A 53,411-nucleotide genomic window follows, 5' to 3' on the forward strand; every position below is an offset into this window, starting at 1 on the left:
GTCCGACACGGCCGTCTCCTCTCGGATCAGGCCGGACCCTCACACACCGTTAAACCGACAGTCCCGGCTCGCCGGTGTCGGGCAGGCTCCACGGGGCGACGCGTCTCGCTGGCACCGTGAGCTCGGGGTAAGTGCGATAGCTGCGCCCTGACGGCGCGCGCCACTCGAGAACCCCGTCGAGGTACTGCCGGAGCGACCACCCGGCTTCGTGTTTGAGGTGGTGGTGGTTTCCGCACAGGTGCGCGAGCTCGCGCAGCGCCGTAGGGCCGCCGCGGGCGTAGCCGGTGGTGTGATCGATCTCAGTGCGCGCGGCCGGCACGCCGCATGCGGGCGCCCGGCAGTGCTGGTCTCTGAGTTTCAGCACGCGTTTCAACTCGGCGGGTACGCGATAGGTGGTTCGGTCGAAGTCGAGGATCGCGCTCGTGATGGGGTCGGTGAGGATACGCCGCAGGCTGGGAGCGAGCGCGACGAGCTCGCGGGCCCGCGCAGGGTCGATGGCGCCCAGGCCGGGGATGATGCCGGGTTCGTCGTCTTTGCCGGCCAGTGTGGATGCCGGAACGAGGACGTCGACGGTGATGGCCGCGCGGTTCTTGACGGGCGCCGCGGGGGTCTCGACGCCGTCTCTGCGGCAATCGCCGATGGTGATCTGGCCGTCGAGGAGCAGTTCGACGGCGAAGTCGGCCTCGAGCTGGGCGGCGGTGCGCGAGTCGCCGGCCTCGCGGGCCTCGTGCGCGGCGTTCTCGAGCCCGGCCTTGATGCGGGCGGCATCACTGAGCTCGAGGTACACGTCGAGGTGGGCCATGCCGTCGCGCGCCGGGGCGAGGTCGATGCGGCGGCCGGCGAAGGCGCGCTCGTGCCTCTTCTTCAGCGACTCGGTCTCGAGCATCTCGAGCAGCTGCTTGGACCTCTTCCGGAAGGCCGCCACGCCGAGTCGGGCAGCCCACGGCAGCAGCACCTTCTCGGCCTCGCGCCGCTCGACGCCGAGGTGCGCGGTCTCGATGACGATCTCGTGTGCGTGAGCGCGGGAGATGTCGCCGGCCTCGAGAGCGGCGAGCGTGTCACGCAGCTCGTTGACCAGCGTCCACGCTTCCGCAAGGCGCTGCTCGGCGGTCTGGATCGAGACGCGCAGCGATGCGGCCAGCTCGGTCGCGAGCGAGCGCACCTTCAAGTCGTGCCGCCGGGTGACCTCGGCCGGGTCGCCGGCATCGATCGCGTCTTCGCCGGCCGACCCTTCCGCCTCGAGGAGCAGCTCGCCCAGCATCCGTATCTCGGCAGCCTCGATCTTCGCGATCTGGCGGCGCCCCTCGCAGACCCGCTCGAGCTGCTCGGCCTGCCAGGAGGCGCCGAGCTCGGTCACAGGCAGCGCCGCGCCGAAGCCGAACGCGTCTTCGAATGTCATGTCGACAGTCAAGCAGGGGCCACCGACATTCATCGGGGGATACCCGAAACCTGGGGATAACCCTGCTGCATCGTCGCGAATTAGGTTGTGCACAACTGAATTGCGTGCAAGTATCGAGTCATGGCCCGCACGACCGCCGCCGAGGCACTCGACCCGATGCTCTGCTTCGCCGTGTATTCGGTCGAGCGCCAGTTCGGGCAGATCTACCGCGAGCTGCTCGCCCCGTGGAAGCTCAGCTACACGCAGTACCTCGCGCTCATCGCGCTCTGGAACGAGGAGACGCTCACGGTCGGCCGGCTGGGCGAGCTGCTCGGCCTCGACTCGGGCACCCTGTCGCCGCTGCTCAAGCGCCTCGAGTCGCGCGGTCTCGTCACCCGCAGCCGTGCCGCCGCAGACGAGCGCGTGGTCGAGATCACGTTGACGGATGCCGGCCGCGGCCTCAGCAGCGAGCTCGACGACATCCCCGCCTGCTTCGGCGAGCGCACCGGGCTCAGCCACGACGAATACCTGCAATTGCTCACGCTCGCGAAGACACTGAGCGAGCGGATGCGCGACCCTTCGGTGCAGCCGAAGCCGAACCACCCACAAGGAAAGGGCAAGTAATGGACATCCTCTACACCGCTGAGGCGCTCTCGACCGGCGAGGGCCGCAACGGCCACGTCACGACGACCGACGGTCGCGTCGACCTCGACATGGCGATTCCGCAGGCGATGGGCGGCTCGGGCAACGGCGCCAACCCGGAAGAGCTCTTCGCGGCGGGCTACGCCGCGTGCTTCCACTCGGCGCTGCTCGGCGTCGCCCGCTCGCAGAAGGTGAAGCTCGAGGACGAGACCGTCGGCGCCCGGGTGCACATCGGCCCGAACGGCGAGGGCGGTTTCCAGCTCGCCGTCGAGCTCGAGGTCACGATTCCGACTCTGCCGCACGACGAGGCGCAGGCGCTCGCGGATGCCGCGCACACGGTCTGCCCGTACAGCAACGCCACCCGCGGCAACATCGACGTGACCATCACGGTCACCGACGACTGAGTCTCAGACCGCGGTTCTCTCATGGGCGGTAGATGAGCTCGAACCGTTCGCAGACCACCAGCATGTCGGGTGCGAAGCCGCGCGCAGAATGCTCGCGCCAGAAGTTCTCGTGAACGCGCCGCCAGTGGGCCAGGCTGCGGTCACCCTCACCCTCGGCGAACGCGTGGCTTTCGTCGACCTCGTTGAAGGGCACCACCGTAACGGCGACGGTCTGAACGACGGCCCGTGGCTCTGCGGCACCGTCGAGAATCACACTGAGCTCGCCCACGGCCGGTAGCGGCTCGCCCTCCACAGCGTAGTCCCATGCCGATGACGCCGTGCCGGTCTTCGAACCGCCGAGGACAAGCGCGAGGAGCTCGTCAGCCTGCTCGGCGGTCGCGCCGAACGACCAGGCGCCCGGTAGCGGTTCCGGCAGCGCCGGCACTTCCGCACGCGCACGGGCCCAGAACTCAGCGAGCTTCGAAACGGTCACGGCGGTTCACGCGAAGCTCTGCGTGCCGACCACTCCGAGCAGCGCGATCTTCTCGGCGGCCTCGGTGCGCGGGGGAGCGGTGAGCACCAGCAGGGCCTGCGACTGGTCTTCCGTGAACAGCACCTGGCAGTCCAGCTCGATCGGCCCGAGCTCGGGGTGCACGAGCACCTTGTGGTCTTCGAAACGGCGCGCGACCTCGTGCCTCTCCCAGAGAGACGCGAACTCGGGGCTCGCGGTCGAGAGCGCGCGCACGAGCTCGCCCGCCCGAGACCGCGGCCCGTCCGCGCCGTAGGCGGCGCGCAGATTGGCGACGAGGGCCCGGCTCTGCCGGTCGCGGTCGCCCACGGGGTAGAGCTCGCGCGCCCCCGGCTCGGTGAACCAGCGCCACACGTCGCTGCGGGCAAAGCCGGTGCGCCCGGACACGTCGCCGAACAGGGCCACCGCGAAGCGATTCGCCACGAGGGTCTCGCCGAGGTTCGACAGGATCAGCGCCGGCGTGTCGTCCAGCCGGTCGAGCACGCGCAGCAGCGCCGGCGCGACGTGCGGCAGACCGCCGGCGCGATCGGGCGCCGCGTGCCCCGCGACGCGGAACAGGTAGTCGCGCTCGTCATCCGTCAGCCGCAGCGCGCGTGCGAGCGCCGCGAGCATCTGCTCGCTGGGCTGCGGCCCGCGGCCCTGCTCGAGCCGCGTGTAGTAGTCGGCCGACATCCCCGTGAGCGACGCGACCTCCTCGCGCCGCAGCCCGGGCGCGCGGCGCCGCGCACCTTCCGCCAGCCCGACGTCGGCCGGCTGCAGCTCAGCGCGGCGGCGGCGCAGGAAGTCGGCGAGAGCGGTGCGATCCATGCATCCGATCATCACACCCGCGTGCGCGCCCAACCAGGGATCGCGGGTCCCACGATCGCTGCGTCCCTTTTCACGACGAGCGGATGCCTGCACCGTGGAGTCATGAACATCAGCGGAAACACCATCTTCATCCCCGGCGCGACGAGTGGCATCGGACTCGCTCTCGCCCTCCGCTTCAAGGACGCGGGCAACACGGTGATCATCGGCGGCCGCCGCGCGGCCCTGCTCGACGAGCTGGCGCAGCAGCACGGCTTCGACACGGTGCAGCTGGACACGTCGGATGCCGCGAGCATCACCGCTGCCGCCGCGGAGCTCATCGCCCGGCATCCCGACCTCAACGTCCTCATTGCGATGGCGGGCATCATGCACGCAGAGGACTGGCACCGCGCCGAAGGCTTCCTCGCCTCCGCCGAGCAGACGATCACCACCAACCTGCTCGGCCCGATCCGCCTCATCGGCGCCTTCATCGAGCACCTCCAGACCCGGCCGGATGCGACGATCATGACCGTCTCGAGCGGGCTCGCACACACGCCGCTCGCCTTCACGCCGAGCTACAACGCGACCAAGGCGGCGATCCACATGCTCTCCGAGTCGATCCGCCTGCAGCTCGCCGACACGAGCGTGAAGGTCACCGAGCTCGTGCCGCCGCTCGTGGCCACCGAGCTGATGCCAGGGCAGTCGCAGGACCCGAACGCGCTGCCCCTGGATGCCTTCGTCGACGAGGTCATGCAGCTCATCGAGGCGCAGCCGGATGCCCACGAGATCCTGGTCGAGCGGGTGCACTTCCTGCGCTACGGCGAGGCGCGCGGGGACTACGACCAGGTCGTCGCCGCCCTCAACGGCGGCCATCGGGACGTCACGGCCTGATCGGCACGGCGTACGCCTAAGGAGCCCCGCGGCTGGGTACCCTCATGCGCATGGCCTTCTTGCACAGGAACAAGGTGCCCAGCGGCGGTGCGCTGCCGCGCAATGTCGCAGTAGCCAAGGCGGAGACCACGGTCGCCTGGGGCGACGGGTTCGGCCGCTTCGCCACGCGCTGCATCCAGATCATCGCGGTCCTCATCGTCGCGGCGGTGCTCGTGCTCGCCATCACGCAGGTGAGCCTCGTGTTCATTCCCGTGACCCTCGCGCTCATCCTGGCGTGCGCGATCCACCCCTTCATGGCCTGGATGCGCCGCCACGGCGTGCCGTCGATGCTCGCGACCTGGATCGCGCTGTTCTCGATCCTCATCGTCATCGGCGGCCTGACGACGCTGATCGTGTGGGCGGTGCATTCGCAGTGGGGCGAGCTCCAGCAGAACGCGACGGACGGCATCAACCGCCTGGAGGGCTACTTCAACCAGCTTCCCGCCAACCTGATCAGCCAGCAGAACCTGCATGACGCGCAGAACGCGGTCGTCGACTTCATCACCTCGGCGCAGTTCGGGCGCGGCGCGCTCGCCGGCGCCGGGGCGGCGGCCGAGGGCGTCACCGGCCTCTTCCTCACGATCGTCACGCTGTTCTTCTTCATGAAGGACGGCCCGAAGATCTGGGAGTTCCTGCTGCGCCCCCTGCACGGCGAGACCTACAAGCGCGCACAGCGCATCGGCGAGAAGACGGTCACGGTGCTCGGCGGCTACGTGCGCGGCACGGCGATGGTCGCCGCGGCCGACGCGGTCGGCATCGGCATCGGCCTCGCGATCGTGGGGGTTCCGCTGGCGTTCCCGCTCGCGGTCATCGTCTTCATCACGGCGTTCATCCCCATCGTCGGCGCGGTGCTGGCCGGCGTGCTCGCCGCCCTCGTGGCACTGGTCGCGAACGGACCGGTCGCGGCGATCATCGTGATCGCGATCGTGGTGCTCGTGAACCAGCTCGAGAGCCACCTGCTGCAGCCGCAGATCATGGGGCACTCGCTCAACCTGCACCCGCTCGTGATCCTGCTCTCACTGGCCGCGGGCTCGCTCATCGGCGGCATCGTGGGCGCGGTGCTGGCGGTGCCGATCGCCGCGACGGCGTGGGGCATCACCACCGTCTGGAACTCCGAGACGGGCGGACCCTTCGCCACCAGAGCCGCGGAAGAGGCGCCCCCGGCGCGGAACTAGCGCTTCGCCGGCGTCAGGAAGCGCCCCGCGGCGGCATCCTCGATCGCCTGCTTCTTCAAGATGAAGTGCTGCTTCTTCCCGGTCGCGGTGTAGGGGAGCTCGTCGACGAAGGCGTAGCGGCGCGGCCGCTTGAAGTCCGCGAGGCCGGGATGCGCGCGGCAGTGCGCGTCGAGGTCGTTCGCCGCCGCCTGGGCGTCGCCGAGCTTCCCCGGCTTCACGCGCACATAGGCGACGACGAGCTCGCCCCACTCGTCGTCGGCGAGGCCGGTCACGATCGAGTCGGCGACGCCGGGGTGCTCCGCGAGAGCCTCCTCGACCTGCACCGGGTGGACGTTCTCGCCGCCCGAGATGAGCATGTCGTCCTTGCGGCCGACGATCGTGACGATCTCGTTCTCGTCCCACGTGGCCAGGTCGCCCGGGTACATCCAGCCGCCGCGGAACTTCTCGGCGGTGCGCTCGGGGTCGGTGTAGGCATAGCCCGCCTTGACCGTGCGCATGATGACCTCGCCGACGGTGTGACCGTCCTTCGGCACAAGGTCGCCGGGCTCGGCGAAGCGGTCCTCATAGACGTTCACCACGGCGACGTCGTCGTCGATGCACGCGCGGCCCGCGCTGCCGGCGAAGGCCGGCAGATCCTCGGGGCGCAGGAAGGTGTTCCAGAACGCCTCGGTCGTGCCGTAGCCGTTCATCAGCCGCGGGTGCAGCGTCTGCTGGTAGCGGATTGCCGCTGCCTTCTCGAGCGGCGCCCCCATCGTCACGATGCCGCGCAGTGAGGAGATGTCGCGCGGCGTGGACTCCTGCTCGTCGGCCAGGCGCTCGAGGTTCGTCGGCGCGCCGATCACGTAGGTCAGCTTCGAGTTCTGAACAGCGTCGAGCACGACGGCCTCGTCGAAGCGGCGCAGGCACACGGATTCGGCACCCACGAAGAGCACGGGGTTGGGCCCCGCGCAGTAGTTGCCGCCGCGGTGGAACCACGGCGACATGTTCATCGTCTTGTCGGTGCTCGAGAGGGGGAACGCCATGATGACGTCGTGCGCCGACAAGGTCTCGTTGAGGGACGTGAGCGGCACCGCCTTCGGCATTCCCGTCGTGCCGCTCGTGTAGAGCCGGCTGGACTCGTCCCACACGCTGCCGTCTTCGGCGGCACGGAAGCTCGGGGCATCCTCGACGAGCAGGTCCTCGAACGCGATCGACCCGGGAATCAGCTCGCCGCTTCCCACGCCCGCCACGACGGCGGGCCGGTGCGTCGCGAGTTCGAGCGCCTGGGCTACCAGGGATGCCTGCTCGCGCTCGTACACGAAGACCTTCGGCTTCGACTCGTCGAGGATGAAGGCGGTCTCGCCGGGGGAGAGGCGGAAGTTCATCGGTGAGCTGACCGCCCGCAGGCCCTGGGCCGCGACATAGAGGAACGCGAACTCGGGCGAGTTCATCAGCTGGTAGGCGACGAGGTCGCCCGTGCCGACTCCGGCACGGCGAAGGCCCGCGACCAGTCGTCCGGTGACGACGCCGAGTTCGGCGTACGTCCACGAACGCCCCGTCTCGGGGTCGCTGATCGCGGGCCTGTGCGCGTACCGATGGGTGTTGCGCTCGAAGGCGGTCGCCCAGGTGAAGTGATGCTCGAAGACGCCCTGAAGTTGGCTGATGTCGTAGCCGGTTCCGTTGGCGGAGAACAGGGGCTGATCAGCAGGCGTCGTCGTCATACGACGAGTCTATTGACGCTCAGTCGCGGTCGGTCGCCTTGTCGAACGCGTCCTTGATCGAGTCGCCGGCCTTCTTGACCTTCGCGCCCACCTGGTCAGCCTTGCCCTCGTTCTCGAGCTTCTCGTCGTCGGTGAGCTTGCCTGCGGCTTCCTTGCCCTTGCCGATCGCGTCGTCGGCGGCGTGGCGGCCCTTGTCTGACATCGACATGATGTGCTCCCCTCTGTGTCTGTGTCAGAGGGGCGATACCCGGCGGGGTGCGCCTAGAAACGCGGGCGCTCGGCCTGCTCGGCGGCGACGACCGCGAAGACCGCGGCGGCTGCCATGAGAGCGACCAGAGCGGCCTGCACGATCACCTGGACGATCGGGATGAGCGGCAGGCCCGAGAGGATGCACCATGCGGCGGCGATGACCAGCAGGCCGAGCCAGCCGAGCGTCTTGCGCGCAAAGAACGCGACACCGACGACGAGCGCGGCCGCGACCGAGGTCTGGAAGAGCGGGGTGGAGAGATCGCCGTGGCCGATCCAGGTCACGACGAGCGTGTAGACCCAGAACAGGAACACGAGGACCGCGAGGAGCGTGACGAGCAGACCGCCGAGAGCGGACGGGATGCGGCGCGCCAGGAACGCGACGAAGGACTGGTTCTGAACGCCGTCGTCGTGGGTGACGGCCGGGGATGCTGCATTCACGGTCACAGCCACAGCTTATCGAGTCAGCTCGGTGTCCGAGAGCGCGTCGACCGCGCGCACGAATGCGAGGTGCGAGAGCGCCTGCGGCGTGTTGCCGGCCTGGCGCTTCGCCCGGGGATCGTATTCCTCGGAGAGGAGCCCCACGTCGTTCGCGATTCTCCCGACCCGGTCGAGCAGCGCGAGCGCGTCGTCGCGCCTGCCCGAGCGGGCGTACTGCTCGGCGAGCCACAGCGAGCACGCGGTGAATGGGTTCTCGCCGGCCGGCAGCCCGTCCACCCCGCTCTCGGTCACGTAGCGGTCGACGAATCCGTCATGCATGAGCTCGGACTCGATGCGGGCGACCGTCGCGAGCATGCGCGGGTCGTCGGGCGCGCAGAAGCCGACCTGGGGCAGCTGCAGCAGCGCGGCATCCACATGCGGCGCGCCCGCGTACTGCACGAACGCGCCCGTCGCGTGATCGACGTGGTCGCGGTCGATGGCGTCGCGGATGCCGTCGCGCAGCTCCCGCCAGCGCCGTGCGGGCCCCTTGAGCCCGTACTTCTCGACGGCCTCGACGCCGCGGTCGAACGCGGCCCAGGACATGGCGCGCGAGTGCGTGAACGCGCGCGGCTCGCCGCGGATCTCCCAGATGCCCTGGTCGGGCGTCGCCCAGACGCTCTCGAGGTGCTCGAGCAGGGCGCGCTGCAGTCCCCACGAGACGGCGTCTTCGGCCAGTCCCGTCTCGCGCGCCGCCGAGAACGCCAGCATCACCTCGCCGATCACGTCGGCCTGGAACTGCTCAGAGGCGGCGTTCCCGACGCGGACCGGGTGCGCCCGCTCGGAGCCCGGGCCCTGGTAGCCGGGCAGGGAGGCCAGTTCGCGCTCGGGCAGCCACCGCTCGCCGCCGAGGCCGTACATGATCTGCACGTCGGCGGGGTCGCCCGCGATCGCCCGCAGCATCCACTGCCGCCACCTGTCGACCACGTGGTTGTAGCCGTGCTGGGCGAGCACATTGATCGTGAGGGCCGCGTCCCGCAGCCAGACGAAGCGGTAGTCCCAGTTGCGGCCGCCGCCGAACTGCTCGGGCAGCGAGGTCGTCGCGGCGGCCGCGATGCCGCCGGTCGACTCGTGCGTGAGCACCCGCAGCACCAGCAGAGAGCGCTGCACGAGCTTGCGATAGCGCTCGGGCACTTCTCGCGAGCGATCGGCGGGGCGCCCGCGGTCGAGCCACTGCTGCCACCACTCGTGCGTGTGGGCAAGCGCGGCGTCGACGTCGAGGGGCTCGGGCAGCGGGCGGTGGCTGGGGAACCAGGTGAGCACGATGTCGACCGTCTCGCCGGCGGCGACCTCGAAGCGACCGGCGTGCTCGTGGTCGTGGCCGCGCAGGGCCGGCCCGCGCAGCACGGCGGCGTTCGGCCCCGCGATCGCGACGAGCTCGACCGGGTCGCGATCGCGGTTCTGACTGACCCACGGCACGGTCGCGCCGTAGTCGAAGCGCAGCCGCAGCTGCTGGGCGAGCTCGACCGAGCCGCTGACGCCGCGCACGCGCCGCACCAGATCGACGCGGCCGCGCCCGATCGGCATCACGTCGGTGACCTCGACGACGCCACCCGCGGTGGCCCAGCGGGTGACGAGCGTGAAGCCGGCGCCGTCGTAGCGGCGGGTGCTCGAGGCATCCGGGTCGCTCGGCGCGAGCAGCCAGCGCCCGTCGTCCTCATCGCCGAGCAGCGCGCCGAAGACGCTGGGGGAGTCGAAGCGGGGCAGGCACAGCCAGTCGAGCGAGCCGTCACGGCCCACCAGGCCGGCGGTGAAGCAGTCGCCGATGAGCGCGTAGTCCTCGATCGCCAGAGCCATGCGCCGTACGCTACGGGGCGAAGCTATGCGGCCTTGTTCTGATCGACGCTGCTCTGCTCGATGCTGCGCTGGTCGATCACGGCCACCTCGCCGGTCACGGGGCGCTTGAGATCGGCCCAGCGGGTGATCGGCGCGGGCTCCCAGCGAAGCGCGGCCGGCTCGTCGGCGGTCTCTTCCACCGGCTCGGCCTCGGCCGCTGCCCGCGGGGCGCGCAGCAGGCCGAGCGGCCCCTGCGCGTCGGCGGGCGCGGCGGCCTCACGGGCGGCGGCGACGGCTGCCGTCACCGAGGTCGCGAGCGAGTGCACGAGCACGTCGTGGAAGATCAGGTCGTCCTGCCCGGGGGAGCGCCGCGCGACCGTCCAGTCGCCGGCCTCGCCGAACACGTCGTTCAGGCTGCGCTGCACGGCGGCGAAGATGAGCTCGTCGGTGAGCTGGGGCACGGCGACGGGCGCGGTCGCCTGCATGGCGCTGGTCAGCGCAGCCGCGGCCGGAGCGGGGGCGGCATGCTTACGGCGACCGAATAACATGCCTGTAATTTTCGAGGGCTTTCAGCGGCGATCGGTGGAGACACGCCGTGCGGATTCCTCACGGATCGTGATCAGCGCGGCCGCGGTCCCGAGGGCCCACCCGGCCCAGAGCACCCACGAGCGCTGCCCGAGCTGCGGCTTCCTCGTCGCCTTGACGACGGGCAGGACCGCGAGTGCCGAGGCGTACAGCCGAGGGCTCAGCACGTACTTCCGGATAGTCATGCCTTCACGCTAGCCGTGGTGTGGACTCGGGCGTACTGCAGCGTCTCGACGAGCATGGCGAGTCGCTCATCGTCGCTGCGCGCCTTGCGCGTGTTCACCTCGGCGACGATCGCACCGTCCCAGTTCTGCGCGGCGAGCAGCGCGAGCACCTCGGCGACGGGCTGCGTGCCGCGGCCGGGCAGCGCGTGCTCGTCGAAGATGCGCCCTTCGTCGTTGCTCGCCGAGCCGTCGCACAGATGCACATGGCGCAGCCGCTGCCCGAAGCCTGCGGCGAGCTCGAGGCTGCTCTGCCCCGAGAGCGCCGCGTGCGAGAAGTCGAGGGTCACGGCGTCGCAGTCGAAGTGCGTCGGATCCCACCCGGGCATGTAAGCCTTCATCGCACGACCCGCGGCCTTCCACGGGAACATGTTCTCGACGGCGATCTGCACGCCGGCATCCGTCGCGATCTCACGCACGATCTGCAGGAAGTCGACCGCGTACTCGGCCTGCCAGCGGAACGGCGGGTGAACGACGACCGTGGCGGCGCCGACGGATGCCGCGAGCTCGGCGCTCTTGGCGAGCTTCACCCGCGGATCGCGGCCCCAGACGAAGTGCGTGAGCAGCAGGACGGGCGCGTGGATCGACATGATCGGCGCCTCGTAGCGCTCGGAGAGCCGCAGCAGGGCGTCGGTGCTCTGCGTCTTCTCGTCGCGGGTGACCATGACCTCGACGCCGTCATAGCCGGCCTCGCGCGCAAGGCGGAACCCGTGCTCCACCGGCAGCGGATACACGCAGGACGTGCTCATCCCGATGCGCATCATGTGATCTCCAAGGCTACGCCGGATGCCTGAACGGCCGGTGGCCGTCCGCTGACGGCTCGTGGCCGCCTGATAGCCTGGCGAGGAGCCTGGAGGTGCCGCATTTCCGCAGTGAAATCCGCAGAGAGCGAGCAATACGAACTGGTCATCGTGTCGAACCGCCTGCCGGTCGACCACGTCTCGGGTGAGGGGGACGACGCCGTCTGGCGCACCTCGCCCGGCGGTCTGGTGGCCGCCCTCGAGCCGGTCATGCGCGAGCGCGACGGCGTCTGGATCGGCTGGCCGGGCATGCCCGACGTGCACTTCGAGCCGTTCGAGGCCGACGGCATCGACCTCATTCCGGTGCCGCTGTCGGCCGAAGAGGTCGAGGACTACTACGAGGGCTTCAGCAACGACACCCTGTGGCCGCTCTACCACGACGTGATCTCGCCGCCGAGCTATCACCGCGAGTGGTGGGAGGCGTACCAGCGGGTCAACCGGCGCTTCGCCGACGCGGCCATCGAGGTCGCCGCCCCGAACGCGATCGTCTGGGTGCACGACTACCAGCTGCAGCTCGTGCCGAAGATGCTGCGCGACGCCCGGCCCGACCTGATCATCGGATTTTTCAACCACATCCCGTTCCCGCCGTACGGTATCTACTCGCAGCTGCCCTGGCGCCGCCAGATCGTCGACGGGCTGCTCGGAGCAGACGTCGTCGGCTTCCAGCGCGTCGCCGACGCGGGGAACTTCGCGAGGGCCGTGCGCCGGCTGCACGGCTTCGAGACGCGCGGCAACATCATCAACGTGCCCCTTGAGGACGGGCAGCTCGAGCAGACGGTGCGCCACCGCGCGACCGGCCGCCGCGGGCATCCGATCAGAACGGTGCTCGCGCGCCCGTTCCCGATCTCGATCGACGCGCAGGAGTACCAGAAGCTCGCCGCCGACCCGCAGATCCGGGCGCGCGCCCGCGAGATCCGCGAGGAACTCGGCAACCCGCGCGTGCTGATGCTCGGCGTCGACCGGCTCGACTACACGAAGGGCATCCGCCACCGCATGAAGGCGTTCGGCGAGCTGCTCGAAGACGGCGCGTTCACCTCGGAGGAAGTCGCGCTCGTCCAGGTCGCGAGCCCGAGCCGCGAGCGCGTCGACGCCTACGCCCAGCTGCGCGACGAGGTCGAGATCATGGTCAGCCGCATCAACGGCGACTTCTCGCAGCTCGGCCACCCCGGCATCCACTACCTGCATCAGGGCTACCCGCGGGAAGAGATGGTCGCGCTCTATCTCGCCGCCGACGTCATGCTCGTCACGGCGCTGCGCGACGGCATGAACCTCGTCGCCAAGGAATACGTCGCGAGCCGCACCGACCAGGACGGGGTGCTGATCCTCTCCGAGTTCGCCGGGGCCTCCGACGAGCTGCGCCAGGCGCTGCTCGTGAACCCGCACGACATCGACGGGCTCAAGTCGGCGATCGTGCACGCGATCCGCATGCCGCAGCGCGAGCGCACCCGCCGCATGCGCGCCCTGCGCAAGCGCGTGCTCAGCCACGACGTGCAGCGCTGGAGCGCGACCTTCCTCGATGCGCTGACCCGCGAGGACCACAACGACCCGGCGAACCACCTCGACATTCCGAAGCGGACCGTCGCCCCGCTCGGCTACGGGGACTGAGCGCGTGGGTGTCGAGAGCATCGCGGCCGCCGAGCGCCTGCTCGTGGCCCTCGACTTCGACGGCACCGTCGCGCCGCTCGTCGACGACCCCTCGACGTCGCGCGTGACGCCCGCGGCCGCCGAGGCGATCGCCCGCCTCGGCGCACTGCCCGCGACCTGGGTCGCGTTCGTCTCGGGGCGCCCGCTCGCGTCTCTCGCGCAGCTCACCGGGGCCGGGCCGGATGCCCTGCTGATCGGCTCGCACGGGGTCGAGGTCTCCCTTCGCGGCCGGCTCGCCGATGCCGAGCTCAGCGATGACGAGCGGGCGCGGATGGCGCGGCTCGAGGCGGCCCTCATCGAGCTCGTGACCGCCGTGCCGGGGGCACGCCTCGAGCACAAGCCCGTCGGCTACGGCGTGCACACCCGCCTCGTCGAGCGCACTGAGCTCGTGGCGCCGCTGCAGCAGGCCGCTCGTGAAGCCGCAGACGCCATCGGCGGCTTCACCACCAGGGTCGGCAAGGACATCGTCGAGTTCAGCGTGCGCGCGGTGAACAAGGGCGACGGCGTGCGGATGCTGCGCGAGCTGCTCGCCGACGAGGCGGGCGGCCCCGTCGCCGTGCTCTACGCGGGCGACGACGTCACCGACGAGGACGCGTTCGCCGTGCTCGGCGAGGGTGACCTCGGAGTGAAGGTGGGCGAGGGGCCGACGGCGGCGACGGCGCGCGTGGCCGACGTCGAGGCGTTCGCGACGCTGCTGTCCGAGCTGGCGACGGTGCGCGAGGCATCCGCTCGGTCTCTCTGACGCCTCACGGCTCACTAATGTTGTTACATGGCGGAAATCTCTTCAGCGATCGACGTGAAACCTCGCAGCCGAGTCGTCACCGACGGCATCGAAGCGACCACCAGCCGCGGCATGCTCCGTGCCGTCGGCATGGGTGACGCCGACTGGGACAAGCCCCAGATCGGCATTGCGAGCTCGTGGAACGAGATCACGCCGTGCAACCTCTCGCTCGACCGTCTCGCGCAGGCCGCCAAGGAAGGCGTGCATGCCGGCGGCGGCTACCCGCTGCAGTTCGGCACCGTCTCGGTCTCCGACGGCATCTCGATGGGCCACGAGGGCATGCACTTCTCGCTCGTCTCGCGCGAGGTCATCGCCGACAGCGTCGAGACCGTGATGATGGCCGAGCGCCTCGACGGCTCGGTGCTGCTCGCCGGCTGCGACAAGTCGATTCCGGGCATGCTCATGGCGGCCGCCCGCCTCGACCTGGCGTCCGTCTTCCTGTACGCCGGCTCGATCGCACCGGGCTGGGTGCGCCTCTCCGACGGCACCGAGAAGGACATCACGATCATCGACTCCTTCGAGGCGGTCGGCGGCGTCAAGGCCGGCACCATGAGCCTCGAGGACGCCGAGCGCATCGAGTGCGCGTTCGCCCCCGGTGAGGGCGCCTGCGGCGGCATGTACACCGCGAACACCATGGCCTCCGTCGCCGAGGCGCTGGGCCTGTCGGTGCCGGGCTCGGCCTCGCCGCCCTCGGCCGACCGCCGCCGCGACTACTACGCGCACCGCTCGGGCGAGGCCGTCGTCGGCCTGCTGCAGAAGGGCATCACGGCGCGCCAGATCCTGACCAGGGATGCCTTCGAGAACGCCATCACGGTCGCGATGGCGCTCGGCGGCTCGACCAACGTCGTGCTGCACCTGCTGGCGATCGCGAACGAGGCCGACGTGCCGCTCACGCTCGACGACTTCAACCGCATCGGCGACAGTGTGCCGCACCTCGGCGATCTCAAGCCCTTCGGCCGCTACGTGATGAACGACGTCGACCGCATGGGCGGCATCCCCGTGCTCATGAAGGCGCTGCTCGACGCGGGCCTGCTGCACGGTGACGCGCTCACCGTCACGGGCAAGACCGTCGCCGAGAACCTCGCAGACATCAACCCGCCCGCCCTCGACGGCGAGGTGCTGCGCACGCTCGACAACCCCATCCACCCGACGGGTGGCCTGACCATCCTCAAGGGGTCGTTCGCCCCCGAGGGCGCGGTCGTGAAGACCGCCGGCTTCGACCTCGAGGTCTTCGAGGGCCCCGCGCGCGTGTTCGAGCGCGAGCGCGCCGCCATGGACGCGCTGACCAACGGCGAGATCAAGCACGGCGACGTCGTCGTCATCCGCTACGAGGGCCCCAAGGGCGGCCCCGGCATGCGCGAGATGCTCGCGATCACCGCCGCCATCAAGGGCGCGGGCCTCGGAAAAGATGTACTACTCTTGACGGACGGGCGATTCTCAGGCGGCACAACCGGCCTGTGCATCGGCCACATAGCTCCCGAAGCGGTCGACGCAGGTCCGATCGCATTCGTGCGCGATGGTGATCTGATTCGGGTCGATATCGCTGCTCGCTCCCTCGACCTACTCGTCGACGAAGCTGAGCTGGAGGCCCGCCGCGACGGCTGGGCCCCGCTTCCTCCGCGCTATACCCGTGGCGTTCTCGCGAAGTACTCCAAGCTCGTGCGCTCCGCTGCGGAGGGCGCGGTCACGGGGTAGCCGCGACCTCACCAGATCACCGACCCAGCTAAGGGACTCTCTCCATGCCCACGGATTCACGACCCGTGCCGACGCCGCGACCCTCCGCGCCTGCGCCGGCAGGACCCGAGCGGATCACCGGCTCGGCGGCCATTCTGCGCACCCTCGAGAAGCTCGGCGTCACCGACGTCTTCGGGCTGCCAGGCGGCGCCGTCCTTCCGCTCTATGACGAGCTCATGGCGCAGAGCGCCGTGCGCCACATCCTGGTCCGCCACGAGCAGGGCGCCGGCCATGCCGCCGAGGGCTACGCCGCGGCGAGCGGAAAGGTCGGCGTCGCGATCGCGACCTCGGGGCCCGGCGCGACGAACCTCGTCACGGCGATCGCCGACGCCTACATGGACTCCGTCCCGCTGCTCGCGATCACCGGCCAGGTGTTCTCGACGCTGATGGGCACGGATGCCTTCCAAGAGGCCGACATCGTCGGCATCACCATGCCGATCACGAAGCACTCCTTCCTGGTCAAGACCGCCGACGAGATCCCCGGCGCGATCGCGGCGGCGTACCACATCGCCTCGACCGGCCGCCCGGGCCCGGTGCTCGTCGACATCACCAAGGACGCGCAGCAGGACCTCATGGAGTTCAGCTGGCCGCCCAAGGTCGAGCTACCGGGCTACCGCCCGGTGACGAAGGCGCACGGCAAGCAGATCCAGGCGGCGGCCCAGCTGCTCGCCGAGGCGAAGCGGCCCGTGCTGTACGTCGGCGGCGGGGTCGTGCGGGCGAAGGCATCCGCGCAGCTCCTCGAGTTCGCCGAGAGCTCGGGCGCGCCCGTCGTGACCACCCTGATGGCGCGCGGGGCGTTCCCCGACTCGCATCGACAGCACCTGGGGATGCCCGGAATGCACGGCACCGTGCCCGCGGTGCTCGCCCTGCAGGAATCCGATCTCATCGTCGCCCTCGGGGCGCGCTTCGACGACCGCGTCACGGGGAAGGTGAGCGACTTCGCCCCCGGAGCGAAGGTCGTGCATGTCGACGTCGACCCTGCCGAGATCTCGAAGATCCGCATCGCCGACGTGCCGATCGTCGGGGACCTCGCCGAAGTGCTGCCCGACTTGACCGCCGCCTACAAGACGGCCACGGTCGAGACGCGGCCAGAGCTCGGCGAGTGGTGGGGGCGCCTCGAGGGGCTGCAGAAGGAGTTCCCGCTCGGCTACACGCCGCCGAGCGATGGTCTGCTCGCGCCGCAGCACGTCATCCAGCGCATCGGCGAGCTCACCGGGCCCGAGGGCGTGTACGTCGCGGGGGTCGGCCAGCACCAGATGTGGTCGGCGCAGTTCATCTCGTACGAGCGCCCGAACGCGTGGCTGAACTCGGGCGGCGCTGGGACGATGGGCTATTCGGTGCCCGCGGCCATGGGCGCGAAGGTCGCCCAGCCCGACCGCGTGGTGTGGTCGATCGACGGCGACGGCTGCTTCCAGATGACCAACCAGGAGCTCGTCACCTGCGCGATCAACGACATCCCGATCAAGGTCGCGATCATCAACAACTCGTCGCTCGGCATGATCAAGCAGTGGCAGACCCTGTTCTACGACGGGCGCTACTCGCAGAGCGAGCTGCACACGGGCCACGGCTCGCGGCACATCCCCGACTTCGTGAAGCTCGCAGAGGCATACGGCGCCCTCGGCATCCGCGTCGAGAAGCCCGAAGAGGTCGACGCCGCGATCAAGCTGGCGCTCGAGACGAACGACCGCCCCGTGGTCATCGACTTCGTGGTCTCGGCCGACGCGATGGTGTGGCCCATGGTTCCCCAGGGGGTCAGCAACAGCTATGTGCAGTACGCCAGGGACCACAGCCCGAGCTGGGGGGAGGAGTAAGCCATGAGCACCCATGTCCTGTCCCTCCTCGTCGAAGACAAGCCCGGCCTGCTGACCAGGGTCGCCGGGCTCTTCGCCCGCCGCGGCTTCAACATCAACTCGCTCGCGGTCGGCACGACCGAGGTCGAGGGGCTCTCGCGCATCACCGTGGTGGTCGATGTCGAGGAGCTGCCGCTCGAGCAGGTCACGAAGCAGCTCAACAAGCTGATCAACGTGATCAAGATCGTCGAGCTCGACCCCGCGCAGTCCGTGCAGCGCGAGCACCTGCTCGTGAAGGTGCGCGTCGACGCCACGACCCGCTCGCAGGTGCTCGAGGCGGTGAACCTGTTCCGCGCCCGCGTCGTCGACGTGGCCACGGACGCGCTCGTCGTCGAGGCCACGGGGGATTCCGGCAAGATCCAGGCCCTGCTGCGCATCCTCGAGCCCTTCGGCATCAAGGAGCTCGCGCAGTCCGGCATGCTCGCGATCGGCCGGGGGTCCAAGTCCATCACCGACCGCGTCTTCAAGTCCTAACGATTCGAAAGAGAAAGAACATGGCAGAGATCTACTACGACAACGACGCCGACCTCAGCATCATCCAGGGCAAGAAGGTCGCGGTCATCGGCTACGGCTCGCAGGGGCACGCCCACGCCCAGAACCTGCGCGACTCGGGCGTCGAGGTCGTCATCGGGCTGCGCGAGGGGTCGAAGTCGATCCAGAAGGCGCAGGAGGCGGGCTTCGAGGTGAAGTCGAACGCCGAGGCCACGAAGTGGGCCGACGTGATCGTGATCCTCGCGCCCGACCAGCACCAGCGCCACCTGTTCGCCGAGGACGTCGAGCCGAACCTCGCCGACGGCAAGGCGCTGCTCTTCGGCCACGGCTTCAACATCCGCTTCGGCTACATCAAGGCGCCCGCGGGCATCGACGTGATCATGGTCGCGCCGAAGGCTCCCGGCCACACCGTGCGCCGCGAGTTCGTGGCCGGCCGCGGCATCCCCGACATCATCGCGGTCGAGCAGGATGCCTCCGGCCAGGCCTGGGAGATCGCGAAGTCGTACGCCAAGGCCATCGGCGGCACGCGCGCCGGCGTGATCAAGACCACGTTCACGGAAGAGACCGAGACCGACCTGTTCGGCGAGCAGTCGGTACTGTGCGGCGGCGTCTCGCACCTCGTGCAGTACGGCTTCGAGACGCTGACCGAGGCGGGCTACCAGCCCGAGATCGCCTACTTCGAGGTGCTGCACGAGCTGAAGCTCATCGTCGACCTCATGTGGGAGGGCGGCATCGCGAAGCAGCGCTGGTCGGTTTCCGACACGGCGGAGTACGGCGACTACGTCTCCGGTCCGCGCGTCATCGACCCCTCGGTCAAGGAGCACATGAAGGAGGTCCTCGCGGACATCCAGGACGGCACCTTCGCCACGCGCTTCATCGCCGACCAGGACGCGGGCGCCCCCGAGTTCCTGCGCCTGCGCGCCGAGGGCGAGCAGCACCCGATCGAGAAGACGGGCCGCGAGCTGCGCGCGCTGTTCGCGTGGAACACCAACAGCGACGACGACTACGTCGACGGCTCGGTCGCGCGCTAAGCACCACCAGCATCATCGAGAAGTACCGTAACGGGCGATTGCTTCGGCAGAGCCCCGTTACGGCACTTCTCGTTCATCGGGTACGCAGCACTCGTGGCGAGACGCCACGCGATCAGCTCACCGGCAGCACCAGCGTGAAGGTGGTCCCTTCACCCTCGGCGCTCTCGATGTCGAGGCGGCCGCCGTGGGCCGTCGCGATCGCCCGCACGACGGTGAGGCCGAGGCCGACGCCGGGGATCGCCTGCGCCGTCGAGGCTCGGAAGAACCGCTCGGAGAGGTGCGCGACCTCATCGGCCGGGATGCCCACCCCCGTGTCGCGCACCGACAGCAGGGCATCCGTTCGCCCCGCCTGCGAGCGCACCTGCGTCGACACCGTGACCCGCCCGCCCGCGGGCGTGAACTTGATCGCGTTCGAGATCAGATTGTCGCACGCCTGCCCGAGGCGATCGGGGTCGCCGTCGAGCAGCACGGATGCCGCGAGCGAGGCGACCAGTTCGACCTGCGCTTCCTCGGCCACCGGCTCCGCCGACTCGACCGCCTGCCGCACCACCTCGTTCAGGTCGACCTGGGTCGTCTGCAGCGTGAAGGCGCCCGCGCCCGCCTGCGCCGTCGTCAGCAGATCGCCCACCAGGTGCCGCAGTCGGCGCGCGTTGCGCTCGGCGACGTCGACGAAGCCGCGCTGCTCGTCGCTTAGGTTCGCCCCGGTCATGCGCAGCAGCTCGAGGTAGCCGAGCACGCTCGTGAGCGGGTTGCGCAGCTCGTGCGAGACGAGGCCGAGGAACTCGTCCTTGACGCGGTCGCGCTCCTCGCCGGCCTCGCGCAGGCGCCTCGCGATCTCGTTGATGATGATCGCCGCGACGATGTAGACGAACGGGGTCAGCAGGTCGCGCGCGACGTCGCCGAGTGAGACGGAGGACCCGTCGAGGTACTCCGGAAGTAACAGAGCGAAACATGTGCCGATGCCGGCGATGAGCGGATTCCACGCGCCTGGCTCGCTCGCCACCCAGATCGTCGGAATGATCAGCAGCACCCCGAACGGCGACTCCGCGCCGCCCGTCGCGAGCCGCAGCAGCGCGATCGCCACGAAGCCCGCGCAGGGGATGAGGACGCTCCAGAACGCGTCGATGCGCCGCCACGGCAGGGCGAACGACGCGATGGTCGCGACGACCTCGATGACGACGGAGGCCAGCAGCAGGCCGCCGGAGCTCACCGGCATCCGCGTCGCCAGCAGAACGACTAGGGCGACCGCAAAGGTGACGACCGTCGGGAACTGCTTGACCCACGGCGTCAGCCGCCCCGCGGTGAGTCGCAGGAACAGCGCGCGCAGCGGCCTCATGGCGTCACTCTGGCAGATTCAACGCCGGTAGGGTGGTCGCAACGCCCACTGAAGCCACCGTAGGAAAGATGCGCTCGTGACGAAACCGGTCGTGCTGATCGCCGAAGAACTGTCCCCAGCAACCGTCGAGGCGCTCGGCCCCGACTTCGAGATCCGCAAGGTGGACGGCACCGACCGACCCGCTCTGCTCGCGGCGCTCGCCGACGCGAACGCGGTGCTGATCCGCTCCGCCACGAAGATGGACGCAGAGGCGATCGCCGCCGCCCCGAAGCTGCAGGTCATCGCCCGTGCCGGCGTTGGCCTCGACAACGTCGAGATCCCCGCCGCGACCAAGGCCGGTGTCATGGTCGTCAACGCCCCGACCTCGAACATCATCTCTGCGGCCGAGCTCACCATCGGCCACATCCTGAGCCTCGCCCGCCACATCCCGGCGGCGCACGCCTCGCTCAACGCGGGGGAGTGGAAGCGCTCCAAGTACACCGGCACCGAGCTCTTCGAGAAGACCGTCGGCATCATCGGCCTCGGCCGCATCGGCACTCTGATCACCCAGCGCCTGCAGGCGTTCGGGGTCAAGGTCGTCGCCTACGACCCGTACGTCACGGCGGCGCGGGCGCAGCAGCTCGGGGTCGAGCTCCTCGACCTCGACGAGCTGCTGAAGGCATCCGACTTCATCACCATCCACATGCCGAAGACGCCCGAGACGACCGGCATGATCGCCGGCCCCCAGCTCGCGCTCATGAAGCCGACGGCCTACATCGTGAACGTCGCCCGCGGCGGCCTGATCGATGAGGCGGCCCTGGCCGAGGCGCTGCGCAACAACGTGATCGCGGGCGCGGGCCTCGACGTGTTCACGAGCGAGCCCCCGAAGGACGACGCGCTCACCTCGCTGCCGAACGTCGTCGTCACGCCGCACCTCGGCGCCTCGACCGACGAGGCGCAGGAGAAGGCGGGCGTCTCGGTCGCCCGCTCGGTGAAGCTCGCGCTCGAGGGCAACCTCGTTCCCGACGCGGTGAACGTCGCCGGCGGTGTCATCGACCCGTTCGTGCGCCCCGGCATCGCGCTCGTCGAGAAGCTCGGCCAGGTCTTCGCGGGCCTCGCGGGGAAGGAGGCGCTCACCCGCCTCGACGTCGATGTGCGCGGCGAGCTCGCGGCCTACGACGTGAGCGTCTACAAGCTCGCGGCGCTCAAGGGCTACTTCACCAACATCGTCAGCGAGAAGGTCTCGTATGTGAACGCTCCGCTGCTCGCCGAGCAGCGCGGCATCGAGGTCACCCTCACGACGGGGGACGAGTCGAAGGACTACCGCAACACGACCACCCTCAAGGGCATCCTGGCCGACGGCACCGTCGTCTCGGTCGCGGGCACCCTCTCGGGCACGAAGATGGTCGAGAAGATCATCGGGCTGAACGAGTACGAGATCGAGGTGCCGCTCGCGCACCACCACGTCGTCATGGTCTACGCCGACCGCCCCGGCATCGTTGCGGTCTACGGCAAGGCGTTCGGCGAGGCCGACATCAACATCGCGAACATGCAGATCGCGCGCGACGAGGCGGGCGGCAAGGCGCTCTCGGTGCTCACGGTCGACTCGCCGGTGCCCGCCGAGATCCTCTCGTCGGTCGCCGCGGCGATCAGCGCAGAAGAGCTGATCGAGATCGACATCACCGAGTAGGGGCCGAGCGGATGCCTGAGCAGCGGCGCTACGTCGAGGTCGACGTCTTCGGCCGCACTCCGCTGAGCGGCAACCCGGTCGCGGTCGTCGTCGACGCTGAGGGGCTCGACGACGTCGCGATGCAGCAGTTCGCGTCGTGGACGAATCTGTCCGAGACGACGTTCCTGCTGCCGCCGACGAGCGAGGGCGCGGACTACCGCGTGCGCATCTTCACCCCGGGCGGCGAGCTGCCGTTCGCGGGGCACCCGACCCTCGGCACGGCGCACGCCTGGCTCGAGGCGGGCGGCGTTCCCGCGCGCGAGGGCGTCGTCGTGCAGGAGTGCGGTATCGGCCTCGTGACGCTGCGGCGCGACGAGCACGGGCTGGCGTTCGCGGCGCCAGAGCTGCTGAGGTCTGGCCCCGTCGACGAGGCGACGCTGGTCGAGGCATCCGCCGCCCTCGGCATCGATCGCACCGCGATCGTGTCATCGCAGTGGGTCGACAACGGGCCGGGCTGGTTCGCGGTCGAGCTGCCGAGCGTCGACGAGCTGCTCGCCATCGAGCCGAATCTCGCCGGCTTCGGCGAGCACGGCATCGGGGCTTTCGCGCATTACCTCGACGACGACGAGCGCCTCATCGAGGTGCGCGCGTTCATTCCGCAGATCGGCGTCGTCGAGGACCCGGTGACCGGTTCGCTCAACGCGGGTCTTGCGCGCTGGCTCGTCGAGTCGGGGCGCGTCACAGGCTCGTACCTCGCCGGGCAGGGCCACGCGCTCGGCCGCGACGGCCTCGTGCGCGTGACGGTCGAGGGCTCGGGAGATGACCGCACGATCTGGGTCGGCGGCCAGACGCAGACCCTGGTGACCGGAGCGCTCGCGCTGTAGCGCTGCGCCCGACGGAAGTGCCTGGGCGACCAAATAGGCTGGGGGCATGCCCAACGCCGCGTCGCAGAACATCAAGCTCGCCGTCATTCCCGGGGACGGCATCGGCCCCGAGGTCGTCGCCGAAGCGCTGAAGGTTCTCGACGCGGTCACGGCAGACAGCGGCGTCACGTTCGACAAGACCGAGTACCGGCTGGGCGCCGGCCGCTTCCTCGAAGACGGCGAGGTTCTGCCCGCTGCCGAGTTCGACGAGATCAAGCAGGCGGATGCCATCCTGCTCGGCGCCGTCGGCGGCAAGCCCAACGACCCGCGGCTGGCCGCCGCCAACATCGAGCGGGGTCTGCTGCTGAAGCTGCGCTTCGAGCTCGACCACTACGTGAACCTGCGGCCGACGGTCGTCTACCCGACGGTCGAGAGCCCCCTGAAGAATCCCGGCGAGGTCGACTTCGTCGTGGTGCGCGAAGGCACCGAAGGTCCCTACGTGGGCAACGGCGGAAGCATCCGCATCGGCACGCCGCACGAGGTGGCGAACGAGGTGAGCGTGAACACCGCGTACGGGGTCGAACGGGTCGTCCGGTTCGCCTTCGCGCAGGCATCCGCTCGCCGTAAGAAGCTGACGCTGGTGCACAAGACCAACGTGCTCGTGTTCGCAGGCAAGCTGTGGCGCCGCATCGTCGACGAGGTGTCCGCGGAATTCCCCGACGTCGAGGTCGACTACCTGCACGTCGACGCGGCGACCATCTTCCTGGTCACCGACCCTGCTAGATTCGACGTCATCGTCACCGACAACCTCTTCGGCGACATCCTCACCGACCTGGCTGGCGCAATCAGCGGCGGCATCGGGCTGGCGGCCTCGGGCAACATCAACCCCGACGGCACGTTCCCCAGCATGTTCGAGCCCGTGCACGGCTCCGCTCCCGACATCGCGGGTCAGCAGCTCGCGGATCCGACGGCGGCCATCCTGTCCGTCGCGCTGCTGCTTTCCCACGTGGGGCTGGCGGATGCCTCGGCCAAGGTCACCGCGGCCGTGCAGCACGACCTCGCGAGCCGCTCAGGCGGTGGCACGCGCTCGACCGCTGAGATCGGTGACTCGATCGTCAGTCTGCTCAAGTAGTCGCTCATTTAAGGTTTAGTCATGTCCCTGTCGCTTCCCCTCACCGACATCTCGCCGCTGCAGTTCGCGTTCACGCCGAACCCGACGCCGAAGTCCGACGCCGAGCGCGCCGAGATCCTCGCCGCACCGGGCTTCGGCCAGTTCTTCACGGACCACATGGTCCAGATCCACTGGAGCGAGCGCGGCGGCTGGCATCGCGCCGCCGTCGAGCCGTACGCCAAGATCTCGCTCGACCCCGCCGCGGCGGTGCTGCACTACGCGCAGGAGATCTTCGAGGGTCTCAAGGCCTACCGCCACGCCGACGGGTCCGTCTGGAGCTTCCGGCCCGACCAGAACGGGCTGCGCCTGCAGCGCTCGGCGCGCCGCCTCGCGCTGCCCGAGCTGCCGCTTCCGGTCTTCCTCGACTCGCTGAAGAACCTCGTGCAGGCGGATGCCGCCTGGGTTCCAGAGGGCGGCGAGACGAGCCTCTACCTGCGCCCGTTCATGTTCGCGTCGGAGGCGTTCCTCGGGGTGCGTGCGGCGCGCAAGGTGTACTACTTCGTGATCGCCTCGCCCGCCGGCTCGTACTTCAAGGGCGGCGTGCAGCCGGTGTCGATCTGGCTGTCGACCGACTACGCGCGCGCGGGCCACGGCGGCACGGGCGCCGCGAAGACCGGCGGCAACTACGCGGCCTCGCTGCTTCCCCAGCAGGAGGCGTATGCGGAGGGCTGCGACCAGGTGCTCTTCCTGCAGGACGGGAATCTCGAAGAGCTCGGCGGCATGAACCTCGTGCTGGTCAAGAAGGACGGCACGCTCGTGACGCCGGCCTCCGACAGCATCCTCGAGGGCATCACGCGGGACTCGCTGCTGCAGCTCGCGGAAGAGCGCGGCCACGCCATCGAGCGCCGCCCCGTCTCGCTCGCCGAGTGGCGCGACGGCGTCGCGAGCGGCGACATCGTCGAGGCGTTCGCGTGCGGCACGGCCGCGGTCGTGAACCCGATCGCGCGCCTCAAGGCGAAGGACTTCACCATCGAGCTGCCCGAGCTCGCCGAGGCCGACTCGCTTGCGATGTCGCTGCGCAAGGAGCTCACCGACATCCAGTACGGGCGCATCGAAGACACGCACGGCTGGCTCTACCGCCTGGACGCGGAGGGCGCACGATGAAGGTCGGCCGCTTCCAGCACGAGGGCGTTCTCAGCTACGGCATCCTCGACTCAGAAGAGCAGGAGTGGGTTCTGCTCAAGGGCGACCCGATGTTCGCCGGCTATGAGCCGACGGGCGAGCGGGTCAAGATCACCGAGGTGACCCTCGTCGCCCCCGTGATCCCGCGTTCGAAGGTCGTGGGCGTCGGCAAGAACTACCGCGATCACGTCGAGGAGATGAAGAACGTCACGGGCGGCGACGCGCCGACGGAGCCGCTGCTGTTCCTCAAGCCGAACACGGCCGTGATCGGGCCGAACGAGCCCATCGTGCTGCCCGCTGCTTCGAGCCGGGTCGAGCACGAGGGCGAGCTCGTCGTCGTCATCGGCAAGGTCGCAAAGAACGTGCCGGCCGAGAAGGCGCTCGAGTACGTCTTCGGCTACACGATCGGCAACGACGTCTCGGCCCGCGACCTGCAGGTCGCCGACGGTCAGTGGGCGCGCGCCAAGGGGTTCGATACCTTCGCGCCGCTCGGCCCCGTCATCGAGACCGAGTTCGAGCTGGCGGATGCCGCGATCCAGACGCGCGTGAACGGCGAGATCCGCCAGGACGGCAACATCTCCGATCTGATCTTCGACGTGCCGACGATCATCGCGCACGCCTCCGCGGCGTTCACGCTGCTGCCGGGCGATGTCATCATGACCGGCACGCCCGCCGGGGTCGGGCCGATCGTCGCGGGCGACACGGTCGAGGTCGAGATCGAGGGGCTCGGGATTCTGCGGAACCCCGTCAAGGGCGCCGAGCGGGCCTAGGCGATCGCCCGCACCTTCACGGCGTCGACGATGCGGGCCACATCTCGCTCGTCGTTCCACACGTGGAAGGCCACGCGCGCGTTGCCGGCCCTGCCCGAGACCGTGAGCCCGGCATCCGTCATCGCCCGCACGTCGCGCCCGTCGGGGTCCGCCCAGGTCACGATCGCCGAGCCGGTCGCGGGCAGGCCGAGCGCCGCGCGCAGCTCGTCGGCGAGCGCGACGTCATGGCTGCGCACGGCGTCGAGGTCTGCCGCCGCGAACAGCTCGAGAGACTCTGCCGCCCCGACCCACGCCTGCCAGGCGGGTGAGACGTCGAAGCGACGCGCGTCCGTCGCGAGCGCGATGTCGGCGCCGTAGCACGAGTCGAACACGTCCTCACCGGCGTACCACCCCGCCTGCACGGGGCGCAGCTCGGCCGCGATGCGCGGCGAGAGGGTTATGAGACTCACGCCCCGGGGCGCGCACAGCCACTTGTAGGCGTGCGTCACCGTCGCGTCAGCGCGCGAGGCGTCGACGTCGAGCCAGCCCGCCGCCTGGGTGAGGTCGACGAGGGTGCGGGCGCCGTGGCGCCCGGCGGCATCCAGCACGGCGTCGACGTCGGCGATGCGGCCGGTGGCCGACTGCACGAGCGAGAACGCGACGAGCCAGGTGCCCTCGGTGACGGCGTCGGCGAGCGCCTCGAGCGGCACCTCGCGCACGCGCACGCCGCGGTGCGCGTGCTGGGCGAACGGCGCCACGACCGAGCTGAAGTCGCCGCGAACACAGAGCACCTCGGCTCCGTCGGGCGCGGCGGCCGCGATCACGGACGCCTGCACGGACACCTGCGAGCCGATCGCGACGCGCGACGGGTCGACGTGCACGAGCCGGGCGAAGGCCGCGCGCCCGCGGTTCACGATGGCGTCATAGCCGCCCATGCTCGTGAGCCCCGCGGCCCAGACCTCGAGGTCGGCGCTGATGGCGCGCCGGGTCGGCGCAGGCACCAGGCCCATGGTGCAGGCGGCGAGGTACCCGCTCGTGGCGGGGAACTCGGCGCGGAGGGTGTCGATCATGTCTCCAGGCTCGGTCGAGCGAACCCATCACACAAGAACATGAGATCGATGTATTCGATAACGGGCGGTTATGTAGCAGCTAGACTGGCCGCATGACACTCACGGCCGCCGCGGAACTGCCCGAGCTCGACGCGCAGACGCTGCGCATCGTCGGTGCGATCGCCGAGCACGGCTCGATCACGGCGGCGGCCGAGGCACTCGGCTACAGCCAGCCCGCGGTCAGCCAGCACCTGCGCCGCGCCGAGCAGAGGCTCGGCCTTCCGCTGGCCGAGCGCGTGGGCCGCTCGGTGCGCCTCACCGAGGCCGGCGAGGTGCTCGCCCGGCACGCGCGCACCATCACGAACGCGTTCGACGCGGCGGCGGGCGAGCTCGCCGAGCTGAGCGGGCTGCGCGCGGGCCGGGTGCGGCTCGCCGGCTTCCCGACGGCGTCGTCGACCGTCGTGCCGAAGCTCGTGAAGGAACTGGCGGCGACGCATCCCGGCCTCTCGGTCAGCTACCTCGAAGCCGAGCCGCCCGAGGCCGTCGAGGCCGTGCGCTCGGGAGTCGTCGATGTCGCGATCACGTTCAGCTACCCCGGCGACCGGGTCGACCCCCACCAGGAGAGCGCGCAGGGGCTGACGGTCGACTCGCTCTGGCAGGACGAGATGCTCGTCGCCCTGCCCGCGGCGCACCCCGCGGCGGTGCACGACCGGGTGCCGATGAGCGAGCTTGCGGGCGAGACATGGATCGCGGGCTGCCCCCGCTGCCGCGGCCACCTGCTGCAGGTCACCGAGTCGGCGGGCTTCGCCCCCACGATCGCGTACGAGACCGACAACTTCTCGGCCGTTCTCGGCATGGCGGATGCCGGCATCGGCATCGCCCTCGTCCCGACGCTGGCCCTCGCCTCCACGCGCGTGCCCGACGGCATCGTGCTGCGCTCGACCGCCAAGGGCGACTCGCGCACGATCCACGTCGTCACGACCGAGGGCGCAGGCCGGGTGCCGGCCGTCGCGGCCACGCTCGAGACCCTGCACGCCCTCGACCTCGCACGCCTCGATCTCGCGGAAGCCCCAGCCCCGGCTCGGTAAGCTTTCAGGCGTATGTCTGACTCACGCGCGTACCCGTTCTCCACCGCAACCGGCGCCGAAGTGCGGGTGCGGTTCTGCCCCTCGCCGACCGGAACCCCGCACGTGGGCCTCATCCGCACAGCCCTGTTCAACTGGGCGTATGCGCGGCACACCGGCGGCAAGCTGATCTTCCGCATCGAAGACACCGACGCGGCCCGCGACAGCGAAGAGAGCTTCGAGCAGATCCTCGACGGGCTCTCGTGGCTCGGCATCGACTGGGACGAGGGCGTCAATGTCGGCGGCCCCCACGCGCCGTACCGGCAGTCGCAGCGCTATGACATCTACCGCGACGTGGTCGCGAAGCTGCTGGCATCCGGCCATGCCTACGAGTCGTTCTCGACGGCCGAGGAGATCGACGCGCGCAACGCCGCGAACGGCCGGCCCAAAGAGCAGGGCTACGACAACTTCGACCGCGACCTCACCGATGAGCAGAAGGCGGCGTTCCGCGCCGAGGGCCGCGAGCCGGCCATCCGGCTGCGGGTGCCCGACGAGGACACCGCCTTCGACGACCTGATCCGCGGCGAGATCACGTTCCCGGCGGGCACGAACAGCGACTTCGTCATCGTGCGGCCCAACGGGCATCCGCTCTACACGCTCGTGAACCCCGTCGACGACGCGATCATGCAGATCACGCACGTGCTGCGCGGCGAGGATCTGCTGCCCTCCACCGGGCGCCAGATCGCGCTCTACCGCGCACTCATCGATCTCGGCATCACGACCTTCATCCCGCGCTTCGGTCACATGCCGAGCGTGCTCGGCGAGGGCAACAAGAAGCTCTCGAAGCGCGACCCGCAGTCGAACCTGTTCCACCACCGCGACCGGGGATTCATCCCAGAGGGGCTCGACAACTACCTGGCGCTGCTCGGCTGGGGCTACTCCGCCGATCGCGACGTGTTCTCGATGGCCGAGCTGGTCGAGAAGTTCGACATCGTCGACGTGAACCCCAACCCGGCGCGCTTCGACCAGAAGAAGGCCGAGTCGATCAACGGCGACCACATCCGCCTGCTCGACGTCGCCGACTTCGCCGAGCGCACGATCCCGTATCTGCAGGCGGCCGGCGTGTTCGGCGAGGTCGTGACGGATGCCGAGCGCGAGGTGCTGCTCAAGGCGGCGCCCCTCGTGCAGGAGCGCGTGCAGCTCCTCGGCGAGACGCCCGGCATGCTCGGCTTCCTCTTCACCGACGCCGCGTCCCTCGGCTATGACGACGACGCGCTGGCAACGCTCACGGATGTCGCACCGACGGTGCTGAAGGCCTCGATCGCCGTCCTCGAGCCGCTCGAGAGGTGGGAGACCGCGGCCATCGAGGACGCGCTTCGTGCCGAGCTGATCGAGAACCTCGGCCTCAAGCCGCGTGTCGCCTTCGGGCCGCTGCGGGTTGCGGCATCCGGTCGCCGCGTCTCGCCGCCGCTCTTCGAATCGTTCGAGATCCTCGGCAAGGGGGAGACGCTGGCCCGTCTCGCGAAGCTCGATGACCGACTCGCAGCCTGACGTCGTCATCATCGGGGCGGGGCCGGCGGGGCTCACCGCCGGTCTCAACCTCGTGCGGGCGCGGCGCAGCGTGCTCATGGTCGACACCAATCGACCCAGGCACGCGCCGACACTGCGCTCGCACGGCACGCTCGGCCTCGACGGGATTCCGCCGCTCGAGCTGCGGAAGATCGGGCGCGAGCAGTTCCTCGCCTACCCGGGCGCGGCGCACACGAACGGACGGGTCGAGGCGGTTGGCGCCGACCTGACCGTGACCGTCTCGGGGCTGCGCGGCGACCCCGACCTCGAGCTGCGACCGCGGGCGGTGCTCGTCGCCACGGGGCTGAGCGAGGTGCTGCCCGACGTCGAGAACCTGCGCGCCTACTACGGCACGGCATTGCACTCGTGCATCGAGTGCGACGCGTACGAGAAGAGCGGGCAGTCGCTCGCGCTGATCGGCAGCGGCCCCGACCTGGCCGCGCGTGCGCTCGAGATCGCGCACTGGGCGCCCGATCTGATCGTGTTCGCCCCGGCCCTCGGCGGCGACGACGAGGAGCGACTCATGGCGGCGGGCATCCGCGTCGAGCGCGAGCCCGTCGCGGCGATCGAGGGCGAGAAGGCGGTGATGACGGGCGTGCGGCTCGCGTCCGGCCGCGTCGTCGCGCGCGAGGCCGGCTTCGTGCGACCCGAGTGGATTCCGCAGGCCTCGTTCCTCGCCGAAGCGGATGCCGCACGCGACGAGCTCGGCCGCCTCGTGGTCGACGCGCGGTTCCGCACCACGGTGCCGGGGCTCTACGCAGCAGGCGATGTCACGGCCCGCGAGCCGATGCAGATCGCGGTCGCCGCGGGGGAGGGCGCCGTGGTCGCGCGTACCATCCATCTCGACCTGCTCGGGGGGCTCGCCGATAGCGCGCCCGATTTCAGAGACGGCGGCTCCATCGGGTAAAGTGTTCTCTTGTGCCCGAGCTTCGGTTCTGGCCATTGGGGTATGGTGTAATTGGCAACACGGCTGATTCTGGTTCAGTTGTTCTTGGTTCGAGTCCAGGTACCCCAGCAACGAATCGCTAGAGTTCTCTAGGAAGTCCGGCTCCCTCCTCACTCCGTTGATTGGCACGATCTGGCGTCGAGTGACCAGATTGGTGACCAGAAACCCCCACGGGGCGAGTTTCGCGGTCGTCTCTGCTGATGAGGTACGCACTCGTCCCCGATGGTTCGGGTGGGTACGTGCTCCGCACCTGTCTGGCATGGAAGCTCATGCACGCATCGAGGTCGAGCCCGCGTTCCTGACCCAGGCTGAGGTGGCCGTGCTGCTGGGCGTGCCCGAGCGCACGCTCGAAGGCTGGCGACTCACGAAGTCCGGGCCGCCGTGGCTGAAGCTCGGCCGACACATCAAGTACGACCGTGACGACGTGCTCGCCTGGGCGCGGGAGCAGCGTCATGGCTAGGCCGAAGATCGTCGCGGGCGAGGTCGGCCAGGTGCAGGTCACGCAGCTTGCGAACGGGAAGTGGCGGGCACGCGCCCGGATGCGCGACGACTCCGGCGAACTGGTGCAGCTCCGCGCCGAAGCCGCTACCGAGGATGCAGCCCGCGAGGAGCTGCTGTCGCGCGCGAAGACCCTGACGACGCACACGAAGGCCATCGTCACCGCCGCATCAACCATCCAGGAGGCGGCGGAGGCGTGGCTGCCGACGGTGAAGGTGCGCGCCGAGAACGGCACGCTGTCATGGTCGACGTATGAGAACTACGAGACCACCGTCCGTCTCACCCTCGTCCCTGTCTGCGGTGGCGTCGCCCTGGATGCGCTCACGGTCGGCCGCTGCGACCGGATCATCCAGAACCTCCTCGCTGACCGGGGCGTGTCCGCAGCGCGGAAGGCGCGTTCGGTGCTGTCGCTCATCTGCGGGTTCGCCGTGCGCGACGACGCGATCCCGACGAACCCGGTGCGCGACGTCACCCGATTGCCGACACCGGAGAAGAAGACCGCGATGCTCACCCCGCAGCAGATCGAGGCGATCCGCGACCTCATGACCCGGTGGCGGAAGACGAAGGGCATGGGACCGCGCCCGAACTGGCGGGCGCTCGTGGACGGCATGGACATCATGCTCGGCACCTCCGCCCGCGTGGGGGAGTGCATCGGTCTGCGCCGCTGTGACGTGGACATGACCACTGCCCCGCCGACGATCCTGATCGACGGCACCGTGATCCAGAACAAAGCGCAGGGCGTCCAGCGGAAGAACGCCCCGAAGCGTACCCGCCAACGTCGTCGCGTCGCCCTCCCTGCACTTGCGGCCGACGCGGTGCGACGCCGACTCGCGCTTGCCGATAAAGGACCGGAGGCGCTGCTGTTCCCGACGAAGACCGGCAAGCCGATGAGCGTCTCCAACTACGAACGGCTGCTGCGTTCGTTCATCGACGACAACCACGAAGAGCTCGTGCGCCTCGGCGTCGAGGTCGACGAGTACTCGACGCACATCTACCGCCGCACCACCGCGACGCTCGTGGAGCGCGCGGCGGGGCTCACGATCGCGTCACGACTGCTCGGGCACGCGAACGAGATGGTCACCCGCAACAGCTACGTCATCACGGCCGAGCAAGTCGACGTCGTCACCGCCGACATCCTCGACACGATCCTTGGGACGTGAGTCATGCGGCTCGCCGGTCGCGCGGGACGGGCCGCGTACCGTCTTAACAAAGCCTTGCGCGCTCGCGTGAGGAGAGGTACGGTGCCTGCACCACAAGTCCATGAGTGTGCGGCGGCGGTGCGGAATCCCATCCACCGCGGGCCTTCCCGGAACTACGGTTCCGCCGATTCGGCGGGACCGTCACAAGGACCCGCTACGGGGGTGCCGATTCGGCACCGCCGGTAGCAACGCTCCGGTCGTGCCTAACCGGCGTCATCACGGTGGTGCAGATTTTGCACCACCGTGAACTCGAAAGGCCCGGAGTTCGAGGTGGTGCCAACTTGCCACCACCGCGCACGCACCCCCACGGCGCCCGGACTGTCGGGGACCGCACGGTTCCGTCAATTTGACGGCACCGTGAACGACGCGGACGGACGATGCGCGACAGCTTCCTGGACGTCCTCAATGACGGTGCCGGAAAGTTTCCGGAACCGTCGTATCGGAGCAGGAAGCCGCCCCACCACCCTCATGGTGCTGTGAGCGACCGCTTCGCCGCCCGCCCACGCTGATGCTCGCTTCCACGAACGGATTCCGGCTGGAGCCACGTCGCCCGCCTGGACGCTCCTGATCGACTCGACAACACACGCATACCCGGCATGCGGCGATCACGCACGCCTTTTCCGAAGCGCCTGCCCTGCTGCCGCCTGCGTCGATCTCGCCGTCAGCTCGCACCGGCTTCCGCTCTGACACCTGATCGGTGCGCTCCTCTCAGATTCATTCATGGACGTATGCCACCGCGGGTGGGGCGTGCGCACCTCCCTCATGAGACGACTTGTGAGGAGGCCCGGGGTGAAGGGCGGTGTGATACTGTTCCGCGGTATCGGCGCGGCCGCGCGCCGATACCTGGAGTCGGACAGGTCGACCGCCGACGAGTACTACCTGGAGGGCGGCACCGCGCTCGCGGAGTTCACCGTCACCGACCCCGCGGGTGAGGTCATCGAGGCACGGACGCTCGACCCGGTGCAGTACGCCGAGTGGGTGGACTGGACGGACCCGGTCAGCGGCACATCGATGGGAACCCCGCGCGGCGCGGGCGAGGGCATGCGGGGTTCGCCCCGGTTCGCGGAGATGGTGATCAACGCCCCGAAGTCCCTCTCCATCGCCGCCGCCCTGCACCCGGAGGTCTCTGACGTGCTCGACGTCGCGCAGCAGGATGCGGCGGCGGAGATCCGACGCTGGCTCGCCCAGCACTCGGTTACCCGGATCGGGCCTCGGCAGGCGCGAGAGATTGTGCCGGTGCAGCAGTTGCAGACCGTCGCGGTCGCGCACAAGACCAGCCGTGCGGGTGATCCGCATCGGCACATCCACTTCCAGATCGGCACCCGCGTCTACGCCGCGGGGAAGTGGCGCGGTCTGGACACCGCGGCGCTGTTCAAGCAGCAGGGTGCGATTCGCGCTCTCGGCACCGCGATCATCGCCGCGCACCCGCAACTCGCCGCCGTACTCGACCAGCACGGTCTCACGCTCGACCCGGCGACCGGAGAGGTCGCGGAGCTGGAGCCGTTCAACGCGGCCCAGTCGAAGCGCGGTGCGCAGGTCGAACGCAATCTCGCCACCTTCGAGGCCGAGTGGGAAGCTGCGCATCCCGGCGAGGAACCGGGGCCGGTCGTGCGGGCGCGGCTGAAAGCGAAGGCGTGGGAGCACGAACGCCCGGGGAAGAAGTCCACGGTGCTCGGCAGCGAGGCCGGTTGGAGTTCGGAGCTCGAAGACGCGGGCTACAGCCCGGATGCACCACGGGCGCACAGGCCTGCACCGGTTGCGCTCGACGAGCTGCGGATCGAGGAAGTCGCCTCTCGTGCACTTGACCGTGCAGCGGCGGGTGCATCGGCGTGGACGGCGCACACGCTGCGCGAGCACGTCACCCGCGTCACCACCGAGCACGGCGTGCAAGCCACACCCGAGGAGCTGCGAGAGTTCGTCCAACTGGCGACGCAGCTCGCAGCATCGGATTGCCTCTCCGTCCTCCCACCCGGTGCGCCGAAGCCGGAGCACGTCGCGCATCTGACATCGCTGCGCGTCGTCGCTGTCGAGATGGAACTGCGCGACCTGCTCACCGCACGCGCGGAGAAGTCCAACCAGCGCATCCCGGACGTACACAAGCTCGCGGTGCAGGCGGGCCTGGACGATGAACAGGAGCGGGCGGCATCCGTCGTCGCATCCGCCAACCCGCTCGTCGTGGTCGAAGGCGCCGCGGGGTCGGGTAAGACGACGATGCTCAAGACGGCCATCGAAGCCGCAGCAGCCGAGGGCCGTGGGATGCGGGTCGTCACGCCGACGAAGAAGGCCGCCGACGTCGCTGCCCAGGACCTCGGCATCCCGACCGACTCCGTGGCCGCGCTCGTCTACGCACACGGATTCCGGTGGAACAGCGACGGCGTGTGGACACGCCTCAAGCTCGGTGACGCCGATCCCGAGACCGGGAGCATCTACCGTGGCCCGGCGCAGGAGGAGCGTCTCGCGCGAGGCGAGCGGATCGTTGTCGACGAGGCAGGGATGCTCGACCAGGACTCCGCCCTCGCCCTGTTGCAAGTCGCGGACGAGGCCGGGGCGACTGTCGCGCTCGTCGGAGACCGGGCGCAACTCCCCGCCGTCGGACGCGGAGGCGTGCTCGACATCGCCACCAAACTCACCCCAGCAGTCGTCGACATGACGAGCCTGCACCGCTTCACCGACCCCGCGTATGCGGCGCTCACGCTCGAGCTGCGGCATGCCCGGAACCCCACCACGATCTTCGAGCGGCTGAACGAGCGCGGACTGATCGTCCTGCACGAGACCGATGAGGACCTGCAGGCGGTCATCGCCACGACGACGAGTACAGCGGATGCGATCACCGCGGCGACGAACGACGAGGCCCGGGCATTGAACGAACGCATCCGCGCCGAGCGCGTCGACCGCGGCAAGGTTGACGACGCGCGGACGGTGTGCGGCAGCGATGGCCTGCCGATCGGTGCCGGGGACGTGATCCAGACCCGCCGCAACGAGCCCGCACTCGGCGTTGCCAACCGGCAGACCTGGACCGTGCAGCACGTCGGCGAAGACGGCTCGCTGAGCATCGTCGAGACCAGCAACGGCCGTAAGCAGCAGCGCACCATGACCTTGCCCGCGGAGTACGTGACCGAGGACGCGCACCTGGCCTACGCGGTCACCGCGTACGGCGTCCAGGGCGCGACCGTGACCGCTGCACACACGTTGCTCTCCGACGCTATCGATGCGGCAGGCGTCTACGTCGGCATGACCCGCGGACGCGAGACCAACAGACTGCATATCGTCGCCAGCGATCTCGCAGACGCGAAGCAGCAGTTCGTCGATGCGCTCTCCCGAGACCGCGCAGACCGAGGTCTGGAAGACGCCACCGAACGCGCCCGTGAGGCCGTCTCGGACCTCGTCGCGGACGGGCCCATGTCCATCGTTGGCGCGGAGCGCGACCGGGTTGTCGAGCGGATCTCGAAGGCTGACGCGGAGCGAGAGCGCTGGCTCTCGGCAGCCGCCAGATTGCACGACCAGTCCCAGCGACACAAAGCCGAATATGAGCCGCAGCGTGAGCTGGCGGAAGCCGCCGACGCGAAGGCTGCTGCCGTGATCGCGGACGTTGTGGAGTCGCTGACACAGGAGGCAGTCGCGGATGGCGCCAAGTTCCTGGCTGCGCAGCAGAACGCCATCGCGGCACGCCGGGCCAAGGAGAGCGCGTCTCGGTTCCGCAAGCGGTCTTCCACCCGCATCGCGAATAACGCAGACGCTCGCAGCGCGGAGACCGAGCAGGCCGTGCGTGACCGGTGGCAGAGCGTCCCCCGCAGCGAGAGCAATCTGCCCGCGTGGTCCGAGTCAGTCGCCCAGCACGAAGCCGGCCGCGTGCCCGCGGTCGTCGAAGCACGCGCGGAAGCGACGCAGGCGCGCCAGATCGTCAGGGAGATCATCGCGAGGCAGTCGCGGGAGCACACGGCGCTGTACGAGCGCGTCCTCGGGAACCGGCGTCCGAGCGCGGTTGCCGCGCGGGTGAAGGCCCTGCGCGAGCAGGCGGCGCAGGATCGCCGCTACCTCGCCCAACTTGATGTGCTTCCGCCAGATGAAGCGGTCAAGCTCGTCCACGAGCGTGCTGCCCAAGACGCGGCTCAGCGCCTCGTCGCCGAGGAAACCCACAGAGCGGCGGAAGCGCGCACGAAGCGGGTCGAAGCTCCCAGCCATGAGTGGAATCGAGATCGCTCGCCACGCCATGACGGGCCGTCATTATAGTCAGCGGCACCGGTGCCGGAACCGAGGCGAACGAGAGAAACCGGGAGAAACCGGCTAAAACAGCGGTTTCGTCGATAGGCTCTGGGCTATGCCCCCGATCGAACTTGTCAAGCCGGTGCCCTCGTGAGTGAGCCCTGGCTGTCTGCCGACGACATCGCCGCTCATCTGGGCGTCACCAAGGAGACGGTCTATGTCTGGATCGCCGATAAGGGGATGCCAGCACACAAGGTGGGACGTCTCTGGAAGTTCCAGGTCAGCGAAGTCGATGAATGGGTGCGTTCGAGGGGAGCCTCATCAGACGTCAGCTAACGGATGTCGGAGGTCTGTCATAGTCTGAAAAACTTTCGCGCGTGAGACCGAGCAGCGGAGCAGATGAGGGGAGGAAAGCACGCATGAGCAGCTTCAGGATTGGGCCGGTGAGCGTCGAGGTGCTGGATGGGCAGCACGCGATCGCGGTCGTCCCGCCGAGCCAGTGGCACGGCGATAGGCGGGAGCGCCCCGCACGCGCCGTGCTCGCCAATCTCAAAGCCGACGATGGTCTGCGCGCACAGGTCTCGCTGGTCCGTTGGGATGACAGCGACGAGATCTCGCTCGGCTTCGCCGAGCTGCTCGCTGGCCCGTCGGACTATGAGCGGTTGGAGGACGCCGGGGCGATCTCGCCGAAGCTCGTGGGCGACAAGCTGGTCGCGCGCCTTCGCGCGTTGCGCTATGGGAAGACCGGGCGGGCAACCGGCGCGACGGTCGAGTGGGCGCAGATCAGCGAGTGGGCGGGCGGCGACGCGCAGGCGCTGCTTGCCGACCTCGGCGCGACGCGCACGGGCGCGTATGGCGTGCTGCTGCCGAGCGCGACACGCTTCAAGACCGAGCCGGCAATCGAGGTGCCCATCGCGGACCCGACGGCGTTGTTCGCGGCCTACGCGCTCACGCGCGTCGTGCCGATCATGACCGGCTACGGCAAGGAATCGGTGGAAGGCCCGAACGCATGAGCGGCGTCGACGTTTCCATCGCGCTGCCCGAGGACGAGACGCCTGGCGAACTCATCAAGGGCTACTTCACCCTCATGCGGGCTTTCGGGTGGGATCTCTACGTCACGAGCCACTTCGCGCTGCGGGAATCGTTGGGGCCGCAGTGGTTCGCGGCCCGGATCAGCGAGCTGAAGCACTCGGACCCGAAGAACTGGCGACCCAACCACCGCTTCGAGCCGCAAGACCCCGGTGTGATCCTCCGCGACTACATCCACGAGCAGGACTCGCCGTATCTGAGCGTGTTCGGCGGACAGTTCCAGAAGCAGACCGCTGCGAAGAAGATCCTCGCCACCAGGAACACGTGGTTCCACTTCGGTGACGATCCGACGACCGCCCAGCTCGAAGAGGCTGCGAAGGTCGTGCGCGGATTCGTACAGTCCAGCGACATGCACATCGCCGGACGCATCGACGCGCTGATCGAGCGCCTGAGCGACCTGCGCATCGGACGCTATCCCGCGGATGCCGTGCCGAGTGCGTCAGCGACGGTTCCTGCCGTCGCCGAGCCCGCACCGCTCGATGCGCCGGAGGACTTGCCGCGACCGAGCATCGGCGGCACCTGGGTCAGCCCCATCCCGGAGTTGCGCTATCGCCTGACTCGCGCGGGCGACGTCGTACACCCTGACACGATGGAATCCGTGCGTTCCAGGGTCACCGGCGACTTCGCCGACAAGGTGCGTGCCTGGACCGCTGTCGAGCCGCGGGGGCGTGAGCTGTGGATCGACACCGACGGGGCCGTGGGCGGGTTCATCGGGGCAACCCCACGACTGCTCGGCTACCTCGGCCCCGACCCGGAGGGCGATATCGCCCGCGGGTTCTTCACGCCGCACTTCTATGCCGTCGACGGCGACGAGATCGCCGACGTCGACACGGGAGAGCGCCGTAAGACACCGTTGGCACAGGGGCTCGCGGACGGCGCGATGCTTCGGGTGACGACCTACGGCGATGTGCTGCTGGTCGGGGACGACGGCACTATCGAACGGGTGGCGACGGTGACGCCAGCCGAGTGGTTTCCAGGGCACCTGGGTTGAGCATGGAGAAGGCAGGGAACGTGTCGGCATTGCAGCTTGACGGGTCGAGCACGGTCGCGTGGGCGGATGCGCCAGCGGGCGCGGCCGACGCCATCGTCGTCCTCGGCCGGGATGACGCCGGGGCAGGAGCGATCCAGGTGGGTGTCGCCCGCCTGGTCGCGCGGCCGACGAAGGGCGTGCTCGATGACCTGTGGAAGTCGCGCGGCACGCGGGCTCCGATGGGCTTCATCGTCGCAGCCGTCACGCCGGACGGCGTATGGATTCACTACCCGTCCGCGGACGCTCCGCCCATCGGCCCCATCACGGTCGGCCAGGCGGAGCGACAGCTCCAGTCCGTGCTGGAGGAGGGGAACGGGCTTGCCGCCCACGGGCGCATTCGCGCCATCCAGGAGGCGATGTCCTCGGCGGGCACGGACGGCTTCTCCAACCACTTCCTGTTTGCCACCTATCACCTGAACCGCGATGTGCCTCGCCGCCCGGATTGGGAGTCGGCAGGCCAGAAGGCGACGCCGATCCTGCCCAAGCGCGGCATCGAGCTGGTCACCGCGCTCGGGTTCGACGCCGAGCCCGCGGGATCGGAGCGGTTGCTCGTCCTGCGCACCTCCAGTGGCCCTCGCCGCGCCGTCGCGGTGCTGCTGCGTGACGACGAGCACTTCGATCAGAAGTCCACGACGTACCAGCTCACGCCCGTCGCCAAGGCACTGGAGGTCGCTGGCCGCGAGGACGTGCCGTGGGTGATCGCGCTGCGCAAGTCCACCCTGCGGCTCTACCCCGGACGCGACGGCGTGGGCGTCGGTCAGCGCGGGCAGTCCGAGACCTACTTCGAGCTGGACCTCGATCTGCTCGCACCCGAGCAGGCTGCGCTGCTCACCCTGATCTTCTCCGCTGAGGCACTCGACGCGGACGGCTCCGCGCAGCAGATCCTCGATGGCTCGGGCAAGTATGCCGCCGAACTCGGCACGCGCCTGCGCGACCGTGTGTACGAGGGCGTGGTGCCTCGAGTCGCTCTCGCCATCGCCGATCAGCTTCCGGCGCTTGGGCTCGCGCTCGATGCTCAGGGTCTTCAAATGGCGTATCGCCTGACGATGCGCGTCCTGTTCCGCTTGCTCTTCCAGGCATACGGGGAGGCGACCGAGCTGCTGCCTGCGGGCCGCAACGATCATTACGACGCCAACTCCCTCCAGGCGTTCATCACCCGCGAGATCGGCACCGGCCCCGACCAGTTCTCCACCGAGTCGGCAGCGATCTGGTCAGATCTCACCCAGGTATGGGAAGTGATCTTCCACGGCAACTCCCGCTGGGAGGTGCCCGCCTACGGCGGCAGCCTGTTCGACCCGACCACCGAGGAGGGTGCGCTGCTGTCGCGGGTCAAGCTCACCGACAGTGTGATCGGCCCCGCCCTCCAGGAACTCCTGAGCGAGGAGACCGTCGACCAGACGTGGGGGCCGGTCGACTTCCGCAGCCTGCAGGTGCGCGAGTTCGGCACCATCTACGAGGGCCTCCTGGAATCCAGCCTCTCGCTCGCCGAGCAGGACCTCACCGTCGACCGGAACGGCGCCTACGTGCCCGCGAAAGACGACGACGAGGTTGTCGCGCCCGCGGGACGCCCGTATTTCCACTCGGCGTCGGGGGAGCGCAAGGCGACCGGCTCGTACTACACGCCGAAGATCGTCGTCGATCACCTCATCGAGCGGTCGGTCGAGCCCGCGCTGAAAGCCCACCTCGACCGGATCAAGACGCTGATGGACGAGGGCAAGGAGCGTCAGGCTGCAGACGCCTTCTTCGACTTCCGCGTCGCCGACCTGGCGATGGGCTCCGCGCACTTCCTCGTCGCCGCCGTGGACAAGATCGAGCGCGGCATGCGCGACTTCCTCACCGCCACCGAGGTGCCGGGCGTGCGCGCCGAACTCGCGCGCCTCGCGGAGAAGGCACGCGAGGCACTCGGGCAGGACACCGAGGGCGCGAAGGCGATCACCGACGGCCAGCTCCTTCGCCGCCAGGTCGCTCGCCGCTGCATCTACGGCCTCGACATCAACCCGCTCGCCGTCGAGCTGTCGCAGCTCGCACTCTGGATTCACACCTTCGTGCCCGGCCTGCCGATGTCGAGCCTCGACCACGGCCTCGTCCTCGCCAACTCCCTCACAGGCATCGGCACCATCGATGAGGCGATGGATGCTCTGAAGGCTGACGGTCTGTTCGAGCAGATCATCCGCGAGCCGCTGACGGCCGCACGAGACCTCCTCATCGACTACGCGAACGCCTCCGAGGCCGACAAGTCGGAGGTCGCCGCCGGTGCCGAGATGCTGGCGAAGGCCCGCGACGCAGCGGCCCCGGCGAAGGCGATCTTCGACGTGGCTGTCGCCAAGCGCCTTGGCGTGACGATCGACGAGGCTTGGGACGCCGAGCAGTTTGCCGCACTCGCGGCAATGCGCGAAGTGCGCGAAGCCGTCGATCCGCTCCAGCCCGCCCACATGCCGTTCCTGTTCCCCGAGGTGTTCTTGCGCGAGCGCCCCGGGTTCGATGTACTCGTCGGAAATCCGCCGTGGGAGAAGGTGAAGGTCGAGGAGCACCAATGGTGGGGTCTGCGCATTCCGAGCCTCCGATCGATGTCACAGGCACAGAAGAACAAGGTGCTCGCCGAGTTCCGGGCAGGTCGCCCGGAACTCGAAGCGCAGTTCGTCGCGGAAGTCGCCGCGACCGATGCCTACCGGGCCGTCCTGGTGCGAGGGCCGTACCCTGGGATCGGGTCGGGCGGCGACCCGGACCTGTACCAGGCCTTCGCCTGGCGCTTCTGGCGGCTCACTCGCGACGGTGGTCGGGCCGCGAATGTCCTCCCGCGCGGCGCCCTTTCGGGCTCGGCGCTCGCCGCGTGGCGACGCGAAATCCTTCGGGAGGGTGCCTTCGCCGATGTCTGCTTCTTGCTGAACAATCAGCAGTGGGTGTTCCCGAACGTTCACCCGCAATACACGGTTGGACTTGCCGTCGTGCAGCGTGGTGGAGAGCACGTCGTGCGCTTCTGCGGGCCGTTTGCGAGCGAGGCGGAGTTCCTTGCTGGGGCCGACGCGCTCGCCGAAGTCGACGCGGACGAGTTCGCCGCTTGGTCGGCGACTTCTGCCTTCCCGCTTATTCCCGATCCGATGTCGGCTGAGGTGTTCGCGCAGATGAAGCGGTCCCCGCGCTTTGACGAGGCGCGGCCAGACTGGGAGTTCCGGCCGACGACCGAGCTTCACTCGACAGCGGACAAGAAGTACTACGACTTCGACGTGGATTCGCCGCGGGCCGATCAGATCCGAGTGCTCGCCGGCGCGGCGTTCAATATATGGGAGCCCGACTTCGCCGCACGACCATACGCCCTCTCCGACCGCGACGAACTGCGCACATATCTCGCCGCCAAGCTCGCCAAGGGAGTCAAGTCGCCGCGCTCCGCGTACTTCGGGCTGAAGTTCGCCGATGGGGAGCTTCCGATGGATCACGCAAGGATCGCATTCCGTGACATCGCGCGCGCCACTGATACTCGAACGACGCTCGTCTGCCTGATGCCGCCGGGGGTCGCTTTCACCGAGATGGCGCCGCTACTGGTCGCTCGACGTGGCAGCAAACAAGCCGAGGCGTTCCTCTTGGGCGTCATGAGCAGTATCCCGTTCGACTGGACGGCACGGAAGTGGGTTGAACTGCACCTGAAGTACAACATCCTGAACTATCTGCCGGTTCCGAAGTATGAACCTGGCACCGCGCTGTCTGACCGCACGGTCCATATCGCTGGCAGGCTCGCCGCCGTTGACGCGCGGTACACAGAGTGGGCGGCGGAGGTCGGGGTCGAGGTCGGGACTGCCAACGCCGAACCGACGAAGACGGAACTCATCGCCGAACTCGACGCGCTCGTGTCGCTCCTGTACGGGCTGACGCCGGAGCAGGTGGAGCACATCTTTGCGACATTCCATCGCGGCTGGAACTACGCCGCGCGGCTGGAACGAGTTCTCGCGTACTACGAGCAGTGGAAGGACGCGGCATGACCGACCAGCTTCCTGTCTTCGCCACCAACCGGGCTGCTCCGCCGATGACGGTGCGCGAGGAGGTGCGTCGACTCTTTCGCGTGAACCGGGAGGCGCTCGCGGTGCCGCCGAGCGCGGCGATCGCGACGGCCTACATCAACCCGGCGGGCTTCTTGCTGATCGCCGACGAGCTCGAGAAGCTGCCGCGCATCCGCATCCTCCTCGGTGCCGATCCGCTCCCGGGCCCGTTGCTGCCGGCCGACGCCGACGAGACGGTTCAGAAGAGACTCGACGCGGCACTCGCCGATCACGTGCGTTGGTTGAAGGCCGAGCGGGACGCGCTCGGCTTCGAGCAGCAGTCCACCCAGGCCGCTCAGCGTCTCGTGGCATGGTTGCGCGCCGCCGACGAGCGCGGTGAGCCGATTGTGGAGATCCGCCGATACACGGGCGGGTTCCTGCACGGCAAAGCGTTCATCAGCCACCACCCGACGCATCCCGCGTATCTCGCGGGGTCGTCGAACCTGACCTACGCCGGGCTCACCCGCAACGCCGAGCTGAACGTCGGCGCGTCTGGGCAGCACGGGTCGACGCCGCAGGTGATCGACTGGTTCGAGGAGTGCTGGGCCGACTCCGAAGCCTTCGACCTGGCGGGTCTGTACGAGCCGCTGTGGGCCGAGCACACTCCGTGGAGCGTGTTCCTGCGCATGCTGCTCGCCCGATACGGAGACCACCTCGATGAGGAGCAGGCAGGTCCGACGCGCTTCGAGCTGACCCGCTTCCAGGCCGATGGCGTGAAGCGGATGCGGCGGCTGCTGGACGAGATCGGCGGCGTGCTCGTCGCCGACGAGGTCGGTCTGGGCAAGACCTTCCTTGCCCTTGAGGTGATCGCCGCGGCCACGGAGGAGCAACGGCAGCGTGTGCTGGTTGCGGCCCCGGCCGCGCTTAAGGCATCGGTGTGGGATCCGGTGCTGGAGCGCTACGACATCTCCCGCCGTGTCTCGGTGCACTCGTATGAGGAGATCCGCAGCCGGATGGACCCGGGGCACCCGGAGCACCTGGGGTTCTACGAGCGTGCCGAGGATGCCGCGCTGGTGATCGTGGACGAGGCGCACAACCTGCGGAACGCGGGAGCGGCGCGCTCGGAGGCGCTGGATCGGATCATCCTCGCGGGGCGGCACCCGAAGAAGGTCGTGCTGCTGACCGCGACGCCGGTGAACAACTCGCTCATCGACCTGGAGACCCTGGTCAAGTACTTCATCCGCGACGATGCGCGCTTCGCTTCCATCGGCATCCCGTCGATCCGCAAGTACATCCGCGACGCGCAGGCGCTCGACCCGGAGGCGCTGACGCCCGCGCACCTGTTCGACCTGATGGATCAGGTCGCGGTGCGACGCACCAGGAAATTCGTCAAGGACAACTACCGCGGCGAGACGATCGCCGGGCCGGGAGGCAAGAAGATCCCGGTCGAGTTCCCCGATGCCGACGTGCGTCGCGTGGACTATCAGCTCGATGAGCCGGGTGAAGCATTGGTCGATGCGGTCACCTACGCGCTCGACATCCCCGAGGATGAGGCGCATGTCGCGTCGTTCAGCGTGCGCCGCAGCGACCCAGGGCGGCTCCTGCTTGCCCGGTACGTTCCCAGTAGGTATCTGAAGACCGAGGACCTAAACAAGACCGAGGTCTCGAACATGGGGCTGCTGCGCTCCGCCTTGCTCAAGCGCCTCGAATCCTCCCCGACTGCGTTGGCCGGCACGCTCGGCGTGCTCATCCAGACGCACGAGGCATTCCTTTCGGCGCTCGGGAAAGGCACGGTGCTCGTCGGCGGCGCGCTGCGGGACTATGTGAACTCCGAGTCGGAAGACCTTGACGAGATCATCGCCGGTCTCGACGAAGACGATGAGCATCAGGCCACGGCTGCCGGCCTGTACGACGCGAAGCTGCTGGCATCGGATGTCGAGCGAGATCTCGTGCTGATTCGTCACCTCCAGTCGCTCGCCGAGGCGGCCGCGCACGACGGCGAGCCGAAGGTGACGGCGCTGCTCGCCGAGTTAGAGCGAATCGCGGCCGAGGCTGAGAAGCCTGCGGTGACGAACGCCCCCAGCGGAGACCGGCGGAAAGTCATCGTGTTCTCCACGTACGCCGACACGATTCGCGATCTGCACGAGCGGCTCGTTGACGCGCTGGCCGCGGTGCCTGACGGCTCGCCGCTCGCGGCGTACCGTGGCCGGGTCGCGCCCGCGGTGATCGGCGAGTTCGCCTCGGGCAAGCGCGGCGGCATCGACCAGCCCACTCGCGCGAAGGCGGTCGCCAATTTCGCGCCCCGCACTGCGGGCCAGCTCCGCGACGATGGCACTCCCATCGAGGCAGACCTCTACGACATCCTGCTGACGACCGACGTGCTCGCCGAGGGCGTGAACCTCCAGCAGGCCGCGCACATCGTCAACTACGACCTGCCGTGGAACCCGATGCGCATCGTGCAACGCCACGGCCGCGTCGACCGCATCGGCAGCCAGCACAAGTCCATCGAACTCGACGTGTTCTTCCCCGCCGAGCACCTCGACGAGTTCCTCGGGCTGGAGCAGACCCTGATCCGCAAGCTCCGACAGGCCGACGCCGCCATCGGCGCGGGCAAGGTGCTTCCCGGCGTCTCGCACTACCCGCCGCAGGAGCACTACGACCCCGACGCCATCGTCGGCGAGATCGAGGAACTCATCGAGCAGGGCGGCGGCTCAGCGGCAGGCTCGGGCGAGGAATACCGGCGACGCCTCGCCAACGCGCTCGACGCTGACCAGGCACTCCGTGGACGGCTCGAAGACCTGCCCTACGGCATCGGCAGCGGATTCGTGAACCCGGCCGTCTCCGGCCGCGCCTTCGTGTTCTGCATGAAGATGGGCGACACCGGCCACATCTGGTTCCGCAACGTGAACGCTGACGAGGCCTGGCAGCCCGTCGCCGATGAGGATGGTCGGGTCGTGGTCGACGACACCCTGATCTCGCTCGTCACGGCAGACCCCGGCAGGCCTGACAGGCCGCGCTCCCTGCCCGACGAGGCGTTCCGCGCCGCCTACGAGGCGTGGGCGCTCGCGCAGGAGGACGCACACGAGGAGTGGATGCGCTCCACCGACCCGAACGCCCTCGCCGCCGAGATCCCCGCATCCTTCCGCGACGCGCGAGAAGTGATCCTGAACAAGGGCGGCCACCTCGGCGCGGCACAGCTTCAGACCATCAAACGGCTCAACACTGTGCCGACCGCCAAGGCCAGGAAGGCCATGCGAGCTGCGCTGCGCACGCCGGGGAAACCGGAGGCCGTCGTCGCCGCGATCATCCAGGTGCTCGACGGGTTCGGCATCCAACCCGCCGAGAAGGTTGAACCGCTCCCGCCCATCGCGTTGGAGGATGTGCGCCTCATCGCCTGGATGGCGGTCGAGGGGACGAAGACGGAGCACACCCCTGTTCCGGGCGCTGTGGAGCAGTAGCCAATGCATCTCAAGCGGATTCGGATCGAGGGGTACCGTGCGTCGGCCGCTGCGTCGATTACTTGCGAGCTGAGCGGGCGGTTCTCGCTCATCCTCGGGGCAAACGGTGCGGGGAAGACCACGATCAACGAGGGCATCGCGCTCGCGCATCCGCGCCGGTTCCCGAGCTTGCCGCCCATCGACGCAAATGCACTCGGAAACCCACCGCGATCGGTGCAGGTTGAGTACGCCTACGAGGCGGAAGAGTCCGATGAGGGTGCCTTTGGCCGGTTCAGGAAGCGGCAGGGGCTTGGTGCGCCCAAGTGGAGCAGGCCTCTCGAACGATCCCTTGGACGAGTACGGGCCGGGACTTCATTGGAGTCCGCGAGCGAGTACGAGGGCATTCGTCTGGTTCATCTCCCGGCGCTTCGCAATCCGGTCGATGACTTGTCTCGCAGGGATGCGCGAATTCTCCTGGAACTGTTGCGCGCCGATGAGCGACGCCATCCCGAGACTGGTGGGCTGCGAGCCCTCCGCGGACAGGCTGCGGCCATGCTCAGCGCGATCACCTCACACCAGCTCGTCAAGAACGTTGAGGACCGTATCGCGCAGAACCTTCGGACGATCAGTGGCGGCGTCCAGGCACATCATGCCTTCGTCGGGACGCAGCAGGTAGACGACGCATACTTGGCCCGAGTTTTCGAGCTGCTCTTGGCGATACTTCCAGAACGGGGTGCTGCGAAGCGGTTGGAGGCTTCAAGTCTCGGCTACGTCAATTTGCTGCACATCGCCGTCACCCTGGCGGGTATCCCGGACGCGGGCACGATACCCCTCCCAGGCAGTGAGATCGCCGGGACCGAGAGCGATCTCCCGCAAGATCCGGTTGCCGATGCACGAGAACGGCTGGCCGCAGCAGACGCGGCGGCCGACGCGGACGCCGATTCGTTCTACCCGCAGCTCTTCCACGCGACCGTGCTCATCGAGGAGCCGGAAGCGCACCTCCATCCGCAGTTGCAGTTCGGGCTGATCCGCTACCTGCGCAAGCTCGTGCAAGAGCGCCCCGACATTCAGGTGATCGTTACCACGCACTCGCCGGAGCTTGCGGCTGCCTGCGAGCCCGAAGAACTCGTCATCGTCCGCCGCAACGCAGACGGCACAAGCGTCGCCCGACGTATGGCGGACGTTCCCTTGCCCAGCGCGCTGAAGAAGCGGCTGTTCCAGCAGACGCGGCTCCACCTCGACGCGACACGTTCATCAGCGCTGTTCGGAGACCGAGTGCTCGTGGTCGAAGGAGTCACGGAAGCAACCTTGCTCCGCATACTCGGCCACGCATGGGCCGGAGACGACGAGCTCCGAACCGGATTCGTCGATTCGCTTGCGATCCTCCCCCTCGGCCACAAGGTCGGTGAATGGCCCATCCGGTTGCTTGCGACCCCCGGCCACGAGTTGGTAACCAGGATCGCCGCTCTCGCGGACACCGACCGCCGAGGTGATCCACTTCCCGACCCCAGCCCGCCCGCCTGGCACGGCCAGCTCGACAGCACCTCCGCCCGGTTCTTCTGGTCAAGACCGACTCTGGAACCGTCGCTTGTAGCAGGCAACGAGGTGATCGTGGCTCAAGCGTTCGATGAAGCGGGGGCGACGAAGCCGAATCCCATCACTGCACAGACTGTCGATGCCGCGTTCAGGGCACAGCCGGGAGCGAAGGGCGAATTCGCGCTCGCGCTCGCCCGAATTATGGACGCTAGCCCTGCAACCGTCGCGGTGCCCCTGCATATCGTTGAGATGTTCGACTGGCTCTATGGGGCTCCGGCGTCCCAGAGTGACGAAGCCGCCGACCCAGACGGATGGTGAGGCTTACCCCTGAGCAGGCGCTCGCAGCAGCAGCTCAGGACCGCCTAGTCAATATTGTGTCCGCGCCAGGCAGCGGGAAGACGACCGTTGCCGCCGAGCGGTTCGGCTATCAGCGGCATCTCGCGGGTGACGAACGAGGAGTGCTCGGCCTGAGCTTCAACCGGGCGGCCGTTGCTGAGCTGCGTGCCCGGATCAGTGCGCGATGGGGCGGCGGCGCAATCTCGCCTCCCCACAGAGTGATGACCTTCGATCACTTGCATGTCGAGCTGCTGCACCGATTGCTCGACGCTGGACTCGTCAACTGGCCGACTGGCCTGCGCGAACTCGACGTTCGAGATGACTACCGGGGCACCGCCGGGTTTCGCTTCCTCGCACCTCCCAGCAACTTCCTACGAGTCGCTGTCCTCGACGGACAGCGAAACGTAGTCTCCCGCGGTCGCCGAGTAGAGCAGCCAACGACCGGGATCGGAAATGTCGCAGCGCATGACGCGCTGCTCAGTGCCGGCATCGTCAGTCACGACGACGTGCGCAACATTCTGCTGTCTGCGATGCAAGTCGATGAACTGAGCGAGTTCGCGGCGAAGTGGCTGGCGGAGAACTACCGCGCGCTCGTCATTGACGAGGTGTACGACGCTGCCTTCTTGGACCTCAAGGTCGCCCACCTTGCGGCTGAAGCTGGCCTGGACGTGACATTGATCGGCGACCCTTGGCAGGCGCTCTACAAGTGGCGCGGCGCAACACCGGATGAGGTGCAGCGTCTCCTAGGGGCGACGACGGAGAGGTTCGTCGAGTACCAGCAGCCGCAGTCCTTCAGATTCGTTGGCGATCAAATGCCTGAGCTGGCAAGAGCGCTCAGAAACGGCGAGCCCGTGAGTCTGCCCAGTGGGACGAGTGAGCAGGTCGACGTGGCGCTTGCGCGCACCTGGCGACCGCTGTGGTCCGCCGGAGACAACATCCTTCCCTTGTCGTTCCGCACGATCGAGAATGCGACTGATGCCGCACTCAATCTGTTGTTGGATGTCGTGACGCGTGGGCGTCTCGGAGTGTCGTCGTTCGGGCGAGAGGCAGCGATCGCCAGGCTCGGGCTTGATCGTGAGCGGTTCCTGGCCGAGCAGGATCGAGTCCTGCAACCGATAGTCGCCGGGCTGCGCGCGGGGAGAGCACCTGCTGACGCGCTCAATGAACTCCGAAATGCGCTCAGGGATCTCGGTGTCACTCGGCCGCGTCGCCTTGGTTCGGCCGCAGAGGCTGAACGGGTCGCACAAGTCGAGCGTCTCGCGGCGCGACTTGTCAAGGATTCGGTTGTTCCCGGCATGACCGTCTTCCAGGCGAAAGGACGTGAGTGGGAGCGTGTTGGCGTCATCCTCACCAGGGCGCAGCGCGCGCTCTTGTCCACCGGGCTGCACGAGCTCGAGGACGAGCACTGCGTCGTCTACGTCGCCCTTACACGAGCAAGGCGTGAATGCATTCAACTTGACGGAGACCCGGCACTGGATGAGGGCACGCTCGACATACCCGCGGACGACGATTGACCTCCAGAGCAAGCACACGTTGTACGGGCTTAGCGCTAGCATGGTTGGGTACGCAGGCCAATTGCGTACCACTTACAGTACGGTATTGTCGGGAGATGAACCTGTGGGTTATCGCCAGGATCTGTGGGAGATTGCCGCATCCCGCAACGGTGTAGTGACCGTCGCCGAGGCGGAGGACGCGGGCGTGCCCGCCGTCGAGGTGCGAAAGCTCGCTGCTCGCGGCGCTCTCCGCGGATACGGGCAGGGTGTCTACACGCACCGCGACGTGCCGACGACCCCGTTCACCGAGCCGACGGTTGCCGTGGCTCTTGCTGGGGAAGGCGCGTTCCTGCACCGTGAGTCCGTGCTCGATCTGCTCGGGCTCGGGCAGTTCAATCCGCCAAAGGTGCGCGTGGGCACGCGTCGCCGCGTGCGACGCACGCTGCCGGAGTGGATGGAGCTGGAGAACCGGCCTGACGTGCCCGATGAGGATCTCACCTGCTATGAGGGCGTCGCGGCGACGACCGTTCGACACGCGCTGGAGGACATGCGGGATCGGATGCCGCCCGATCGATGGCAGGCCCTCGTCGTTCAAGCGCTGCGGCGAGAGCTGATCTGAGCGCAGGACATCGACACGCGAGGGGTTTCGTCCGGAAGCCGTTGGCCAGAACGAGAAGAACGCGTGGCTCGAGGTGGATAAAAACCGCACATACCTGAGCGCCCTGTGCGAGGATTGTATCCATGAAGGAGTTGGACGAATCGCTCCCGTCGACGTTCACGACGGAGACCTCGCGGGCGCACGGTGTGCATCCGCGAGACCTCTATGCCTGGCGAGATGGCGGGCAGATCATCGAACTCTCGCGCGGGGTCTTCCGTCGAGCAGACGCACCCCCGGCGTCGTACCCCGACATGATCGCCGTGGCGCACCGCGCTCCTCGCGCCATCGTGTGCTGCGTCTCGGCGGCAGCGATCCACGAACTGACGGATGAGATGCCTGCGTCGGTACAGATCGCGGTTCCCAAACGGTCGCATACGCCGGTGATCGCTTACCCGCCCGTGACAGTGTTTCGCTTCGATGAAGCAACGTTCGAACTCGGTGTGACCGCGTTCGAGGCGGGGCCGGGAGAGCCGGTCCGCATCTACGACGCGGCGAGGACGGTGGTGGATCTCATGCGATTTCGGAAACGCCTTGGCGAACCGATCGCGCACGCCGCGCTTCACCGATACCTGGCGGCACCGAACTCGAAACCGGCACTGCTGCTGGACTACGCAGCGGCGCTGGGAACGTTCGGGCCGATGCGTGCTGCGCTCGATGTCGCGAGTGCCCGATGAGTCGCCCCACGCGAGAGAGCGCCGCAGGGCGCGCATACCTCGACCTGCAGAACCAGGCTCGCCGCCAGAAGCGTGGCACGCAGGAACTGCTCACGATGTACATCGTCGAGCGATGGCTGTCGCGGATGTCGCGCTCACCGTACGCCGAGGACTTCATCCTGAAGGGCGGGATGTTGCTGGCTTCGTTCGGCACCCGCCGTCCCACGGTCGACGCCGACGCCCTCGCGCGCAACCTGGCCTCCGACGAAGAGACCGTCGCTCGCCGCGTCGCTGACATCGCCGCGATCGAAGACCCAGACGACGGCGTGGAGTTCCTGCCCGACACGGCCACCACTGCGGTGATTCGTGATGACGCGCTGTATTCCGGCGTGCGGGTGACGATGACGGCACAGCTCGCAACAGCGCAGGTCAAGCTGCGGCTCGACATCAACTTCGGCGACCCCGTCACGCCGGCCCCGCGAACAGTTGAGCTGCCATCGCTGCGGCCGGACGCTCCGCCGATCCGCATCCTGGGCTACCCGATCGAGACGGTGCTCGCGGAGAAACTCGTCACCGCGATCGAACTGGGACGAGCGAACACGCGCGTGCGTGACTTCGCGGACATCCACCTCTTGACCGGCACACAGGCTCTTCAGTGCGGAGCACTGCGCGAAGCGCTCACGGCCACCGCAGGGTTCCGCGGGACCACGTTGATCCCTCTGGCGCAAGCCGCCGAGGGGCTCGCAGTGTTGCGCAACTCGACCTATGTCGCTTACCGGAAGGGGCTTGGCGAGGCGGGCGCGAATCTGCCCGAGCGGTTCTCCGACGCCGTTGCTGCCGCTGCTGTCTTCGTCGACCCGGTGCTGGACGCGCTCGACGGCAAAGCCATCTGGAGCCCCGCCGAACGGAGCTGGCGCACGGCACCCGTCACGCCGTCCGAGCCGACAGAATCCACTACAGGTACGACCGACCTGTGACGGCTTTCGTCGGGCTCAGCCGCAGCCGATCCGGTGACCACACGGTCAAGCCCGTATGACGCCCCGGGCGATGGCTGCGACGGCGGCGTTCACGCCCTTGGGTCGCCAGTTCGCGCGCATGGCGCCTGCGAGCAGGTTGAGCGCGTCGAGCGTGGGGCTGTCGGGGGAGGGGACACGGTAAGGGTCCTCACGGTCGCGCCAGCCGAGGTCGAACAGGAGTTCGCTGATGCTCGCTTCCCACAGTTCAGCGGGTGTCTCGTTCGCGACGACGGCGAGCGCCATCCAGCCGGCGTGTCGCTCTGCAGGGGTTGTTCCGAGCGGGAGCCGGCCGGTGATGTGCCTCAGGATCGCGTGCGGGTCATCTCTACGCCTTGCGATGGCCTGAGTCGGGGCGATGCGGCCTTTGCGCACCGACACGAGCCCCAGTGCTCGCGCCGTGGCGCGCAGGTCCGCGACGGGCCAGGTGAGGTCTTCGCGGTTGGCCTTGCCGATCCACCATTCGGTGATGCCTGCGCGATGTGCGAGCTGCTCGACGACAGCGGGCTTCAGATACCCCGAACCGGTAAGCGTCACGCCGTCCCCGACGACGTCGAGGAGCACACGGAACGGCTCGGTGAGATCAGCAGCATCGTCTGCGCTGACATCGGTCGCGCCGGACGCAGCCGGCTTAGCGAGCGCGTTGCGCAGGCCGCGTGCGCCGCGGTTTTGCGCCAGTTCGAGCAGCGACTCGAGTTCCTCGACGACCGGGATCGGCTCCGCGGTGACTGCGGCGATCAGTTCGTTCGTCTCATCGATATCGAAGACATCGGGATGCCAGCCGTCGGGCAGCCACGCGCGTCCTTCCTCAGCACTGTCGAACACCTCAGGGCGGAGCGCGTCGTCGTAGTCGCTGCGCACCCAATCCACGAGTTTGCTGTAGCCCCAGACGCCGCCGCAGTCCTCTGGTGGACAGGCGAGCTTCCCGCCGACGCATACCGGAGCCGATGGAGGGTCGTCGAGCACCTTCTCGACGCGCAGGAGGTGCTTCCAGTCATCGCCGAAGTCGCAGTCGTACCAGAGCCGGTCGCCCTCATCAGCGATGACCTGGTCGAGGCGCACATTGTCTTCGAGCATCCCCTCGTCGCCCTCGTCAAGGTCGAACTGGGTGAGGAACTCCGGAGCGTTGCGGTCATTGCTCGTGCGGAAGCGGTGCAGGTGGCTGTCGGTCCATCCCATCGCCGCCTGGATCACCTCGTGCAGCCGCGGGAGGAGGATGTCGCCGGGCACCTCGACACGTCGCCACACCGGCGGCTTCGTGCGCTGCAGATCGATACGGATGCGGAAACCCCGCACCATCGAGGGGACAGGGAGAAGCTGTGGCTCGGGTCGCCGCCAGAGATCGTCCAGGTCATCAGCGTCGGGCCTCAGCGAGGCGATGAACTTCTGAAGATCCGGTGCCTCGAACTTCTCGGATGCCATCTTCCTTCTCCCGTCACGGGCACATCACGTCGGGATGCGCCATCGCGATCAATTCTCGCGGAGCAGGTCGGTGTCCGCCCAACTGCTGGCCAGGGAAGTGCCTGGGGTGGGGCGTGTACCGCGCCCCGCCAGAAGGCCGCGTCCCGTGGGGTGGTGTGAATCTCGGGGAGCGCGTGCCGCGTGATCAACGTGGTGAGCC

General features: G+C 68.7%; 44 protein-coding genes and 1 tRNA gene. 32 read left to right on the forward strand and 13 right to left on the reverse strand.

Going from position 1 to position 53,411, the window contains the following annotated elements; genetic code table 11:
* Positions 1-49 precede the first annotated feature (49 nt).
* Positions 50-1,399 (reverse strand): HNH endonuclease signature motif containing protein, encoded by a 1,350-nt coding sequence (locus tag ABD716_RS05590; RefSeq protein WP_344774675.1) that lies wholly within the window; start codon positions 1,397-1,399, stop codon positions 50-52.
* A 120-nt stretch (positions 1,400-1,519) separates the two neighbouring features.
* Between ABD716_RS05590 and ABD716_RS05595 the strand changes: the two genes are divergently transcribed.
* Positions 1,520-2,002: a MarR family winged helix-turn-helix transcriptional regulator gene (locus ABD716_RS05595; RefSeq protein WP_344774677.1), complete on the forward strand. Its 483-nt coding sequence runs from the start codon at positions 1,520-1,522 to the stop codon at positions 2,000-2,002.
* The gene (locus tag ABD716_RS05600; protein ID WP_344774679.1) at positions 2,002-2,424 is read left to right on the forward strand and encodes an organic hydroperoxide resistance protein; all 423 of its coding nucleotides are present in this window, start codon (positions 2,002-2,004) and stop codon (positions 2,422-2,424) included. Before ABD716_RS05595 ends, ABD716_RS05600 begins: the two co-directional genes overlap by 1 nt.
* Before the next feature lie 19 nt (positions 2,425-2,443).
* Here the strand turns inward: ABD716_RS05600 and ABD716_RS05605 are convergent, their stop codons facing one another.
* Positions 2,444-2,848, reverse strand: a complete 405-nt coding sequence (locus ABD716_RS05605) for an ASCH domain-containing protein (protein ID WP_344774681.1) — start codon at positions 2,846-2,848, stop codon at positions 2,444-2,446.
* A gap of 54 nt (positions 2,849-2,902) precedes the next feature.
* On the reverse strand, positions 2,903-3,739 hold the full coding sequence (locus ABD716_RS05610; RefSeq protein WP_344774683.1) for a helix-turn-helix transcriptional regulator: 837 nt from the start codon (positions 3,737-3,739) through the stop codon (positions 2,903-2,905).
* A 102-nt stretch (positions 3,740-3,841) separates the two neighbouring features.
* Here ABD716_RS05610 and ABD716_RS05615 point away from each other — a divergent pair, with 102 nt between their 5' ends.
* Both ABD716_RS05615 and ABD716_RS05620 read left to right on the forward strand, forming a co-directional pair.
* Positions 3,842-4,606 (forward strand): SDR family oxidoreductase, encoded by a 765-nt coding sequence (locus ABD716_RS05615; RefSeq protein WP_344774685.1) that lies wholly within the window; start codon positions 3,842-3,844, stop codon positions 4,604-4,606.
* A gap of 50 nt (positions 4,607-4,656) precedes the next feature.
* Positions 4,657-5,820 carry an AI-2E family transporter gene (locus tag ABD716_RS05620; protein WP_344774687.1) on the forward strand — a complete coding sequence of 388 codons (1,164 nt, stop codon included), beginning with the start codon at positions 4,657-4,659 and terminating at the stop codon, positions 5,818-5,820.
* On the opposite strand, the gene ABD716_RS05625 is transcribed toward ABD716_RS05620, so the two are convergent.
* From ABD716_RS05625 to ABD716_RS05655, 7 genes are read right to left on the reverse strand one after another with little or no spacing between them, the layout of a single operon-like run.
* Positions 5,817-7,520 (reverse strand): class I adenylate-forming enzyme family protein, encoded by a 1,704-nt coding sequence (locus tag ABD716_RS05625; protein WP_344774689.1) that lies wholly within the window; start codon positions 7,518-7,520, stop codon positions 5,817-5,819. The two genes, ABD716_RS05620 and ABD716_RS05625, sit on opposite strands and share 4 nt — an antisense overlap.
* Positions 7,521-7,539: 19 nt before the next feature.
* The gene (locus tag ABD716_RS05630) at positions 7,540-7,728 is read right to left on the reverse strand and encodes a CsbD family protein (protein ID WP_344774691.1); all 189 of its coding nucleotides are present in this window, start codon (positions 7,726-7,728) and stop codon (positions 7,540-7,542) included.
* A gap of 53 nt (positions 7,729-7,781) precedes the next feature.
* Positions 7,782-8,213, reverse strand: a complete 432-nt coding sequence (locus ABD716_RS05635) for a hypothetical protein (RefSeq protein ID WP_344774693.1) — start codon at positions 8,211-8,213, stop codon at positions 7,782-7,784.
* Between the two features lie 9 nt (positions 8,214-8,222).
* On the reverse strand, positions 8,223-10,040 hold the full coding sequence (locus ABD716_RS05640; protein WP_344774695.1) for a glycoside hydrolase family 15 protein: 1,818 nt from the start codon (positions 10,038-10,040) through the stop codon (positions 8,223-8,225).
* 23 nt (positions 10,041-10,063) lie between these two features.
* Positions 10,064-10,567: a hypothetical protein gene (locus tag ABD716_RS05645; protein ID WP_344774697.1), complete on the reverse strand. Its 504-nt coding sequence runs from the start codon at positions 10,565-10,567 to the stop codon at positions 10,064-10,066.
* A 21-nt stretch (positions 10,568-10,588) separates the two neighbouring features.
* A complete protein-coding gene (locus tag ABD716_RS05650; RefSeq protein WP_344774699.1) occupies positions 10,589-10,789 on the reverse strand; it encodes a hypothetical protein in 201 nt (66 codons plus the stop codon).
* A complete protein-coding gene (locus ABD716_RS05655; RefSeq protein ID WP_344774701.1) occupies positions 10,786-11,589 on the reverse strand; it encodes a sugar phosphate isomerase/epimerase family protein in 804 nt (267 codons plus the stop codon). Before ABD716_RS05655 ends, ABD716_RS05650 begins: the two co-directional genes overlap by 4 nt.
* 108 nt (positions 11,590-11,697) lie before the next feature.
* On the opposite strand from ABD716_RS05655, the gene otsA reads away from it, so the two are divergent.
* The 6 genes from otsA to ilvC are packed head-to-tail and all read left to right on the forward strand — an operon-like array spanning position 11,698 to position 19,157.
* Positions 11,698-13,230, forward strand: coding sequence for an alpha,alpha-trehalose-phosphate synthase (UDP-forming) (gene otsA, locus ABD716_RS05660; protein ID WP_344774703.1), 1,533 nt, complete (start codon positions 11,698-11,700; stop codon positions 13,228-13,230).
* A 4-nt stretch (positions 13,231-13,234) separates the two neighbouring features.
* On the forward strand, positions 13,235-14,011 hold the full coding sequence (gene otsB, locus ABD716_RS05665; RefSeq protein WP_344774705.1) for a trehalose-phosphatase: 777 nt from the start codon (positions 13,235-13,237) through the stop codon (positions 14,009-14,011).
* Between the two features lie 27 nt (positions 14,012-14,038).
* Positions 14,039-15,745, forward strand: coding sequence for a dihydroxy-acid dehydratase (ilvD, locus tag ABD716_RS05670; RefSeq protein ID WP_344774707.1), 1,707 nt, complete (start codon positions 14,039-14,041; stop codon positions 15,743-15,745).
* Positions 15,746-15,789: 44 nt separating this feature from the next.
* On the forward strand, positions 15,790-17,595 hold the full coding sequence (locus ABD716_RS05675; protein WP_344774709.1) for an acetolactate synthase large subunit: 1,806 nt from the start codon (positions 15,790-15,792) through the stop codon (positions 17,593-17,595).
* 3 nt (positions 17,596-17,598) lie between these two features.
* A complete protein-coding gene (gene ilvN, locus ABD716_RS05680) occupies positions 17,599-18,108 on the forward strand; it encodes an acetolactate synthase small subunit (RefSeq protein WP_344774711.1) in 510 nt (169 codons plus the stop codon).
* A 20-nt stretch (positions 18,109-18,128) separates the two neighbouring features.
* Positions 18,129-19,157, forward strand: coding sequence for a ketol-acid reductoisomerase (gene ilvC, locus ABD716_RS05685; RefSeq protein WP_344774713.1), 1,029 nt, complete (start codon positions 18,129-18,131; stop codon positions 19,155-19,157).
* Between the two features lie 112 nt (positions 19,158-19,269).
* On the opposite strand, the gene ABD716_RS05690 is transcribed toward ilvC, so the two are convergent.
* Positions 19,270-20,493, reverse strand: coding sequence for a sensor histidine kinase (locus tag ABD716_RS05690; RefSeq protein WP_344774715.1), 1,224 nt, complete (start codon positions 20,491-20,493; stop codon positions 19,270-19,272).
* A 76-nt stretch (positions 20,494-20,569) separates the two neighbouring features.
* Between ABD716_RS05690 and serA the strand changes: the two genes are divergently transcribed.
* From serA to ABD716_RS05715, 5 genes are read left to right on the forward strand one after another with little or no spacing between them, the layout of a single operon-like run.
* On the forward strand, positions 20,570-22,162 hold the full coding sequence (serA, locus tag ABD716_RS05695) for a phosphoglycerate dehydrogenase (protein ID WP_344774717.1): 1,593 nt from the start codon (positions 20,570-20,572) through the stop codon (positions 22,160-22,162).
* 11 nt (positions 22,163-22,173) lie between these two features.
* Positions 22,174-23,025, forward strand: a complete 852-nt coding sequence (locus tag ABD716_RS05700; RefSeq protein ID WP_344774719.1) for a PhzF family phenazine biosynthesis protein — start codon at positions 22,174-22,176, stop codon at positions 23,023-23,025.
* A gap of 46 nt (positions 23,026-23,071) precedes the next feature.
* Positions 23,072-24,136, forward strand: coding sequence for a 3-isopropylmalate dehydrogenase (locus ABD716_RS05705; protein ID WP_344774721.1), 1,065 nt, complete (start codon positions 23,072-23,074; stop codon positions 24,134-24,136).
* A 21-nt stretch (positions 24,137-24,157) separates the two neighbouring features.
* Positions 24,158-25,279: a branched-chain amino acid aminotransferase gene (locus ABD716_RS05710; protein WP_344774723.1), complete on the forward strand. Its 1,122-nt coding sequence runs from the start codon at positions 24,158-24,160 to the stop codon at positions 25,277-25,279.
* The gene (locus ABD716_RS05715) at positions 25,276-26,067 is read left to right on the forward strand and encodes a fumarylacetoacetate hydrolase family protein (protein WP_344774725.1); all 792 of its coding nucleotides are present in this window, start codon (positions 25,276-25,278) and stop codon (positions 26,065-26,067) included. Before ABD716_RS05710 ends, ABD716_RS05715 begins: the two co-directional genes overlap by 4 nt.
* Here the strand turns inward: ABD716_RS05715 and ABD716_RS05720 are convergent.
* Complete coding sequence (locus ABD716_RS05720) at positions 26,064-27,116, reverse strand: aminotransferase class V-fold PLP-dependent enzyme (protein WP_344774727.1); 1,053 nt, start codon at positions 27,114-27,116, stop codon at positions 26,064-26,066. The two genes, ABD716_RS05715 and ABD716_RS05720, sit on opposite strands and share 4 nt — an antisense overlap.
* A 92-nt stretch (positions 27,117-27,208) precedes the next feature.
* Here ABD716_RS05720 and ABD716_RS05725 point away from each other — a divergent pair, with 92 nt between their 5' ends.
* The 17 genes from ABD716_RS05725 to ABD716_RS05805 all read left to right on the forward strand — a co-directional run bounded on the left by ABD716_RS05725 (position 27,209) and on the right by ABD716_RS05805 (position 51,754).
* Positions 27,209-28,183 (forward strand): LysR family transcriptional regulator, encoded by a 975-nt coding sequence (locus ABD716_RS05725; RefSeq protein ID WP_344774729.1) that lies wholly within the window; start codon positions 27,209-27,211, stop codon positions 28,181-28,183.
* Positions 28,184-28,195: 12 nt separating this feature from the next.
* On the forward strand, positions 28,196-29,710 hold the full coding sequence (gene gltX / locus ABD716_RS05730; RefSeq protein ID WP_344774731.1) for a glutamate--tRNA ligase: 1,515 nt from the start codon (positions 28,196-28,198) through the stop codon (positions 29,708-29,710).
* Positions 29,691-30,635: an NAD(P)/FAD-dependent oxidoreductase gene (locus tag ABD716_RS05735; RefSeq protein ID WP_344774733.1), complete on the forward strand. Its 945-nt coding sequence runs from the start codon at positions 29,691-29,693 to the stop codon at positions 30,633-30,635. Before gltX ends, ABD716_RS05735 begins: the two co-directional genes overlap by 20 nt.
* Before the next feature lie 36 nt (positions 30,636-30,671).
* A tRNA-Gln gene (locus tag ABD716_RS05740) sits at positions 30,672-30,743 on the forward strand.
* 190 nt (positions 30,744-30,933) lie between these two features.
* Positions 30,934-31,134 carry a helix-turn-helix domain-containing protein gene (locus ABD716_RS05745; protein WP_344774735.1) on the forward strand — a complete coding sequence of 67 codons (201 nt, stop codon included), beginning with the start codon at positions 30,934-30,936 and terminating at the stop codon, positions 31,132-31,134.
* Entirely contained in the window at positions 31,127-32,332 is a 1,206-nt protein-coding gene (locus ABD716_RS05750) for a tyrosine-type recombinase/integrase (RefSeq protein WP_344774737.1), read from the forward strand. Before ABD716_RS05745 ends, ABD716_RS05750 begins: the two co-directional genes overlap by 8 nt.
* 828 nt (positions 32,333-33,160) lie before the next feature.
* On the forward strand, positions 33,161-36,601 hold the full coding sequence (gene mobF, locus ABD716_RS05755) for a MobF family relaxase (RefSeq protein ID WP_344774739.1): 3,441 nt from the start codon (positions 33,161-33,163) through the stop codon (positions 36,599-36,601).
* Between the two features lie 123 nt (positions 36,602-36,724).
* Positions 36,725-36,910 (forward strand): helix-turn-helix domain-containing protein, encoded by a 186-nt coding sequence (locus ABD716_RS05760; protein WP_344774742.1) that lies wholly within the window; start codon positions 36,725-36,727, stop codon positions 36,908-36,910.
* 83 nt (positions 36,911-36,993) lie between these two features.
* The gene (locus ABD716_RS05765; RefSeq protein ID WP_344774744.1) at positions 36,994-37,587 is read left to right on the forward strand and encodes a hypothetical protein; all 594 of its coding nucleotides are present in this window, start codon (positions 36,994-36,996) and stop codon (positions 37,585-37,587) included.
* On the forward strand, positions 37,584-38,654 hold the full coding sequence (locus ABD716_RS05770) for a hypothetical protein (RefSeq protein ID WP_344774746.1): 1,071 nt from the start codon (positions 37,584-37,586) through the stop codon (positions 38,652-38,654). The genes ABD716_RS05765 and ABD716_RS05770 overlap by 4 nt, the downstream gene beginning before the upstream one ends.
* Positions 38,655-38,656: 2 nt before the next feature.
* Positions 38,657-42,667 carry an Eco57I restriction-modification methylase domain-containing protein gene (locus tag ABD716_RS05775; RefSeq protein ID WP_425553392.1) on the forward strand — a complete coding sequence of 1,337 codons (4,011 nt, stop codon included), beginning with the start codon at positions 38,657-38,659 and terminating at the stop codon, positions 42,665-42,667.
* A complete protein-coding gene (locus tag ABD716_RS05780; protein ID WP_344774750.1) occupies positions 42,664-46,122 on the forward strand; it encodes an SNF2-related protein in 3,459 nt (1,152 codons plus the stop codon). The genes ABD716_RS05775 and ABD716_RS05780 overlap by 4 nt, the downstream gene beginning before the upstream one ends.
* A 3-nt stretch (positions 46,123-46,125) precedes the next feature.
* Entirely contained in the window at positions 46,126-47,955 is a 1,830-nt protein-coding gene (locus tag ABD716_RS05785) for an ATP-dependent nuclease (RefSeq protein WP_344774752.1), read from the forward strand.
* Positions 47,949-49,487: a UvrD-helicase domain-containing protein gene (locus ABD716_RS05790; RefSeq protein ID WP_344774754.1), complete on the forward strand. Its 1,539-nt coding sequence runs from the start codon at positions 47,949-47,951 to the stop codon at positions 49,485-49,487. The genes ABD716_RS05785 and ABD716_RS05790 overlap by 7 nt, the downstream gene beginning before the upstream one ends.
* Before the next feature lie 61 nt (positions 49,488-49,548).
* Positions 49,549-50,085, forward strand: coding sequence for a type IV toxin-antitoxin system AbiEi family antitoxin domain-containing protein (locus ABD716_RS05795; protein WP_344774756.1), 537 nt, complete (start codon positions 49,549-49,551; stop codon positions 50,083-50,085).
* Positions 50,086-50,207: 122 nt separating this feature from the next.
* Positions 50,208-50,798, forward strand: coding sequence for a type IV toxin-antitoxin system AbiEi family antitoxin domain-containing protein (locus ABD716_RS05800; protein WP_344774758.1), 591 nt, complete (start codon positions 50,208-50,210; stop codon positions 50,796-50,798).
* Positions 50,795-51,754 (forward strand): nucleotidyl transferase AbiEii/AbiGii toxin family protein, encoded by a 960-nt coding sequence (locus tag ABD716_RS05805; protein ID WP_344774760.1) that lies wholly within the window; start codon positions 50,795-50,797, stop codon positions 51,752-51,754. The genes ABD716_RS05800 and ABD716_RS05805 overlap by 4 nt, the downstream gene beginning before the upstream one ends.
* Before the next feature lie 45 nt (positions 51,755-51,799).
* On the opposite strand, the gene ABD716_RS05810 is transcribed toward ABD716_RS05805, so the two are convergent.
* Positions 51,800-53,212, reverse strand: coding sequence for a plasmid pRiA4b ORF-3 family protein (locus ABD716_RS05810; protein ID WP_344774762.1), 1,413 nt, complete (start codon positions 53,210-53,212; stop codon positions 51,800-51,802).
* Positions 53,213-53,411: the final 199 nt, after the last annotated feature.

Source organism: Gryllotalpicola kribbensis (assembly GCF_039538245.1).
In the GTDB taxonomy this organism is placed as follows: domain Bacteria; phylum Actinomycetota; class Actinomycetes; order Actinomycetales; family Microbacteriaceae; genus Gryllotalpicola; species Gryllotalpicola kribbensis.

Excerpts from the sequence above, each read along its gene's own strand:
- ABD716_RS05690 (WP_344774715.1), bottom strand. The coding sequence starts at position 20,493 with ATGAGGCCGCTGCGCGCGCTGTTCCTGCGACTCACCGCGGGGCGGCTG.
- ABD716_RS05810 (WP_344774762.1), bottom strand. The coding sequence starts at position 53,212 with ATGGCATCCGAGAAGTTCGAGGCACCGGATCTTCAGAAGTTCATCGCC.
- ABD716_RS05800 (WP_344774758.1), top strand. The coding sequence starts at position 50,208 with ATGAAGGAGTTGGACGAATCGCTCCCGTCGACGTTCACGACGGAGACC.
- ABD716_RS05620 (WP_344774687.1), top strand. The coding sequence starts at position 4,657 with ATGGCCTTCTTGCACAGGAACAAGGTGCCCAGCGGCGGTGCGCTGCCG.
- ABD716_RS05725 (WP_344774729.1), top strand. The coding sequence starts at position 27,209 with ATGACACTCACGGCCGCCGCGGAACTGCCCGAGCTCGACGCGCAGACG.
- ABD716_RS05785 (WP_344774752.1), top strand. The coding sequence starts at position 46,126 with ATGCATCTCAAGCGGATTCGGATCGAGGGGTACCGTGCGTCGGCCGCT.
- ABD716_RS05780 (WP_344774750.1), top strand. The coding sequence starts at position 42,664 with ATGACCGACCAGCTTCCTGTCTTCGCCACCAACCGGGCTGCTCCGCCG.
- ABD716_RS05640 (WP_344774695.1), bottom strand. The coding sequence starts at position 10,040 with ATGGCTCTGGCGATCGAGGACTACGCGCTCATCGGCGACTGCTTCACC.
- ABD716_RS05705 (WP_344774721.1), top strand. The coding sequence starts at position 23,072 with ATGCCCAACGCCGCGTCGCAGAACATCAAGCTCGCCGTCATTCCCGGG.
- ABD716_RS05615 (WP_344774685.1), top strand. The coding sequence starts at position 3,842 with ATGAACATCAGCGGAAACACCATCTTCATCCCCGGCGCGACGAGTGGC.
- ABD716_RS05710 (WP_344774723.1), top strand. The coding sequence starts at position 24,158 with ATGTCCCTGTCGCTTCCCCTCACCGACATCTCGCCGCTGCAGTTCGCG.
- ABD716_RS05745 (WP_344774735.1), top strand. The coding sequence starts at position 30,934 with ATGGAAGCTCATGCACGCATCGAGGTCGAGCCCGCGTTCCTGACCCAG.
- ABD716_RS05790 (WP_344774754.1), top strand. The coding sequence starts at position 47,949 with ATGGTGAGGCTTACCCCTGAGCAGGCGCTCGCAGCAGCAGCTCAGGAC.
- ABD716_RS05625 (WP_344774689.1), bottom strand. The coding sequence starts at position 7,520 with ATGACGACGACGCCTGCTGATCAGCCCCTGTTCTCCGCCAACGGAACC.
- ABD716_RS05675 (WP_344774709.1), top strand. The coding sequence starts at position 15,790 with ATGCCCACGGATTCACGACCCGTGCCGACGCCGCGACCCTCCGCGCCT.
- ABD716_RS05590 (WP_344774675.1), bottom strand. The coding sequence starts at position 1,399 with ATGACATTCGAAGACGCGTTCGGCTTCGGCGCGGCGCTGCCTGTGACC.
- ABD716_RS05775 (WP_425553392.1), top strand. The coding sequence starts at position 38,657 with ATGGAGAAGGCAGGGAACGTGTCGGCATTGCAGCTTGACGGGTCGAGC.
- ilvD (WP_344774707.1), top strand. The coding sequence starts at position 14,039 with ATGGCGGAAATCTCTTCAGCGATCGACGTGAAACCTCGCAGCCGAGTC.
- ABD716_RS05650 (WP_344774699.1), bottom strand. The coding sequence starts at position 10,789 with ATGACTATCCGGAAGTACGTGCTGAGCCCTCGGCTGTACGCCTCGGCA.
- ABD716_RS05700 (WP_344774719.1), top strand. The coding sequence starts at position 22,174 with ATGCCTGAGCAGCGGCGCTACGTCGAGGTCGACGTCTTCGGCCGCACT.
- ABD716_RS05595 (WP_344774677.1), top strand. The coding sequence starts at position 1,520 with ATGGCCCGCACGACCGCCGCCGAGGCACTCGACCCGATGCTCTGCTTC.
- ABD716_RS05720 (WP_344774727.1), bottom strand. The coding sequence starts at position 27,116 with ATGATCGACACCCTCCGCGCCGAGTTCCCCGCCACGAGCGGGTACCTC.
- ilvC (WP_344774713.1), top strand. The coding sequence starts at position 18,129 with ATGGCAGAGATCTACTACGACAACGACGCCGACCTCAGCATCATCCAG.
- ABD716_RS05610 (WP_344774683.1), bottom strand. The coding sequence starts at position 3,739 with ATGGATCGCACCGCTCTCGCCGACTTCCTGCGCCGCCGCCGCGCTGAG.
- gltX (WP_344774731.1), top strand. The coding sequence starts at position 28,196 with ATGTCTGACTCACGCGCGTACCCGTTCTCCACCGCAACCGGCGCCGAA.
- ABD716_RS05770 (WP_344774746.1), top strand. The coding sequence starts at position 37,584 with ATGAGCGGCGTCGACGTTTCCATCGCGCTGCCCGAGGACGAGACGCCT.
- ABD716_RS05600 (WP_344774679.1), top strand. The coding sequence starts at position 2,002 with ATGGACATCCTCTACACCGCTGAGGCGCTCTCGACCGGCGAGGGCCGC.
- ilvN (WP_344774711.1), top strand. The coding sequence starts at position 17,599 with ATGAGCACCCATGTCCTGTCCCTCCTCGTCGAAGACAAGCCCGGCCTG.
- ABD716_RS05735 (WP_344774733.1), top strand. The coding sequence starts at position 29,691 with ATGACCGACTCGCAGCCTGACGTCGTCATCATCGGGGCGGGGCCGGCG.
- ABD716_RS05645 (WP_344774697.1), bottom strand. The coding sequence starts at position 10,567 with ATGTTATTCGGTCGCCGTAAGCATGCCGCCCCCGCTCCGGCCGCGGCT.
- ABD716_RS05805 (WP_344774760.1), top strand. The coding sequence starts at position 50,795 with ATGAGTCGCCCCACGCGAGAGAGCGCCGCAGGGCGCGCATACCTCGAC.
- ABD716_RS05630 (WP_344774691.1), bottom strand. The coding sequence starts at position 7,728 with ATGTCGATGTCAGACAAGGGCCGCCACGCCGCCGACGACGCGATCGGC.
- ABD716_RS05655 (WP_344774701.1), bottom strand. The coding sequence starts at position 11,589 with ATGATGCGCATCGGGATGAGCACGTCCTGCGTGTATCCGCTGCCGGTG.
- ABD716_RS05750 (WP_344774737.1), top strand. The coding sequence starts at position 31,127 with ATGGCTAGGCCGAAGATCGTCGCGGGCGAGGTCGGCCAGGTGCAGGTC.
- ABD716_RS05715 (WP_344774725.1), top strand. The coding sequence starts at position 25,276 with ATGAAGGTCGGCCGCTTCCAGCACGAGGGCGTTCTCAGCTACGGCATC.
- ABD716_RS05765 (WP_344774744.1), top strand. The coding sequence starts at position 36,994 with ATGAGCAGCTTCAGGATTGGGCCGGTGAGCGTCGAGGTGCTGGATGGG.